This window comes from Dokdonella immobilis (assembly GCF_900115085.1).
Taxonomy (GTDB): Bacteria; Pseudomonadota; Gammaproteobacteria; order Xanthomonadales; family Rhodanobacteraceae; genus Dokdonella; species Dokdonella immobilis.
Genome location: NZ_FOVF01000026.1, coordinates 1 through 56832, shown reverse-complemented (window position 1 = coordinate 56832; position 56832 = coordinate 1). Strand labels below are relative to the sequence as shown.

Sequence of the window (56832 nt, the reverse complement as noted above, 5' to 3'; positions counted from 1 at the left end):
GCCCCTGTCCCAGAACACGGCGCTGTTCTCCCTGCTCGGCACGACCTACGGCGGCAACGGCAAGAGCAACTTCGCCCTGCCGGATCTTCAGGGCCGCGCGCCGATGCATCCGGGCCAGGGACCGGGCCTGAGCCTGCACGATCTCGGCGAGACCGGTGGCAGCGAAACCGTTTCGTTGCTCGAATCGGAAATGCCGCTGCACTCCCACCAGCTCCGCGCAGACGTGCTCGATGTCGGCGATACGAACGTGATAAGCGGCAACGCCAGCCTGGCACTGTCCGCCAGCGGCACCTTGTACCAGACCACGCCAAACGCGAGCGCCGCGCCGGAATCGCTGGCTCCGGCCGGCGGCGACCAGCCGCACAACAACATGATGCCGTACCTCACGTTCTACTTCTGCATCGCCCTGCAGGGCGTATTTCCTCCACGCACCTGATCGGCTGCCGAGTGCCGCAGGCAGGGCCGCTTCGCGCGACCTGCCTGCGGTTGCGGATCGAGCGTCCGCGGCATCATCGCCAAGGCGGATCCGACTCTCGACTTCTGCCTGGACCTCCAGCGGGTGTATTCTTCCGCTACACAGGGGGAGTCAAAATCCATGCAGCGTCGTGATTTCGCAAGAACCTTGCTTCTTGGCGCCGGTGCCGTCTGCACATTGGCGGCGCCGGTTTCCCGCACCGCACTGGCCGCCGGCACCAAAGCCCGCCTGCACGCGATGCTCGCGCGCGAGCGAGGCCAAACCGGCCGCACCCGATGGCAGCCCATCGATTCGTGCCGCTCCAGCACCTGCGCAGTTGCATCTCGGATACGCGTCGACATCGAGTCGATCGCCTTCACGCCGACCCTGCGCCCGCTTGTCGTCGACGCGATGCTCGATACGCATGCTGGTCTGCGCCCGTTCCGTATCGCGAGCTTTCAGCCCGACAGCCACTCTCCGGCAAGCAAGCCGTTCTCGTTCGAAATCGAACGCTCGGGCCTGGCCGGGTTTCGCGGCGAGCTGGGTGGCACCGAGGGTAATGCGCTGCGCATCGGCAGCGTTGCCGCACTCGGCTCTGCGCGCCCCGTGCTCGATCCCGGTCGCTACATGCTTGCGTTCGCTGAATCCGCGCGCGATATAGACCCTGGGGTCCTGTCGGCATCCGGATTCGATGTACATCAGGCCCCCTCGCCGATTGCGAGGCTGATCTTCACGGTACGCGAACCGGCGGTCTGATGGCGTCATTCAGCGTCGCTGAGCTGCTGTCCCGGGCGTTGCAGGCATTCGACGCCGCGCTCGACATCAGAGCCGAAACCGATGCGGATTTCGATTTTGTCTGCGCACTGTATGCGCAGACGCGCGAGGAGGAACTCGCCGCCGTCGAATGGCCGGCGGCGGCGAAGCGCGATTTCCTCGATTCGCAATGCCGCTTGCAGCGCGACCATTACCTCCTTCATTACCGCGGTGCCGACCGCCTCCTGATCGAACGCGGTTCGCAGCCGATCGGCCGCGTTTATGTGCATGCCAAGCCGAAGGAAATCCGCCTCATGGACATCGCGTTGTTGCGCGACCAGCGCCGCCGAGGCATCGGCACCTCGATCGTGCGTTCGCTGCAGGAGGAAGCGCGTCGACTCGGCGCTGAGCTCAGTCTGCACGTCGAACCGACGAATCCGGCGCAAAGGATCTACGCCCGACTCGGCTTCCGCCTGGTCGAGAATCGCGGCATCTACGATTTCCTGTCCTGGTCGCCTTCGACGAATCCCGCGACCTCGCAGGCTAGTTGAAGACGGCCTCGAACAGCGCTTGCCCATCAACCGGTGCGATTGGAACGAGAAACACTTCGAGCGTGCCGAGCTGCGGATGCTGCAACCGATACAGACCCTGGGTACCTCGCGTAGCGGCTGGTGCGGCCAAGGTCAGCGCGAAGGGCTCGCCTCTCGGCGAGGGCGATTTGAGCCGGGCGACCGCCTTCAGCGTGAAGGCATGGTGCGAATCGACGATCGGCAATTCGCTACCGACCAGGCTTTCGAAATGCTCGGGATTGAGTTGCGACAAATCGAACACCGCGGGCTACTCCGTTGCAGGATTCCACAGAGTAACAATCTGCCACCGATCCCGGTAGCGCGGCATGAACCTGCGACCGGGTTTCCCCGTACCGGCTGCGCTGCGGACCGGCGGGCAGCCGGCATCGCGCGCCACCCGCGCGCCCGCAACCGACTCAGCCGGAAGCAGCCTGGGGGTTCGCGCGATGCTCGACGCGGCGGGAGAAGGCCAGCATGAGCAATCCGGCGACGACACAGCCGCCGGTCACCAGCACCGACTGCAGGGTCACTTGCCAGAGCAGTGCGGCACAGACCAGCAAGGCAAGCACCATCCATACCCTGCGGCCAGCGACTTGCATGGCGCCGGCTACGGTACCGAATTGCCGATGCAGGCGCGGCATCGCGCCGACGCAGACCATATAGAGGATGATGCGCGCGAACACGCTGAGCCCGGCCAACCAGACGAAGCCGCCACTGACCGCGAATGCAAAGCAGGCCGCGCCGTAGAGGATGATCGACCTGGCCGGCGTGTGGAAGCGTGGATGCACTCGCCCGAGCGCGGCCGGCAGAAATCCGTCGAGGGCCATGCGATAGGTCAACCGCGGCGTCGAGAACATCGCACCGAGCAGGTTGCCGCCAACCGAGGCGATGATCGCGATCAGCATCATCAGCGCACCCACATCGCCCATCTGTGCGGCGGCGACGTCGACAAGGGGCCGACTGGAGGTTGCCAATGAGGGCAGGCTGACCAGGGCGACCGCCTGAATCAGGGCATACAGCAATGCGCAAACGACCAGGCCGAGCAGCAGGGCGCGTGGCAAATCACGCTGCGGATTCCGGGCTTCTCCTGCGGGTACCAGACCGCCCTCGAAGCCGACATAGGCGTAGATGACGAGGAACAATGCGCCGCCCAGGTCCTCGATGCCGACGGTGTGATCGAGCCTCGGCAGCAACGTGCCGATGTCAACCTGGATCAGGCCGATGGCGACCATTGCGATCAGCGGCAGGAACTTGAATGCGGTCAGCAGGCCCAGCGTGCCGATGGCGTTTCGTGCGCCGAGCACATTGTTCAGGATCATCAATGAGCAGATGAGGAAGGCCAGGGCGACGCGCACGCTCGGGTCCATCGCGCCGGCCCAGAAATAGCCGAGCGAAGTCAGCAACAGGTTCAGGTTGGCCGCGAACGAAAGCACGCGCGAGACGTAGTAGAGCCAGCCGACCTGGAAGCCGGCCATCGGCCCGAAGGCACTCGCGGCGTAGAGGATCGGCCCGCCGGTACCGCGGAAATAGCTCGCCATCTGCATGAAGCAGAGCATGATCGGCGCGATCATCAGCGCGCACAGCATGAAGATCCAGACGCTGCCGGGGCCTGCCAACCGGGCCAGTTCGCCGGGCAATCCGAAGATGCCCGCACCGATCATGCCGTTGATGATCAGCAGCCACAGGCCGGGCAGGGCCAGACGTCGAAGCAGTCTTTCCTCGGGCCCGGCCATTTCCGAGGTCATGTGCGCAGCGGCGCGCGCTCCGACGCCACGCTCGCGGCCGTGCCGAAGACCCGCGCGATGATCACGCCGACGGCCATGTGCACGAGGATGTCGGTGACCGTGATCCAGCCATTCAGGCGCGGAAAGATCGCCGGAAAGCGCAGCGGAAGGACGATGCCGTACATGACCGCGTAGAGACCGGCGCCGTAGAGCAGGCCACTCGACCAGGGTCGTCGGCGCAGGCGCATGATGCGCGCGGCGGCCAGGCCATAGGTGCCGGCCATGACGGCCATGATGCCGTAGTGCGTGGCCAGTCCAAGCAGGGCCGATCCGGTTCCGCCCTGATAGGCGGCAGGTCCCAGCCAGCCGCTGGCGACGCTCTGCAACACGGTCATCGGCATGCGCCCGCGAAAATAGCTGACGACACATGCATAGGTGATGTCGAGCGTGCCCGCTGCAACGGTGGCAACCAGCAGGCGGCGGAAGAATTGCGCCGGCTGCCGGAGCTCGCCCGACGTGTGCGTACTGGCATTCATGGCAATGCTGACTCCGCGACCTGCGCCACCATAGCCGATCCCTGCGGCGGGCGCCCGGGTCGCGCTATCGGCAACCCTGGATGAACGACCGCCCGAATGCCGCCGGCATCAAACTTGCAGTGGGCTATGCTGTGACGGAACCAGGCACCCAGCGAGCGCATGGCGGCACCCACTTCCGTAGATTCCCGATCCGACCCTCCCGCGACCGTGCGCACGCGCGCGCAACGTGCGCTGCCGCGTCGCGCCTACGGCTTTCGCATCCTCGGCATGGGCCTGGCCGCGCTGCCGCTGATCGCGGTCATGCACGAGTTGCAGGCGCCATGGCCGGCATGGGCCTGGATGGTGCTGACCTGCCTGCTCTGGCCGCACATCGCCTATGCGCGGGCCATGCAAAGCCGCGATCCGTTTCTTGCCGAGCTGCGCAACTTCCTCATCGACTCGGCAATCGCCGGCAGCTGGGTGCCGATCCTGCACTTCAACCTGCTGCCGTCCGCGGTGCTGCTGTCAGTGGTCACCGCCGACAAGATCAATTCGGGCGTGCGCCGACTCTGGCTGTACTCCCTGCCCGGCACGGTCCTGGCCCTGCTGGCCATGGCCTGGGTTACCGGATTCGCCTTCCAGCCAGCGACCAGCATGTTCGTGATCGTGTCGTGCCTGCCGATCATGATCATCCATACGCTCGCCGTCAGCGCGAGCAGCTACCGACTGGTGCGGCGCGTGCAGACACAGAACGCCCGGCTCGAGGAGCTGAGCCGGATCGACACCCTGAGCGGTCTATATGCCCGCGGCCACTGGGAAGGCCTGGCGAGCGACGCCCTGCGCCACCATGCACTGTCCGGGACGGGCGCCATGATGGTCATCGACGTCGATCGCTTCAAGGAGATCAATGACCGTCATGGCCATGCGATCGGCGACGACGTCCTGCGCGGCATCGCCGAAGTGATCCGCCGCAACACGCCGACCGGCAGCCACGCCGGTCGCATCGGTGGCGACGAATTCGCGGTGGTCCTGCCCGGCTCCGTCGCCGATGCCGAACAGGCGGCCGAGCGCATCCTCGAAGCCGCCCGCTCCCTCGCCTTCGCCAATGCCGGTGAGCTGTGTTGTTCGGTGAGTATCGGGATCAGCGCGATGCCGCCATCGGAAACCGATCTGCGCGGCTGGGTCGAGAGTGCCGATCGCGCCCTGTATCGGGCCAAGCAGGCGGGTCGCGATCGGGCGATGACCGCCTGACGCACATCGTTCAGTCGTCGAAGAGAATGACCTGGCGGATCGCGGTCGCGCGGTCGAGGCGATCGAAGCCTGCATTGACTTCGTCGAGCCTGAGCCGGTGGGTGAGCAGGCGATCGACCGGCAATCGGCCGGCCCGATACAGATCGATATAGCGCGGAATGTCGCGCCCGGGTACGGCCGAACCCATGTACGAGCCTTTTATGGTGCGCTCCTCGGCGACCAGGCTGACCGCCGGCACCGAGAACAGGCGTCCGGGTGCCGGCAGGCCAACGCTCAGGGTCGTTCCGCCACGCTGGGTCGCCGCGTAGGCCTCGGCCAGCACGCTCTCGTCGCCGACCGATTCGACCGCGAAGTCGACGCCGCCATGGCTGATCTCGCGGATCGCCGCGACGGCATCGCCGTGACGGGCATCGATGCAATGGCTGGCCCCGAGCTCGCGGGCCAGGGCGAGCTTCTCCTCGACCACATCGATGGCAATCAACGGAAACGCCGACACGGCGCGGGCGCCGAGCACGGCCGACAGGCCGACCCCACCGAGGCCGAAAACGGCCACGCTTTCGCCGGGCTGCACGCGTGCCGTGTTGATCACCGCGCCGACCCCGGTCAACACGGCGCAGCCGAACAGCGCGGCGATTTCGGGCGCCAGGTCGGCGTAGATGCGCACCGCGGAACGGGCCGAGACAACGCTGTATTCGGCGAAGCCCGAGACGCCGAGATGATGCTGCAAGGGCAGCCCTTCGGCATCGGCCCAGTGCTTGCCGCCGCCGAGCAGTTGGCCCGCGGCATTGGCCGCGGCGCCCGGTTCGCAGAGCACCGGTCTGCCGCTCGCGCACGGCGCGCAATGCCCGCACATCGGCACGAAAGAGAAGACGACGCGATCGCCGATCGCGAAGCCGTCGACCCCGGGCCCGAGTTCGACCACTTCGCCGGTCGCCTCGTGGCCGAGCACCATCGGCAGCGGCCGTGGGCGCGAGCCATTGATCACCGACAGGTCGGAGTGACAGAGGCCGGCGGCGAGCACGCGCACGCGCAGCTCGCCGCTGGCGGGCGGCGACAACTCGATCTGTTCGATCGAAAGCGGCCGCGAATCCGCATACGGCGCCGGACGCCCCATCTCGCGCAGCACCGCGGCACGCACCTTCATGCCGGCAACTCCACATGCAGCGACTTCAGCGCAGCACGAAGCGGTTCGGGCATCGCGGTCGGTTTGCGCTCGCGCCGATCGACGAACACATGGACGAACCAGCCGATCGCAGAAGCCGTCTCCTCGCCGCGACGGAACAGGCCGATGCCGTAGCGCACGCTCGAGTTGCCGAGATGTTCGACGCGCAGTCCGGCATCGATGGCTTCCGGGAAGGCGAATCCGCCGGCGTACTTGCAGTGCGATTCCGCACAGACGCCGATCACCTCGCCGGCATGGATATCAAGGCCGCCGGATTCGATCAGGAAGGTGTTGATGACGGTGTCGAAGTAGCTGTAGTACTCGACATTGTTGACATGCCCGTAGATGTCGTTGTCCTTCCAGCGGGTCTGCACCGAAAGAAAATGGCTGAAGTCGTTGCGGGCATTCATGGCGCGGAGCTTCCACTCGTTGCGCGCGATGCGGCAATTGCCGTCTCGACCGCCGGCGCCTGGTCGCGCTCGAAGCCGACCAGCAGCAGGCAGGCGGTCACGCCGATGGCCAGGCCGATCCACGGCTCGAACAGGGCCAGCGCGGCGCCGACCAGCAGGGCCGTACCGCGCGAGGCATTGGTCTTCGGAATGGCCATGGCCACGTAGGCGCAGGCGAAGCCGGTCAGGATCAGGGTCAGCGACAGGGCGATGCCGAGCAACGGCTTGAGCCCGGTCAGCAGCGGCAGCAGGAAGTAGATGAACGGCAAACCCATCAGGTAGTACGAAATCAATCCGCTGTTGAGATCGCGCATCGAACGCGGCCCTTCCTTCCAGCGCTGCACGATGACCACGTGCACGCCGGTCCAGAGCATGCCCTGGGTCGTGAAGAACGGCGCGACCAGGGCCGACAGCGCATTGCGGATGCCGAGGGCAAGATGCGAGCGGCGCACGTTGATGTCGACCGGGTCGTCCGGTCGCGACGATTTCGCCTCGCGCAGCACTTCGGTGCCGGTGACGATGTCGCCGAACTGGATCACGTAGGCGATCAGCACGAGCGGAATCGCTTCGAGGTAAGTCTTCGCGCTCGGCCAGCCGATCGAGAATGGCGACATCTTCGCCACGGTTTCGCCGATCGGTGGAATCAGCCAGCCCCATTGCACGTCATAGTGCACCTCGCCGACCAGTGGTCCGACCACCGCGGCGGCGATGAAGCCCGGCAGCAGGCCGAGCGAAGCGAGTAGCATCAGGCTGCGGTGGCGCTGCTTGAGGGCCTGGAACGGCACCGAGAAAACCAGTATCAGGCAGACCACGCAGGCCAGGGTGGTCGAGATTGGCTGCTGCAGCAGGAACTTCTCGGCATCGTCGATGAAGACCTTCTTGAACGCGGCGAACGCGGCGCCGAGGATGATTCCGGCACGCAGCGTCGGCGGCAGCCAGCGCATCAGCCAGCTGCCGAGGCCGGTCATGCCGAGCACGCTGACCAGGCCGGCGAACAGCAGGGACAGCGCGGTCATGGCCTGGAAGCGCTGCACCGGATCCGGATAGCCGGCGATTACGAAGGCCAGCACCAGCGGCAGGGCCGGCGTGTTCCAGCCCGGCGCATACGGCTCGCCGAAGGTATGCAGCGAGGAAACGATGAAGAAGCTGTAGAGCAGCGAGCAGGTGACCCCCTGCTCGAAGCTCATGCCGAAGTAGGCTTGAAGCACGGGCACCAGGGCCAGGCCGGTCGCGGTCGAGACGAACACGCCCTGCAGGAATTCGGGCCAGAGCAGGCGCGTGTGCAGGAACGGCAGGCGGAAGGTAAACGGACCCCACTGCCAGCCATTGGATCGGTTCGCCGTCATGCCTTTCTCCCCGTGGGCGCGGTGATGTGTTGGATGCAGCCTTGCGGGACGTCGGCGCTCGCCGGCGTCCTGCGCGTGCTGGCCTGGCCGTCAGTGACGATAGGACGGATCGGCCCGTTCGAGCTTGCGCAGCAGCGCGGGCCAGACGAACGCGCCGCCCATGCCCTCGGTCTGGGTACGCACCGAATGGGCGACGCCGTCGAGAATGCGCGGATCGACCCGGGTCAGTTCGCCGCCGGCCTGCGCCGCGAGCTGGATCTGGCAGGTCGTCTCGAACAGGTACATGGCCAGGAACGCATCGGCGATGGAAGGCCCGACCGTGAGCAGGCCGTGGTTGCGCAGCATCAGGAAATTCGCCGAGCCGAGGTCGGCCTGCAGGCGCGGTTTCTCGTCGTCGCGCAGGGCAACGCCCTCATAGTCGTGATAGCCGAGCGAGGCCAGCACGAAGGTCGATTGCTGCGAGATTGGCAGTACTCCGCCCTTCTGCGCACTGACCGCAACGCCGGCCCGCGTGTGCGTATGCAGGACGCAACCGGCATCCTCGCGCCCGGCATGGATGGCGCTGTGGATGACGAAGCCGGCCTTGTTGACCTGGTACGGCGACTCGCTGAGCTTGTTGCCTTCCTGGTCGATCGCGATCAGCGAGGACGCGGTGATCTCCTCGAACAGCAGCCCATACGGATTGATCAGGAATTGATGCTGATCACCGGGCAGGCGCGCACTGATGTGGGTGAACACGAGGTCGGTCCAGCCATACAGCGCGACGAGACGGTAGCAGGCGGCCAGGTCGCAGCGCAGCTGCCATTCCTCCTTGTCGACCTTGCCTTCCAGTGACGGTATGTTCATCGCGTGGACTCCTGCTTGGGTTCGAACCTTGGCGGATTCATGGCCTGATCGCGTAGCTCATCGACCGCGGCTTCGACGGCACGCGGATTGGGATCTGCCCGTGCATCGCCTTGGCCGGGCGCGGGGGGCGTTGGCGCTCTTCGTTTCAAGCGGTCGCCTCGCGTGCCGGAACGATCACATTGAAGACCGCGCTCGCCCTGGCGATGCGATTTTCGCCGACCTGCAGGTGGCAATTGGCGAAGGCGAGCTGGCGGCCGACTTTCTGCACATCGGTATGGATCTCGATCCAGTCGCCCTTCTCGGCCCTGCCGGCAAAATCGATGCTCAGGTTCACCGTCACCATCGGTGTCGGTGGCCGGGTCGAGAAGGCCGTGCTGTAGCCCATCGCGATGTCGGCCAGGGTGCCGAGCACGCCGCCATGGACATGGCCGCGCACGTTGCAGTGCTTTTCCTCGGCGCGGATCGCGAAGACCAGGCCGGCCGCATCCGCGCGCTGCCAGACCGGACCGATCAGATCGGCGAACGGACTGCTGCGCGAGACCGGCTCGAATCCGGGAGGTGTGGCAGTCATGCGCGCGTGCTCCCGCTCCTGGCCGAGGTAGCGAGCCGCCTCAGCATGTCGTGCCCTTCGCCATTTCGCGTTCCTGCAGCATTCGCCACTGCATCTTGCCCGCGGCGTTCTTCGGCAGGCTGTCGACGAACTCGACCGCGTGCGGCACCTTGTAGGCGGCCATCTGCTCGCGCGCCCAGGCGATCAGCGCTTCGGCATCGACAGCCTGGCCGGGTCGGCGCACGACCAGGGCCTTGACGCTCTCGCCGCGGTGCGCGTCGCGGCAGGCGATCACGCAGGCTTCGAGCACGGCCGGGTGGGCGTACAGGTAGGACTCGACCTCGGCCGGCCAGACCTTGTAGCCCGAGGCATTGATCATGCGCTTGAGGCGGTCGACCATGAAGAAATAGCCTTCGTCGTCGACATAGCCGAGGTCACCGGTGCGGAAGTAGCGACGCCCGTCGATCTCGACGAAGGCGGCGGCGGTGCGTTCGGCATCGCCGAAGTAGCCACGGAAAACCTGTGGGCCGTCGACGAGGATCTCGCCGACTTCACCGACCTCGAGCGGCTTCAGCGTTTCGATGTCGACGACGAGCGCGTGCACGTCGAAGATCGGCAGGCCGAGGCACTGCGCCTTCGGCCGGTGGGTCGGGTTCAGATGGGTCGGCGCCATCGTCTCCGAGAGCCCGTAGCCTTCGATGTAGTGGATGCCCCAGAGCGCATGGATACGTTCCGCCACCGCCTTCGGCATCGCCGCGCCGCCTCCGGTCAGGCAGTACAGCGAGGACAGGTCGCGCTGGTCGAGGTCGGGCTGGTTGAGGAAATCGAACAGCATGGTCGGGATCGCCGTCCATGTCGTCACGCCGAAGCGCTCGATCAGCATGGCCGCGCAGCGCTTGTCCCAGCGCGTCATGATGGCGATGCTGACGCCGCCATAGATCGGCGACATGACCCCGTTCTGCAGGCCGGTGACATGGAACATCGGCAGTGCGGCGAGGACCCTGCAGTCCTTCGGCACGTAACACCATTCCGGGCCACCGATGGTCGTGTGCATGACGCTGCGATGGGTATGCATGCAGCCCTTTGGCGCACCGGTCGTGCCCGAGGTGTACGGCATCACGGCCAGATCGTCGGGGCCGGCCAGTGGCGGTGCCGGTTCGCAGTTGTGCTCCAGGGCCGCGCCCCAGGCGACTGCGCCATCGACGGCAATCGCCGCGGCACAGACGATGTCGGGCAGGGGCAGATCGGTTTGCGCATCGATGTAGTCGGAATACGTCGCGACGATGCCATGGGCGAGGTCAGTGCCGAGCAGCGGCGCGATGTGTTCGGCCAGCTCCTGGCCAAAGATCGCGACCCGGCTGCCGCTGTCGCGGACGATGTGGGCGACCTCCTGCTGCCGGTTCATCGTGTTGATCGGCACGACCATGGCATCGGCGCGCAGGATCGCGTGCAGGGCAATGATGAACTGCGGACTGTTCTGCATGAACAGGGCGACGCGATCACCGCGGCGCACGTCGCAGACCTGCTGCAGGTAGCCGGCCAGCGCGTCGACCTGGCGCTTGAGTTCGGCGTAGTCAAGCACGCCGCCGTAGTAGAGCGTGGCCGCACGCTCCGGATAGCGCCGCGCCGAGACCTCGAGGTTGTAGCAGAGCGAGGTGTCGGGCAATTCGAGATGACGCGGGATGCCGGGTGGCCAGTGGGTCAGGTTCATGGTCGGTGCCGGGCCTCCAGGTTCAGGACGATGCAGGGTGTCAACGCTCACTCGACCTGTTGCGGCAGGATCACGAGCTTGCCGATGACCTTGCGCGCGAGCAGCGCATCGAGCGCCGCCGGCGCCTGCGACAGCGGATAGCGTTTCGAGATCAGCGGCCGGATCTTGCGCTCGTGCAGCCAGGTGAACAGCATCGCCAGGCTCTCGGCGCTGAGGGCCGGCTCGCGACGCACGAACTCGCCCCAGAACACGCCGACCAGCGAACTGCCCTTGAGCAGCAGCAGGTTGATCGGAATCTTCGGGATCTCACCGGCGGCGAAGCCGACCACGAGATAGCGGCCGCGCCAGCCGACGCTGCGCAAGGCCGGTTCGGCGAACTCGCCGCCGACCGGGTCGTAGACGAGGTCGACACCCTTGCCCTGGGTCAGGGTCTTGATGCGTTCGCGCAGATCCTCGCCGCTGTAATCGATGACCGCATCGGCGCCATGGGCCAGTGCCGCATCGCGCTTGTCCTCGCTCGAGGCTGCGGCAATCACGTGCAGGCCCATCAGCTTGCCGATCTCGACCGCTGCGATGCCGACCCCGCCGCCGGCGCCGAGCACGAGCATGCTCTCGCCGGGTTGGGCCTGGCCGCGATCCTTGATCGCGTGCAGCGAGGTGCCATAGGTCAGCACGAAACTGCCGGCCAGTTCGAGCTCGGCGTCGGAGATGCCTTTCGGCAACGGCACGATATGGGTCGCGTCGATCAGCGCTTCCTGTGCGTAGGCGCCATGCGAGGCCAGGCCGACCACCTTGTCGCCGACCGCAAGGCGCTTGACCTCGCTGCCGAGGGCGATGATCTCGCCGGCCAGTTCGCCGCCCGGCGAGAACGGGAACTCGGGGCGGAACTGGTACTTGCCGGCCACGATCAGGGCGTCGGGAAAATTCACTGCGGCGACCTGCACGCGCACGAGCACCTGCTTCGGGCCGGGAATCGGCGTCGGCATCTCGCGCAGTTGCAGGGTCGACGGGGCGCCCCAGTTCTCGCAGATGATGGCTTTCATGCGGCTCCTTGTCGGTGGCTCGGCCGGATCAGAAGCGGCCTTCGGTGCGTTCGAAGACCGTGTTGCGCAGGGCGACCAGACGCGGGCCGAAATCGTGGATCAGTTTTTCGCGCGTCATCACCGAGACGCGACCACTGCAGTTGAAGGCGAGCACGCGGCTGCGGTCGGCCGAGACCATCGGCACGCCGACCGCGAACACGTCCGGATTCCAGTCACCGAGCGAAAAGCAGAAGCCGTAGTTCTCGTAGTCCTGGCGCGCACGCACGATGCCGGCACGGATCTTCGGCCACAGGCCCGGCTCGCACTCCTGCTCGATCACGCGCAGATGCTGTTCGAAGACCTCCAGTGGCCGCGCGGCGAGGTCGGCGCGGCCGAGCGCGGTCGAACCGTGCGGAACGCGCGCACCGGGATCGAGCTTGAGATGGAAGGTCGCATCGCCCTGGCAGACCTCGAGCACGACCATGCGCATGCCGTCGGCGGCGCCGAGCATGACCGCGGCCTGGGTGTAGTCGGCCAGTTCGCGCATCAGCGGACGCGCGATCGTGACCACGTCGTGGCTTTTCATGAAGGCATGGCTGAGCGAAAGAATGCCTGGCCCGAGCGAGTATTTTTCCAGCTGCGGCGAGTACTCGAGATAGCCGAGCGCGGACAGCGTGAAGGTCATGCGCGAGACGGTCGGTTTCGGCAGGTCGGTGCGACGCACGATGTCCTGGTTGCCGAGGTACTGCTCGCCATGCTCGAAACAGCGCAGGATCGAGAAGGCCCGCGCCACCGACGTCACGTACTGCGGATGATCCTCGTTGACCAGATGGCCGTAGCTGCCGGCCGCGCGTCGTGGATTGCCCATGGCCGCCCTCCTGACCGTCTCTAGTGGGCCGCGTCGGCCACGCTGGCGTGGCGGGCCAGTTCGAGCCGCGCGATCGTGCTGCGATGAACCTCGTCGGGTCCGTCGGCCAGGCGCAGCGAGCGCGCGCCGGCGTAGGCGTGGGCGAGCGGGAAATCGCTGCTGACACCGGCGCCGCCGTGCGCCTGGATCGCCCAGTCAATGATCTGGCAGGCCATGTTCGGCGCGACCACCTTGATCATCGCGATCTCGGTGCGCGCGGCCTTGTTGCCGACCTTGTCCATCGCATCGGCGGCCTTCAGGGTCAGCAGGCGCGCCTGGTCGATCATGCAGCGCGCTTCGGCGATGCGTTCGTGCCAGATCGAATACTCGCTGAGGCGCCGACCGAAGGCGACGCGCGAACTGACCCGCTGGCAGAGCAGCTCGAGCGCGCGCTCGGCGAGACCGATCGTGCGCATGCAATGGTGGATGCGGCCGGGTCCGAGGCGACCCTGGGCGATCTCGAAGCCACGGCCCTCGCCAAGCAGCAGGTTGCTGGCCGGCACGCGTACGTCGGTCAGGCGGATGTCCATGTGGCCATGCGGCGCGTCGTCGTAGCCGAACACGGTGACCGGGCGCAGGACTTCGATGCCGGGCGTGTCGGCCGGCACCAGGATCATCGACTGCTGGCGGTGTTTGGCCTGCTCCGGATCGGTCTTGCCCATGACGATGTAGATCCGGCAGCGCGGATCGCCGGCGCCCGAGGAAAACCACTTGCGTCCATTGATCACATAGTCGTCGCCATCGCGGCGGATCGAACACTCGATGTTGGTTGCGTCCGACGAGGCGACCGCCGGTTCGGTCATCAGGAAGGCCGAGCGGATCGTGCCGGCCAGCAGCGGTTCGAGCCATTCGTCCTTCTGCGCTTCGCTGCCGTAGCGCTCGAGCACCTCCATGTTGCCGGTGTCGGGGGCCGAGCAGTTGAAGATCTCGGGCGCCCACTCGCAGCGCCCCATGATTTCGCAGAGCGGTGCGTATTCGAGATTCGAAAGCCCCTGCGGGGCGCGCTCGGAACGCGGCAGGAACAGGTTCCACAAATCCTGCGCGCGGGCCTCGGCCTTGAGCTCCTCGAACAGTGCGACTGGCGTCCACGGCTTGCCCAAACGACGGTTCTCCGCGATCGCCTCCTCGACGCGGGCCTCGTTGGGCGCGATATGGCGATCGAAGAAGGCCTGGGTGCGCTCGCGCAGCTGCTCGACCTTCGGCGAATAGGAAAAATCCATGGCGGTTCCTGGATGGGATAGGACGGCCTGTGTTCCACAATGCGAAACACTATTCCAGACCGCACACGATAGTAGGCGTGGAAGCGGCACAGCGCAAGCGAGCCCTGTGGTCGATTCATGCTGCCTTGCAACAATGAAACCCGAGATCGGGCGGCTTGTGCGCCCGCATCGGGCAGGCTAGAGTGTTCCACTCCGATGATTCATTGTTTCGCAATACGGAACTCATTGCCGAGGCGCCGCGCACACGACCATGCCCAAACTGCATGTGCTGCTCAAACGCGAAGAGATCGACCCGGCCCGTCTCGAGGGCAAGGTCATCATCGTCCTCGACATCCTGTTCGCGACGACCACGATCGTGCACGCATTCGCCCAGGGCGCGCGCCGTATCCATCCGGTGCGCGACCGAGACGAGGGCCTGCGCGCCGCCGCGGCGCTCGGTGCCTGCGTGCTCGCCGGCGAGCACCTGGCGCGGCCGATCCCGGGCTTCGCCCCGGCCACGCCGATGGCCCTGGCCGGCCTCGGCCTGGCCGATCGCGAAATGATCTATTGCACGACCAACGGCACCCGGGCCCTGGTCGCGGTGGCGCACGCCGCCCACGTCTACGTCGGCTCGCTGCTGAACGGGCGCGCCCTGGTCGAGCACGTCATCGCACGGCATGCACAGCAATCGGTGCTGATCGTCTGCTCGGGTTCGCTCGATCGCTTCAACCTCGAGGACTTCCATGGCGCCGGCCATTTGATCGCGCATTTCACCCGGCTCGGCGACTATGCAATGACCGACGCCGCGATCGCCGCCCTGCACGCCTACCGCGGCAGCGACTCGCGCAGCGCGCTGGGCAGTTCGCGGGTCGGCCGCATGATGATCGAACACGACCTCGGCGCCGAGGTCGACTGCGCCAGCGACCACGACTCGCTCGACGTCGTGCCGGCCTTGATCGACGGACTACTGGTCCGGGTGGCGGCATGAACCAGGCCGCCGATCGCGAAACCCTGCCGTTTGCCGCCGAGGCCCTGCAGGCCTGGCTGGGCGAGCGCGTCGAGGGCATGCAGGGGCCGCTCGAGATCACGCGCTTCAAGGGCGGCCAGTCGAATCCGACCTACCTGTTGCAGACGCCCACGCATCGTTACGTGCTGCGGGCCAAGCCTGGGCCGGTCGCCGAACTGCTGCCCTCGGCGCACGCGATCGAACGCGAGTACCACGTGCAGGCGGCGCTAGCCGGCAGCGACGTGCCGGTCGCGCGCATGCACTGCCTGTGCGAGGACGAAGCGGTGATCGGGCGCGCCTTCTACGTGATGGACCACGTCGACGGACGCATCCTCTGGGACCAGACCCTGCCGGACAGCGACCCGGCCGAACGCGCGGCGCTCTACGACGAACTGAACCGGGTCATCAGCGCCCTGCACCGCATCGATCCGTCCGCGATCGGACTCGCCGACTACGGCAAGCATGGCGACTACTTCGCCCGCCAGATCACGCGCTGGACACGCCAGTACGATGCCAGCCGGACCGTGACCATCGAAGCCATGGACCGCCTGATCGAATGGCTGCCGGCGCACAGCCCGGTCGATGACGGCGCGGTCGCCCTCGTCCATGGCGACTACCGCATCGACAACGTGATCTTCCACCCGACCGAGTCGCGCATCCTTGCCGTGATCGACTGGGAGCTGTCCACGCTCGGCCATCCGCTGGCCGACTTCGCCTATCACATGATGAGCTGGCACATTCCGTCCGGAACGCTGCGCGGGCTGGCCGATTCCGATCTCGCCGCGCTCGGCATTCCCGACGAGGCCAGCTACATCGCCCGCTACGAACAGCGCAGCGGACGCAAGGTCTCCGGCGACTGGAACTTCTACCTGGCCTACAACCTGTTCCGCCTCGCCGCGATCTGCCAGGGCATCGCCAAACGCGTCGAGGCCGGCACCGCGAGCAGTGCCCAGGCCGCGCTCTATGGTCGCCAGGCCACGCCGCTGGCCGAACTGGGCTGGGGTTTCGCGCAGAAGTCCGGGGCGGTCCGATGAGCGCCGCGATTGAAGCGGCACGGCCGGTGAACGACGAGCCTCGCTCGGGCGATTTCATCAGCGACGACGGCCTGCGCCTGCGCTGGTATCGATGGGGCGACGAGGCCGACCCGGTACCGGTGGTGCTGCATCACGGTTTCGCCGCCAGCAGTGACAGCAACTGGCTGGCGACCGGCATCGTCGATGCCCTGCGCCGCGCCGGCCGCAGCGTCGTCAGCCTCGATGCACGCGGCCACGGCCGCTCGGATGCGCCGCACGATCCTGAACGCTACGGCGAAGCGCGCATGGCGCTCGACCTGCGCGCACTGATCGACCGGCTCGGCATTCGCGCTTTCGACCTGTTCGGTTACTCGATGGGCGCCGTGGTCAGCCTGCTCGTTGCCAGCAGCGATCGCCGCGTGCGCCGCCTGATCGTCGGCGGCGTCGGCGAGGGCGTGCTGAAAAGCGGCGGCGTCGATCTGCGCGTGATGCAACGCGAGGCGATCATCGCGGCCCTGCTGACCGACGATCCGGCCTCGATCACGCACCCCGGCGTCGCCCTGTTTCGCAGCTTCGCCGAGTACACCGGTTCGGATTTGCGCGCACTCGCGGCGCAGGCCATGCGCATGCACGATGCGCCCATCGCGCTCGACGCGATCGCGTGTCCTGCGCTGGTGCTTGCCGGGCAGGACGACATCCTTGCGGCGAACATCGAAGCGCTCGCCGCGGCCCTGCCCGAGGCCAGCAGCGCCCGCATGCCGGGTGGCCATCTCGATGCGGTCCGCGATCCGCGCTTCGCCGAACTCGCGACCCGCTTTCTCGGCGAAGCCAGCCGAACCCCATCCAACCCTTGACGGAACCCGTAGCCATGCCAGTCAACCAGACCCTGCAGGACGGCATCGCCGTCATCATCTTCGATCATCCGCCGGTGAACGGATTCGGCTTCGCCGTGCGCAAGGGCCTGGTCGAGGCGCTCGAGGCGGCGAACGCCGATCCGGCGGTCAAGGCCGTGGTCGTCAGCGGCGGCGGCAAGATGTTCTCGGGTGGCGCCGACATCACCGAGTTCAACACGCCGCGCGCCGAACAGGCGCCGAACCTGCACGACGTGATCGCCGCGATCGAGGCCAGCGCCAAACCGGTGGTCATGGCGATCAACGGAACCGCACTCGGCGGCGGCCTCGAGGTGGCGCTCGCCGCGCATTACCGGGTCGCCGTGCGCGGCGCCCTGCTCGGCCTGCCGGAAGTGAAGATCGGCATCCTGCCCGGTGGCGGCGGCACCCAGCGCCTGCCGCGTGCGGTCGGCCTCGAAACCGCGGTCAACATGATCGTCTCGGGTGAACCGGTGGCGGCCGAACATCTGGCTGGCACACGCCTGCTCGATCGCGTCGTCGACAGCGACGTGGTCGGCGCGGCCGTGGCCCTGGCCGCGGAGGTCGCCGGCAAGGGCGAACTGCCGCTGGTGCGCAAGCTCAAGGTCGAACATCCGAACGCCGAGGGCTTCCTCGACGTCGCGCGCAATACCGTGGCGGCGATGGCCGGGCCGTTCCCGGCGCCAATGAAGTGCCTCGAAGCGATCGAAGCCTCGTTCAGGAAGCCGTTCGACGAGGGCCTCGCCGTCGAGCGCGCCGGCTTCATCGCCCTGGTCACCTCGACCGAATCGAAGGCGCTGCGCCATGCCTTCTTCGGCGAGCGCGCGGCGAGCAAGATCGCCGACGTCGGCAGCGACGTGAAGCCGCGCGAAATCGCCCGCGTCGGCGTCATCGGCGCCGGCACGATGGGTGGCGGCATCAGCATGAACTTCCTCAACGCCGGGATCCCGGTGACGATCGTCGAGACGAAGCAGGAAGCGCTCGATCGCGGCGTCGCGACGATCCGCACGAATTACGAAAACAGCGCGAAAAAGGGCAAGCTCAAGCCCGAACAGGTCGAACAGCGCATGGGCCTGCTGACACCGACCCTTGAATTCGATGCACTGAAGGATGCCGACCTCGTCATCGAGGCGGTGTTCGAGGAACTCGGCGTCAAGGAGAGCGTGTTCAAGCAGCTCGACGCGATCGCCAAACCCGGCGCAATCCTCGCCAGCAACACCTCGACCCTCGACGTCGACAAAATCGCTGCATTCACCCAGCGCCCGCAGGACGTCGTCGGCATGCATTTCTTCAGCCCGGCCAACGTCATGAAACTGCTCGAAGTCGTGCGCGGCAAGAAGACCGCCAAGGACGTGCTGGCCACGGTCATGGCGATCGCCAAGACGATCCGCAAGACCGCCGTGGTTTCCGGCGTCTGCGACGGCTTCATCGGCAACCGCATGATCGAACAGTACGGCCGCCAGGGCGGCTTCCTGCTCGACGAGGGCGCGAGCCCGCAGCAGGTCGACCAGGCCATGGAAAAATTCGGCTTCGCCATGGGTCCGTTCCGCATGGGCGACCTCGCCGGCAACGACATCGGCTGGGCGATCCGCAAGCGCCGCTATGTCGAGAAGCCCGACATGGTCTATTCGAAGAGCGCCGACCTGATCTGCGAAGTCGGCCGCTTCGGCCAGAAGACCGGCAAGGGCTGGTACGACTACAAGCCCGGCGATCGCACCGCCTACCCGTCCGAAGAGGTCGCCGCGATCCTCGAGAAGAACACGCGCGATCTCGGCCTCGCCAAGCGCGCGATCAGCGACGAGGAGATCGTCCAGCGCCTGGTCTTCGCCCTGGCCAACGAAGGCGCGCGCATCCTCGAGGAAGGCATCGCCGCCAAGGCCTCGGATATCGACATCGTCTACCTGACCGGCTACGGCTTCCCGGTCTGGCGCGGCGGGCCGATGTTTTACGCCGACACGGTCGGGCTCTACAACGTGCTGGCGAAAATGCGCGAGTTCGCGCGCGGCTATCAGGGCCAGAGCTGGGCACCTGCGCCGCTGCTGGTCGAGCTGGCCGAGGCCGGCCAGTCGTTCACCGGCTGATGCAATCGCCACGAGGCCAATCGGGTTTCACTGCGTCGAGAGCGAAACTTCGAAGCGCTGCTGCCGTTGGCAGGAGACACCGCCGACAGGCTCATGAAGTACGTCCATCGAAGCGAGCAAGGCGCAACACCCTAGCGAAAAGCCCACCCTCATCCCCCTTCGGGACCTTCTCCCGCCAGCGGGAGAAGGAAGTAACGAAACCGGACGCAACCGCTCAACAGAATCGAGGTTCATCGTGAAACAAGCCGTCATCGTCTCCACTGCACGCACGGGCCTGGCCAAGAGCTGGAAGGGCGCCTTCAACATGACCCACGGCACCACCCTCGGCGGCCATGCGGTCAAGCACGCGATTGAACGGGCCGGTGTGGCCGGCGACGAGATCGAGGACGTGCTGATCGGCTGTGCCTGGCCCGAGGGCGCGACCGGCAGCAACATCGCCCGCCAGATCGCGATCCGCGCCGGCCTGCCGGTCAGCGTGCCCGGTGCGACGGTCAACCGCTTCTGCTCCTCGGGACTGCAGGCGATCGCGATGGCCGCGCAGCGCGTGATCGCCGGCGAGGGCGACGTGTTCGTCGCCGGCGGCGTCGAGAGCATCTCGTGCGTGCAGAACCACGCCAACCTGCACATGATCGCCGAGGGCTGGCTCAAGCAGCACAAGCCCGAGATCTACTGGCCGATGCTGCAAACCGCCGAGACGGTGGCCAGGCGCTACCAGATCAGCCGCGAACGCCAGGACCGCTACGGCGCCGAAAGCCAGATCCGCGCCGCCGCCGCCGCGGCCGCCGGCAGGTTCAAGGACGAGATCGTGCCGATGACCGTGCTGGCCGGCTACGCCGACCCGAAGAGCAAGCGACTCGGCACCCACGAAGTCACGATCGCCGCCGACGAGGGTATCCGCCCCGACACGACCTACGAAGGCGTCGCCAAGATCCGCACCGTGTTTCCGGGCGGCGTGATCACGGCCGGCAACGCGAGCCAGTTCTCCGACGGTGCTTCGGCCGCGGTGATCATGGATGCCGATCTCGCGCACAAGCGCGGACTCAAGCCGCTCGGTCTGTTCAAGGGCTTCGCCGTGGCCGGCTGCGAGCCCGACGAGATGGGCATCGGTCCGGTCTTTGCCGTGCCGAAGCTGCTCAAGCGCGCCGGCCTCACGGTCGACGATATCGATCTCTGGGAACTCAACGAGGCCTTCGCCGTGCAGGTGCTCTACTGCATGGACACGCTCGGAATCCCGCACGAGCGCCTCAACGTCAATGGCGGTGCGATCGCGGTCGGCCATCCTTACGGCGTCAGCGGTGCGCGCCTGGTCGGGCATGCCCTGATCGAGGGCAAGCGCCGTGGCGCAAGGCATGTCGTGGTGACCATGTGCATCGGTGGCGGCCAGGGCGCGGCCGGCCTGTTCGAGGTGCTCTGAGCGCATGTCCGAACTGCTGCTCTCGCGCCGGGATCTCGAATTCCTGCTCCATGAATGGCTCGACGTGGCGTCGCTGACGACGGCCGCGCGCTTTGCCGATCACGGTCGCGAGACCTTCGACGCCGTACTCGACACGGCCGCGCGCCTGGCCGAAGAACAGTTCGCGCCGCACTACCAGAAATCCGACCGCAACGAACCGCGCTTCGACGGCGAGCGCGTGCACCTCATCGACGAGGTCGGTACCGCGCTGAGGGCGCTGGCATCGACCGGCCTGATGAGCGCCGCCCAGGACTACGCGCGTGGTGGCATGCAACTGCCCAAGGTCGTCGAGGCCGCGGCGACGACCTACCTGTACGCGGCCAATGTCGGCACCACGGCCTACGCGATGCTGACCCACGGCAATGCCGAGCTGCTGCTCGCGCATGCCGGTCCGGCCCTGATCAAGACCTTCGTCGAGCCCGAGCTGGCCGGCCGATTCTTCGGCACGATGTGCCTGTCGGAGCCGCAGGCCGGTTCCTCGCTGTCGGACATCACGACGCGTGCCGAACCGGACGGCGATTCGCCGTTCGGTCCGCGCTTTCGCGTCACCGGCAACAAGATGTGGATCTCGGGCGGCGACCACGAGCTGTCCGAAAATATCGTACATCTGGTCCTGGCCAAGGTTCCCGGCGCGGACGGCAAGCTGATCCCCGGCGTGCGCGGCATCTCGCTGCTGCTGGTACCGAAGTTCCTCGTCAACGAGGACGGCAGCCTCGGCGAACGCAACGACGTCGAACTGGCCGGGATCAACCACAAGATGGGCTATCGCGGCACGGTCAACTGCCTGCTCAACTTCGGCGAAGGCACGCGCCACCAGCCCGAGGGCCGGGCCGGCGCGATCGGCTACCTGGTCGGCGGACTACACCAGGGCCTGGCCTGCATGTTCCACATGATGAACAACGCGCGCATCGGCGTCGGCCTCGGCGCCGTCGCGCTCGGCTATACCGGCTACCTGCATGCGCTCGACTACGCGCGCAACCGCCCGCAGGGGCGACCGCTCGGCGCCAAGGGCAAGGACCCTACCAGCGCGCAGACGAAGATCATCAACCACGCCGATGTGCGCCGCATGCTGCTCGCGCAGAAGGCCTACGTCGAGGGCGGCCTCGCCTTCAACCTGTACTGCGCACGCCTGGTCGACGAGGCCGAAGTCTGCGCCGAAGAGGCCAAGCATGCCGACCTCAACCTGCTGCTCGACATCCTCACCCCGATCGCCAAGAGCTGGCCTTCGCAGTGGTGCCTGGCGGCCAACGACCTGGCCATCCAGGTCCACGGCGGCTACGGCTACACGCGCGAATACAAGGTCGAACAGTTCTACCGCGACAACCGCCTCAATCCGATCCACGAAGGCACCCACGGCATCCAGGCCCTCGACCTGCTCGGGCGCAAGGTGGTCATGCACGACGGCGCCGCATTCCGCCTCTATGCCGGGCGGGTCCGGGCCAGCATCGCGCGCGCGCGGACGACCAAGGGCCTCGACGAATACGCCGCGGCGCTCGACGCGCGCCTGGCCCGCCTTGCCGAGGTCACCGCGCAACTGTGGCGCGCCGGCGATGCACAGCTGACCCTGGCCAATGCCAGTGTCTACCTCGAGGCCTTCGGCCACATTGCGATCGCCTGGATCTGGCTCGAACAGGCGCTCGCCGCAGGCGCCAGGAATGGAGATTTCTACGACGGCAAGCGTCAGGCCGCACGCTACTTCTTCGCCTGGGAGCTGCCCAAGGTCGACAGCCAGCTCGACCTGCTGGCCAGCCTCGACCGGACCACGCTCGACATGCAGGACGCGTGGTTCTAATGGCCATGCAGGAACTACGGATACCAGCATGAGCACACCACGCAGGATCGCGAATCTCGAGGCGCTGCAGGCCCTGGTCGGCCAAGAGGTCGCCGTCAGCGACTGGCTGACCATCGACCAGGCGCGCATCCAGGCCTTCGCCGACGTCACCGAAGACCACCAGTGGATCCACCTCGATGCCGAACGCTGCCGCCGCGAGTCGCCGTACGGGGCGCCGATCGCGCATGGCTACCTGATCCTGTCGCTGCTGCCGGTTCTGTTCGAGCGCAGCCTGCAGATCGATGGCGTGGCGATGGCGGTCAACTACGGGCTCGATCGCGTGCGCCTGCCCGCGCCGGTGATCGCCGGTTCGCGTATCCGCGGCCGGCTCGCCCTCGAACGCCTCGATGCGGTCGCCGGCGGCATGCAGGCGCACTGGACGGCAACGATCGAAATCGAAAGCGGCGACAAGCCGGCCTGCGTCGCGCAGATGCTGGCCCGCTATTACCCCGCCAACCCGAATTCCTGAACCAAGAGAACGCTTATGGATCTCGCTTTCAACCAGGCCGAGCTGGACTTCCGCGACGAGGTTCGCGCGTTCTTGCGCGACAAGCTGCCCGCGGACATGCGCCGGCGCGTGCACCTCGGCGACCACAGCCATTTTCGCGAGGACATCCCGCGCTGGCAGAAAATCCTCAACGAGCGTGGCTGGGGCGCACCGGCCTGGCCGGTCGAGTTCGGCGGCCCCGACTGGAGCAAGACCCAGCAGTTCATCTTCGAGATCGAATGCGCGCTGGCCGATGCGCCGGCCCAGCTCGCCTTCGGCGTGAAAATGGTGGCGCCGGTACTGATGCGCTTCGGCAGCCCCGAGCAGCAGCAATACTTCCTGCCGCGCATCCTCGCTGCCGAGGACTGGTGGTGCCAGGGCTATTCCGAACCGGGCTCGGGCTCCGACCTGGCCTCGCTGAAGACCAAGGCCGAACTCGACGGCGACCACTACGTGGTCAATGGCCAGAAGGTCTGGAACACGCTCGGCCAGTTCGCCGACTGGATCTTCTGCCTCGTGCGCACCGATTCGAGCGGCAAGCCGCAGCGCGGCATCTCGTTCCTGCTCATCGACATGAAGACGCCCGGCATCAGCGTGCGCCCGACCCGCCTGCTCGACGGCAGCTACGAGGTCAACGAGATCTGGTTCGACAACGTGCGCGTGCCGGTGGCCAACCGGGTCGGCGACGAAAACGCCGGCTGGACCTATGCCAAGTACCTGCTCGGCCACGAGCGCACCAACATCGCCGGCATCGGCGCCTGCCAGCGCGAGCTGCGCCGACTCAAGCAGATGGCGGCCGGTATCGAACGCGACGGCCGTCCGCTGCTCGAGGAGGCCGTGTTCGCGACCCGTATCGTCGAGGTCGAGCTCGAATTGAAGGCGCTCGAGATCACCAACCTGCGCGTGATCTTCGCCGAGGCGCAAAACCACGCGCCGGGACCGGAGGCCTCGATCCTGAAGATCCGCGGCACCGAGATCATGCAGCGCATCACCGAACTGCAGGTCGAGGCGCTCGGTGCGCGCGCCCTGATCGCCGAATCGCCGGGCCGGGATCTCGGTGAAGACCTGCCGCGCGCCGTCGAGGCCTATCTCAACCAGCGCAAGCTGACGATCTTCGGCGGTTCCAACGAGATCCAGCGCAACATCATCGCGCAGATGATCCTCCAGCTCTGACAGGCAGCCTCCATGGACTTCTCATTCAACGACGAACAACAGATGCTGCTCGACACGACGCAGCGCTTCCTGGCCAGCGCCTACGGCTTCGAGCAGCGCCACAAGCTGCTCGAATCGGAGGCCGGATGGTCGCGCGAGATCTGGTCGCAGCTGGCCGAACTGGGCCTGCTCGCGGTCGACATTCCGGAAGTCGACGGCGGCATCGGCGCCGGCCCGGTCGGGGTCATGCTGGTTGCCCAGGCGACCGGCCACGGCCTGCTGCTTGAACCGTTCCTGTCGAGCGCGATCATCGCCACCGATGCGATCGTGCGCTGCGGCTCCGACGCGCAACGTGCGCGCTGGCTGCCGGCGCTGGCCAGCGGCGAACGCATCGCCGTGCTCGCCCACGAAGAAGCGCAATCGGGCATCGCCATCGACACGATCACCACGCGCGCAACACGCAGCGGAGAAGGCTGGATCCTGAGCGGGGCGAAAAGCGTGGTCTATCACGCGCCGATGGCCGATATGCTGCTGGTCACGGCGCGCGACGATCAGGGCATCGGCCTGTTCGCCGTGCCTGGCGATACCCAGGGCCTCACCCGCCACCCGCTGCGCACGGTCGACGGCCAGCGCGCCGCTGACATCGAACTCGAGAACGTCGAGGTTGGCGCCGATGCGCGCCTCGGCGCCGACGTCACCGCGGCCCTCGCCGAAGTCATCGACAACGGCATCGCCGCGCTCTGCGCCGACGCCTTCGGTGCGCTCGAGCGCATCCTCAAGGCGACCATCGAATACAGCCGCTCGCGCAAGCAGTTCGGCGTGCCGATCGGCAGCTTCCAGGCCCTGCAGCACCGCATGGCCGACATGCTGATCCAGCTCGAACAGGCGCGCTCGATGGTCTACCTGGCCACCTCGCACTGTCGCGATGCCGACCCGGTCGCGCGGCGCGCCGCGGTCTCCGGGGCCAAGGTGCTGATCGGCAAGGCGGCACGCTTCATCGGCCAGCAGGCCGTGCAGTTGCACGGCGGCATGGGCATGACCGACGAACTCGACGTCAGCCACTGCTTCAAGCGCCTGCTTGCTTTCGAGCTGCGCTTCGGCAGCACCGACGCGCATCTCGCCGACTGCCGGCAGCGCCTGCGCGCGGCCTGAACGCACGCGCACACCACCGAACCCGAACGAGGAACAACCGCCATGAGCGCAACACGCAATCTCTTCGACCTCGATGGACGCACGGCCCTGATCACCGGCGGCTCGCGCGGACTCGGCCTGCAGATGGCCGAGGCGCTCGGCGACTATGGCGCGCGCCTGGTCATTTCTGCACGCAAGTCCGAGGAACTTGAAAAGGCCCAGGCCCATCTGCAGGCGCGCGGCATTGCCGTCGACTGGGTCGCGGCCGATGGCGGCAGGGACGAGTCGATCGCTGCGCTGGCCGATGCCGCCATGGACAAGCTCGGCCACGTCGACATCCTCGTCAACAATGCCGGGGCGAGCTGGGGCGCGCCGGCCGAGGACTACCCGACCGAAGCCTGGGACAAGGTCTTCAACCTCAATATGCGCGGCCTGTTCCTGCTGACCCAGCAGATCGCCAAGCGTTCGATGATTCCGCGCCAACGCGGGCGCATCATCAACATCGCCTCGATAGCGGGCCTGCGCGGCAATCCGCCCGGCGCGATGAAGACGATCGCCTACAACACGAGCAAGGGCGCCGTGGTCAATTTCACCCGCACCCTGGCCGGCGAATGGGGGCCTTACGGGATCACCGTCAATGCGCTCGCGCCCGGTTTCTTCCCGACCAAAATGTCGCAGGGACTGATTGCGAGCGTCGGCGAGGACACCCTCAAGGCCTTCGCGCCCCTGCAGCGCTTTGGCGACGAAGAAGACCTGAAGGGCGCGACCCTGCTGTTCGCCTCGGAGGCCGGCAAGCACATCACCGGCCAGATCCTCGCCGTCGACGGCGGGGTGTCGGCGGTATGAGCATCGAGGATTTCAAGGGCAAGGTCGCTGTCATCACCGGCGCCGGCTCGGGCTTCGGCCGCGAGTTCGCTCGTCTTGGCTCCGAACTCGGCATGGCCCTGGTCCTGGCCGACGTGCAGACCGATGCCCTGCAGGCGATCCGCAGCGAACTCGAAGCGAAGGGGACACCCGTGCTGGCCCGCGTGCTCGACGTTGCCGATGGCAGCCAGGTCGATGCGCTGGCCGAGGCAGCCGCGGCCGAATTCGGCGACATACATCTGCTCTTCAACAATGCCGGGGTCGGTACTGCAGGATTGATCTGGGAAAACAGCGTCGCCGACTGGCAGTGGACGCTCGGGGTCAACCTCTGGGGCGTGATCCACGGCCTGCGCGCCTTCGTGCCGGGCATGCTCGCGGCGGCCGCGCGTGACCCCTCCTATCGGGCCCACGTCGTCAATACAGCGTCGATGGCCGGCCTCGTCAATCCGCCGGCGAGCGGCGTCTACAACGTCTCGAAACACGCCGTCGTGTCACTGTCGGAGACCCTGTACCACGATCTCGACCTGGTCACCGGGCAGGTCCAGTGTTCGGTGCTGTGTCCGTTCTACGTACCGACCGGGATCAGTGCCTCGCAGCGCAACCGGCCGCTCGAACTCGACAATGCCGCGCCACTGACGCGCTCGCAGCGCGTCGCCCAGGCGATGATCGACAAGGCAGTCCACTCGGGAAAAATCGCCGCCGTGGACGTCGCGCGCATGACCTTCGAAGCGGTGCGCAAGGGACGTTTCTACATCGCCTCGCATCCGCAGGCCCTGGAGGGTGTGCGCCAGCGCGCCGACGACATCGTCGCATTGCGCAATCCGACCGACCCGTTGGCCGCGCGGCCGGGCCTGCGCGAGTCGATGATCGAGGCCTTGCGTGGATGAGGACAAGGCCACGATTCGCAATGCGCAGACGCCTCGCCAGTCACGGCTTCCAAGGCGGCGAATGCCTGCACGAATCGCAGCAACGCCGACGACAGGAGCGGGTGCTTTCGGCGCTATCGACGGCGCGCATGGACGCGCATTCGGAGTTTCGTTTTCGTTAAAAGGTCTGTGGTAGCTTCGGCTGCGAGCGCGAGTTTCCACGGCATCGGGCAAATCGGGGTCCGGAACAGTGTTCCGGCTGGAGAAATCAGAGGGCAATCGTTTCAAGACAGCCAAGATCCGGGTCGCGGGGACCCGGGTGGCGGCGTACATCAACACTCCGGGAGGGTGACATCGTGAGCAGAATCAAGGCAGGGCGCCATGCACTGGCGTGGTCGATCTGTGTGGCATTGGCCGGCATGTCGGCGACGGCGCTGGCGCAGGACGAAGCGGCGGGGCCGCAGACACCGGACGGCGGTGAGTCGATCGCCACGCTCGGCGCAACCGTGGTCACCGCGCAGAAGCGCGAGGAAGCGCTGCAGGACGTTCCGATCACCATGGAGGTCGTGCCCAAGCAACTGCTCAAGGATGCCGGCATCCATGACATCAAGGATCTGCAGATCCTCGTACCGGGACTCAATGTCACCAGCACCGGCAACGAGGCGCAGACCACGGCCCGCATCCGTGGCGTCGGCACGGTCGGCGACAATCCGGGCCTCGAATCCTCGGTCGGCGTGGTCATCGACGGCGTCTATCGCCCGCGTACCGGCGTCGGCTTCAGCGATCTCGGCCAGCTCGAACGCATCGAGGTCCTCAAGGGTCCGCAAGGCACCGTGTTCGGCAAGAACACATCGGCCGGCCTGATCAACATCGTCACCCAGGCGCCGACCAACGAACGCAGCACCGAAGCCGAGGTGACCGTCGGCAACTACGGCGCCGTTGGCCTCTCGGCCAGCTACAACGATCGCATCGGCGAGAACTCGGCGTTCCGCATCTACGCGGCGACCCGTGAGCGTGATGGCTTCACCGACGTCGAGACCGGTGTCGGTCCGCGCACGCGCAACGATGATTCCGACCAGAATTTCGACTCGGTCCGCGGCCAGCTCATGTTGCGTCCGACTGACAGGGTCGATGTCCGCATCATCGCCGACTACACCCATCGCGACGAGAACTGTTGCGTCGGCGTGACCACGTTCCGCGGACCGAGCGCTGCCATCGTCAACGCCCTGAGCGGTGGCAACGGCGTCATCGACGTGGCCGATCCCGAGCGGCGCCTGGCCTTTGCCAACCGCGACACCAACCAGGACATCAAGGACAAGGGTGTCTCGGCCGAGGTCAACTGGCTGACCTCCTGGCTCGGCGATGCGACCCTGACCTCGATCACCTCGTTGCGCGGCTGGGATGCCCTCAGCGGCACCGATATCGACTACAGCGGCGCGGACATCCTCTATCGGGTCGGTTCCGACGACGCCGGCTCGGTCAAGTTCGACACCTTCAGCCAGGAATTGCGCCTGACCGGCGCGACCCAGCGCATGGACTGGATGTTCGGCCTGTACTACGGCGACGAGGATCTCGACCGCAACGAATCGGTGACGATGGGCTCCGCCTACGAACCCTACCTCTCGATCGCGTTGATCAACAACGTCGCCAGCCTGTTCCCGGCCGGCCTGGTCGACCTTTCCAATCCGGCCGCGTTCCTGTCCGAGGCGGCTGGCCAGCCATTCGGCACGATCTTCAATGGCCAGGGTTCGCTGGACCGCTACAAGCAGAACGCGAAGAGCCTCGCCCTGTTCACCAACGAGACCTTCCATGCCACCGACGCGCTCGACCTGACCGTGGGCCTGCGCTACACCAACGAAGACAAGTCGCTCGACTCGATCTACAGCAATCCGAACGGCTCCACGGCCTGCGGCGCGGCCTTGAGCAATCCGACCCAGGTCGGCGCCGCGCTGGCGGCACGCGGTGTTCCGGCGGCCTATATCGCCAGCGTCGTGCCGACCCTGATCGGCTACATGTGCCTGCCCTGGTCGAACGTGCTGCACGATGGACGCATCACTTCGCAGGACCGCAGCGAGTCGGAATGGTCCGGTACGTTCAAGGCCTCCTACCGCTGGAACGAGTCTTTCATGACGTTCTTCTCGGCGGCGCGGGGTTACAAGGCCGGCGGCTTCAATCTCGACCGCGTGCAATCGGCGACCGGGTTCAGCGAGGACGGCGCCGGCATCACGCCAGTCGACGACACCTCGTTCCCGGGTGAATTCGTCAACAGCTACGAGCTCGGCATGAAGTCGACACTGATGGACGGCAACCTGCTGTTCAACGCCTCGCTGTTCCATTCGAAGTTCACCGACTTCCAGCTCAACAGCTTCCTCGGCACCAGCTACGTGGTCCGCTCGATTCCAAGCCTGACCAACAAGGGCGTCGACATGGACCTGATCTGGCAGACCGGAGTCGAGGGCCTGCAGGTGCAGGCCGGCCTGACCTACCTCGATTCGCGCTACGGCAGCGATCCGCTGCCCGACGCCGGGCTCGTCCTGGTGCCCGGCAATCGCGGTGGCTTCGCGCCAAAGTGGCAGACCTCGGCCGCCGTGACCTACGAATGGGGTTTCAGCGATTCGCTGATCGGTCGCTTCAACCTCTCGGCCAAGCACACGACCGAGTACAACACCGGTTCCGATCTCGATCCCGAGAAGCTGCAGGACCCCTACACCCTGGTCAATGCACGGGTCGGCATCGGCAGCCGCAACGGCCGCTGGATGTTCGAATTGTGGGCGCAGAACCTGACCGACGAGACCTACCAGCAGGTCGGCTTCGATGCGCCATTGCAGACCGGTTCGTGGAACGCCTTCATCGGCGCGCCGCGAACCTATGGCGCGACCCTGCGCATGAAGTTCTGATCCAACCGGCAACGACCCGACCCGGCGCATCGCGCCGGGTCGGGCCGCTCGAGGAATCCGCGATCGGCGCCCAGACCGGCGATGCTACATTGGTCGCCACGCCAACCCGGAAATCCCAGTGGACGGTAATCGCCACCCACGCATCCGCTCCTTCGTGCAGGACAGCGCACTCGGCCGCTGGCACATGGACCTGTGCCGGCCGTGCGCGCGACTGGCTCCCTTCGTCAGCCAGCTCTGGTATGGCCAGGGCCAGGTCAACTACACACGCGATCGCATCCTGCCCGGCGGCGGCAGCTTCCTGCTGATCAATCTCGGCCCGACCCAATACCGCATCGTGGCCGGTCCGCCTGAACGCCGCGTCGGCTTCGACGGCATCTGGCTTTCCGGCCCGCATCAGACGCCGATCGACACCGAGGCGCCGGGTGGCTCGGCCTTGCTTGGGGTCGCCTTTCGTGGCCACGGTTTGCGTCCCTGGCTGCATGCGGATGCGGAGCACAGCGCCGAACAAACACTGCCGCTGGCCGACCTGCTCGGCGATGGCGTGCTGAGGCTGCGCGAGCGCCTGCTCGAGACACCGGAGCCGGCGGCGCGATTTTCGATGGTCGAGGACTGGCTGGTTTCGCGCCTGCTGCCGCGTTATGCGCCGAGCGCCTTGATCGAGTGGACGTTGGCCGCGATCGAATCCTCAGGCGGGTCCGTCGGCATTGAAGACCTGGCCCGGCAAGCCGGCGTCAGCCGGGCCCATTTGAGCCGGCGCTTTCGGCTCGAAGTCGGACTCACCCCGAAGGCGCTGGCCCGCGTGCACCGGTTCCGCGCCGCGATCGACTGGCTCTCGCGTCGGGACCGGATCCCCTGGGGCGAGCTGGCCGGCCGCTGCGGCTACTACGACCAGTCGCATCTGATCCGCGACTTCCAGGATTTCAGCGGCATGGCCCCGGGCGATTTCGTCCGCTGTGGCAAGCCCGATGCGGGCAGCGTGGTAGTGAGGTGAGGGGTATCGGTGTATCGCAATCGCTGCGCCTGTCTTCTGCTGCCGGAAGGGCCGTACAGGGGCACGGCGGCCCCGGATCCGGCACGTGTTGCCGTGATCCGAAGCAGGGCTGCGCACCGGCGCGAAGCGAGCCCCGGGCCGTTTGACTTCGATGACGGCCGGGGCGCCCGACGGCTGAGGCACTTGTTGATCACATTTTTCCTATACATGAGGCCGCGGGCTGCGGCAGGATCATTGCGGTCCACTACTCCAGGGGGAAACGATCGATGCCCGAATTCAATATCTGGGCGGTACTCGTCGCTGCGGTTTCGGCCTTCGTGCTCGGCGGCCTGTGGTACTCGCCCGTGCTGTTCGGCAAGCCTTGGCAGCGTGAGGCCGGCGTCAGCGAAGAGCAGATCAAGAACGCGAACATGGGCCTGATCTTCGGCCTGGCCTTCGTGCTGAGCCTGATCGCCTCGCTCGTCTTCGCACTCTTCCTCGGTCCGCGTCCACCCGTTTCGCTCGGCCTCGGCGCCGGCTTCGCGGCCGGCCTGTGCTGGGTCGGCGCGAGCTTCGGCATCAACTACCTGTTCGAACGCAGGAGCCTGAAGCTGTTCCTGATCAACGCCGGTTACCACACCGTGCAGTTCACGATCATCGGACTCGTGCTCGCGCTCTGGCCCTGAGCAAGCGGCGTATCGAGGGCGCCACGACCTGCCTCAACGCAAGGGGGCGCCCTCGAAACCGTCGCTGAAGACGATGTCGCTCCATATGTCGGTAACCGGTGCGAGCCCGACCGTCGCGCCGATCGCGGGCAGGCCATGCATGGCCTGCAGGGTGGCCAGGGTCCGGTAGTGCCCGGTCGGCTCGGCATATTCGCCCGCCAGCACATGCGCGCCGACGAACAGCGTGACGATACGGTTGGCGTCCTCGCCCGCGTCCTCGTCCCAGGTCAGGATCAAAAGGCTCTCGTGGGTCTTCGCCCATTGCGCGTAGGCATCGACATGCGCCTGCAGCCAGGCGTCGCCGACAGCGATCGCGCAGTCATGGGTGTTGTTGCACTGGTTGGGGATCAAGAAGGCGACGTCAGGCAGCAGGCTGAAATCGGTCGGGAATGCACTGAAGGGCTGATTGCTGCCGGGCGGGACATCGTCGAAATCGACCCAGGGATTGTGCTTGCGCACGTACAGGCCAGCGCTGCAGCCGGTATAGCCCGCCGCCGGCAGATCCTCGGCATAGCCGACGAAGCTCCTGCCTGCGGCGATCAGCTGGCCACCGAGATTGGCAACGCCGGCGAAGTCCTGGGGACAGCTGTCGGTCGTGACGCCCTGCGTCGATCCCGAGTACATGGCCAGGTAGTTCGGCTGGCTCGGATGGGTGACGGCGTAGGACGCGGTGAAACTCGCGCCCTGCGCGGCCAGCGCGTTGACATAGGGTGCATCGGCATTGCCAATGATCGATGAGTAGCCATGGTTTTCCATGACGACCACGACGACATGATCGAACGAGGGGATGGCGGCGGCTCTGGCGCTGCCCGCGCATGGCGCTGCAACGATCGAGGCCAGTGCAAGCACCCACGCTGCGATGCCCTTGCAGGAAGCCGAGCCGCCGGCAGCGGCGGGATTCCGCATGCAAGAGCGCCTGAAGCCGGAACCGGAATGGCTTGCACGGAGTCGCTGTATCGCAACGAGTTGAGCTTCGGATCCGATTCGCGCGCCGCTGTTCATGGCCGCCTATTTTCGCCGCTGGCTCCGGGGCTTTTCGCGAACCGCGGCCCGCTTCGTCTGATCGCCATCATCCGGCCCCGCCGGGTTCAGTTCAGCGGCATCGCGCTGGGCTTCGCCTTTCAGCCATTCGACGAAGGCATCGGCCGCGGGGCTGAGCGCTCGATGGGCCGGATGCACGGCATAGTAGGCAAACCGGGTCTTCAGCGCAGGGCCCGGCAGGCGCACCAGTTCGCCGCGTTCGAAGAACGGCTCGGCGATATGGCGGCGGGCCAGTGCGGCACCGATGCCGAGGGCCGCTGCGCGCATGACGCCGCTGCTGTCGCTGAGCAGGTGCATCGGCGGCAGCCGGAAGCCACGCAAGCCGGCCGCGCGGAACCAGTCGCGCCATCCCTGCAGGGCGTTGTCCGAAATCAGGGGCAGTTGCGCGATCTGCCGCGGCTCGACGATCGAGTCGAGGCCGGCCAACGAAGGCGAAGCGACCGGGAACAGTTCGTCATCCATCAGGTGCTGCGCCTTCAATCCGGTCCAGTGGCCGGGGCCGTGACGGATCGCCAGGTCCGGCCCGCCATCCTCGAAACGGGTCAGTGCCGTGTCCGTCTCGATGCTGACACGCAAGTCCGGATGCTGCTGCAGGAAGCGCGGCAGGCGCGGCAATAGCCAGCTGAAGGTCAGCGAGTGCAGCGTGTTGATGCGCAGGCGCTGGCCATCGCGCTTGCGGCCGAGTGACTCGGCTACACCCTGCAGTTCCGAGACCGCGAGCGTGGCCGCATCGGCCAGTTCGCGCCCCTCACCGGTCAGGCTGACGCCACGCGCATGGCGATGGAACAGGACGATGTCGAGGGCGGCTTCGAGTCGCCGCACATGGTGGCTGACGGCGCTCGCGGTCAGGTGCAGTTCCTCGGCCGCGTGGGCGAAGTTCTGATAGCGCGCGGCGGCGGCGAAAACGCCAAGGGCCGGAAGCAGGTTGGGGCGAAGGTTCATCGGCTAGACACAAATCTGGCTTGTGGCCTGGATGCAAACTACGCGCTTGTGGAGCGCCTGCGCAAGCGGAAAATGGATGCCAGTCCAACCCGGGATTTCCGCCATGTCAGCCAATCATTGCTCAGCCCTGCCCGCGCTACCGCTCGCGCGACCCATAAATCGCGATTGGCTGACGCCGGTCGAATTGGGCCTGCTCGGCGCGATCTGGGGCGCCTCGTTCCTGTTCATGCGCGTGGCCGCTCCGGAGTTCGGATCGGTCGCCCTGGTCGAGGTCCGTCTGGCCCTCGGCGCACTCGCCCTGATTCCTTTCGCCTGGCGCGTACGTCGGCAGATTCCGAGCGCGATCTGGCCGCGCCTGGCCGCCATCGGCGCGATCAATTCGGCTGTTCCTTTCGTCCTGTTTGCATGGGCCGCGCAGCGCGCGCCAGCCGCGATCGGCGCGATCTGCAATGCGACGACCGTGCTCTTCGCCGCGCTTGTGGCCTTTGCCGTATACGGCGAGAAGATGGGCGCGCGGCGGGCCCTGGCCCTGCTCGTCGGCTTCGCCGGCGTCGTCGTCCTGGCCACGAGCCGAAGCGCGGGTGCCGGCAACCTGCTCGCCGTGGTCGCCGCGACTTCGGCCGCCTTGCTCTACGGCATCGGCGCGAACATGGTCCGTCGGTACCTGACCGATCTGCCGCCAGTCGCCGTCGCCGCCGGCACGCTGTCGATGTCGGCCTTGCTGCTGCTGCCGCTTGCGTTCGCCGCCTGGCCCGCGCATGCCATCCCGCTCGCGGCGTGGTTGAGCGCCGGCACACTCGGCATGCTCTGCACGGGCTTCGCGTTCCTGCTCTATTACCGCCTCATCCAGCGCAACGGCGCTTCGCGCGCGGCCACCGCAACCTACCTCGTGCCGCTGTTCGCCGCCGCCTGGGCCTGGCTGCTGCTCGGTGAAGCGATCACGGTCCCAATGCTGATCGCCGGCGCCCTGATCCTCGGCAGCGTCGCGATCAGCCTGCGCTCGAAGCACTGACCACGCGAAGCCCAGGGCGAATCGCCGGGCAGGCGACCCACGCCGGGAGCAGGTTCGGGAACGCTCGCCATCGCGCAGGGATGGCTCACGCGTGGTGGAACGGGCGCGGGCTGGCCGGGTTCATGTCGAGGCACGGCCGCTCGGATGATGCGCGCCGGCGCGGAAGCCGTACGGCTGCGGCCGGGGCTACGGATCTCAATAAAGGAACTCGCGAAACACCGGATCGACGCTGTGGTTCCAGCGGCCGTTGTACAAGGCGAGCTTGCGCTCGGCGGGGGTCTCATTGGCCTCGACGATCTCGATCAGCGGAGTCAGGAAGATGCTCTCATCGACCCCTTCCCAGTTCTTGCGCGCCCGCGCACGCAATCCATTCGCCGAGATCTTCAATGCCTCGGTCGCGATATCACGCAGGGTACCCTTGCGGAACGGCAGCTTGAGGCCGTGCTTCGGCACGCCGTCCCGCAGGGCGTTGCGTTCCTCGCGGGTGAAATCCTTGACCAGATCCCAGGCCGCATCGAGCGCAGCCGTGTCGTAGAGCAGGCCGACCCAGAATGCCGGCAGCGCGCACAGGCGATTCCACGGACCCCCGTCGGCGCCGCGCATCTCGAGGTACTTCTTCAGGCGCACCTCGGGAAAGGCCGTGGTCATGTGGTCGGCCCAGTCGGTCATCGTCGGCGTCGCCCCGGGCAGTGCCGCGAGCTCGCCACGCATGAACTTGCGGAACGACTGTCCGGCGAGGTCGTGGTAGACGCCGTCTCGATAGCTGAAGTACATCGGCACGTCGAGCAGATAATCGACGTAGCGCTCGTAGCCGAAGCCGTCCTCGAAGACGAAATCGAGCATGCCGGTGCGATCGGGGTCCGTATCCGTCCAGATGTGCGAGCGGTAGCTGAGGTAGCCGTTCGGCTTGCCGTCGGTGAATGGCGAATCGGCGAACAGGGCCGTGGCGATCGGCTGCAGGGCCAGCGAGGTGCGGAACTTGCGCACCATGTCGGCCTCGTCGGAGAAATCGAGGTTGACCTGGACCGTGCAGGTGCGCGTCATCATATCGAGGCCGAGCGAGCCAACCGTCGGCATGTAGCGGCGCATGATCGCGTAGCGGCCTTTCGGCATCCACGGCATGTCCTCGCGTCGCCATTTCGGCTGGAAGCCCATGCCGAGGAAACCGACGCCGAGTTCGTCGGCAACGGCCTTCACTTCCTTCAGGTGGGTGTGCACCTCGGCGCAGGTCTGGTGGATGTTTTCCAGCGGCGCGCCCGAGAGTTCGAACTGGCCGGCCGGCTCCAGGGTGACCGAGGCGCCCTCGCGCAACAGGGCAATCAGCTTGTCTTTCTCGATTACGCGCTGCCAGCCGAAGCGGGTCAGGCCTTCAAGCAGGGCGCCGATGCCCTGCTCTCCCTCCCAGGTCAGCGGCCGCAGGTCGTCGAGACGGAAGCCGAACTTCTCGTGTTCGGTGCCGATGCGCCAGTCGGACTCGGGTTTGCCGCCCTGCTCGATATAGTTAACCAGCTGGCGCTTGTCGGTGATCGGCTCGTCCTTGACGGAGCTGGGTCCGGACATGGGAATTTCCTCGGGCTTGACCCGGCGATATGGGGCCGCCGGGGCACCGCGCAAGGGACTTCAGCGCGGCTTGCCACCCGCTGCCGGCGTCGTGGCCGGCAAGTCGAGCCAGCCGGCAATGACATTGCGCGCCTCCTCGAGGCCGGTCTTCGCGGTCGCCGAAAAAAGTTGCACGCTGACCGCCGCTGGGGCGGCTGCATCTTCGGCAAGCGCCTTGCGCACCTCGGCCAGCGTGCGCGCCGCTTCGCCGCGCGACATTTTGTCCGCCTTGGTCAGCAGCACATGGCAGGGCTTGGCGATGGCCGCCGCGTAGTCGAGCATCTGGCGATCGAAATCCTTCAGCGGATGGCGGCTGTCCATGATCAGGACCAGGCCCTTCAGGGCCTCGCGATGGCGCAGGTAACCGTCGACCATGCCGCGCCACTGGTCGCGCACACCAACCGGCACCTTGGCGTAGCCATAGCCCGGCAGATCGACCAGGCGTCGCTCGTCATCGATCGAAAACACGTTCAGCAGCTGCGTTCGACCCGGCGTCTTGCTGACCCGGGCCAGCCCCTTGTGCGAGGCCAAGGCGTTCAATGCGCTGGATTTTCCGGCATTCGAACGGCCGGCGAACGCGACCTCGCGGCCACTGTCGGCAGGCATGTCGCGCAGGCTGCCTGCGCTCTTGAGGAATTTCGCCGTGTGCAGGATATGCATGGTGGTCCGTTGGTTGGGCTTTCGGGGCCGGGCGGCGTTTGACCGGCCTTCGGCTGGCACGGATAATTCGGAGGTTATCGCCTCCGCCCTGTCTGCATTTTCCCCGACAGCGCGTGGATTCCCCGTCTTTCCGGAGTCAGTGTATGAGTTTTCCGCGAGTTTTTGCCTTCGCCCTGCTGTTCGGCGCCGGTCTGGCCTGTGCCGAGACCCCGGATTCCAATGTCCTCGGTGATGCCACGGCCGGCCAGGGCAAGGCCGCGGTCTGCGGCGCCTGCCACGGCGTCGACGGCAATTCGGCGAACGCAACCTATCCGAAGCTGGCTGGCCAGAACGAATCCTACATCGCCCGCCAGCTTGGCAACTTCAAGGCCGGCAAGCGCGTCAACCCGATCATGGCACCGTTCGCGGCGGCCCTGAGCGAACAGGACATGCACGATCTCGGCGCCTACTTCGCGTCGCAGCAGGTAACGCCGGGACAGACCGACGAGGCCTATGTCGAGCGCGCGCAGAAGCTCTATCGGGCCGGCGACAGCGATCTCGGCATTCCCGCCTGCATGGCCTGCCATGGCCCGTCTGGCCGCGGCATGGCCGGCGTGGCCTATCCGCAATTGGCCGGCCAGTGGGCCGACTATGTCAGCGCAAAGCTCGGTGAATGGCGCAGCGGCACGAGCTGGGGCGACGACGACCACGCCAAGATCATGCCCGACATCGCCAAGCGCCTGAGCGAGGCCGATATCGCCGCCCTCGCTTCCTACGCCCAGGGCCTGCACACGGCCAAGAGCGTGGCGGCGGATTGATTTCCGCCATCGTTCAGCCAGCGCTGACGACAATGTCCGGGCGCGCACGCCGCGCGCCCACCCGCCGCGGAGCACCGAACCATGCTTAGAACTGTTTTCGCCCTGGCCCTCGGCCTCGGATTCGCCGCCACCGCATCGGCCCAGGCACTCGCGCCGGCCCCATGGCAGGAAGGCAAGAACTACTTCCGCATCGAACCGGCCCAGGCGACCACCACTGGCGACAAGATCGAGGTCGTCGAAGCGTTCTCCTACGCCTGCCCGCACTGCAATGAAGTCTCGCCGATGGTGGCCGAGATGAAGAAGAACCTGCCGCCCAATGCCGAGTTCGTCTACCTGCCGGTGCAATTCGGCTTCGACGCCTGGAAGACCTATGCGCGCGCGTTCTATACGGCACAGGCGCTCGGCATCCAGGAAAAGTCCCACGCTGACGTTTTTCGCGCGATCTATGTCGACCGCAAGCTCGACGGCCGCTCGCCGACGTTTGCCTCGATCGCCGACTTCTATTCGAAGTACGGGGTCAGCGCCGAGGACTTCACCGCCACCTCGCGTTCGTTCGCCATCGAAGCCAAGCTCAAGCGCAACGACGCCCTGGTCAAGGCCTATGGCGTCGACGGCACGCCCGAGTTCATCGTCAACGGCAAGTACCGCATCACCGGCGCTTCGGCCGGCGGCTACGACCGCATCGAACCGCTGATCCGTTACCTGATCGACAAGGAAGCCAGCGGCGGCTGAGCGAGCGCCCCGGGCAACTCATGCCACGATTTGCTGTCTGAACGACGAACCCGACCCCGGAGAGAGTCCCGATGCTGAATCATTTGTCCAAGCTGCTCATGGGCGCCCTGCTCGCCTTCACCTTCAGCGCCTGCGCCCAGGACCACAAGGATGCCGCCGGCGCTGCCGATGCGGCCGCACCGGTCGCCGCCGAGGTGGGCAAGAACTATTTCCTGATCGAGCCACCGCAGCCGACCGCCAGCGGCGACAAGGTCGAGGTACTCGAAGTGTTCAGCTATGCCTGCATCCACTGCGCGCATTTCCAGCCCTATGCCGACGAGATCAAGGCCAAGCTGCCGGCGTTCGCCGAATTCAGCTACATGCCGGCGATCTTCAACGACCAGTGGGAAGCCTTCGCCCGCGCCTTCTACACGGCGCAGTCGCTCGGCCTGCTCGACAAGACCCATCAGGCCATGTTCGACGCCGTGCACCGTGACCACCGCGCGTTCCGCTCCTTCGACGACATCGCTGCGTTCTACGGTGAACACGGCGCCGATGTCGAGAAGTTCAAGCAGATTGCGACCTCGTTCGAAGTCGAGAGCAAACTGGCGCGCTCGCGCAGCATGGTGCCCAAGTACGGTGTCGACGGCACGCCGACCATCATCGTCGACGGCAAGTACCGGGTGACCGGCGCCTCGGCTGGCGGCTATCCGCAGATGGTCGCATTGATCGAACTGCTGGCCCGCAAGGCCCACGACGAGAAGGGCAAGTAGCCTGGCCGACATCCGAAACGGCCCGCTTGCCCGAACCGAAGGCCGCCTTTTGGGCGGCCTTCGCGTTCCAGACTGCCGTATGCCATTCTCGATGCCCGTACCCGGCGTGACTCCGGGACCCTTTTTCCAGCAATGACCCAGAACTCCGCCCCCAGCGCCAACCCCGCCACCACGCACCTTCGCGTGCTGAGCTGCAACATCCTCGCCGGCGGCAGCGTCAAGCGCTATCGCGAATACGTGACGCACAGCTGGAAGCATGTACTGCCGACCGGCAAGCGCGCCAACCTGGACGGTCTCGCCGAAATCCTTCCCGAGTTCGACCTGGTTGCGCTGCAGGAAGCCGATTTCGGCAGCCTGCGCTCGGGCTTCCTCAACCAGACCCAATACCTGGCCGAGAACGCCGGCTTTCCGTACTGGAGCCATCAGCCCAACCGCAAGGTGGCCAAGGTCGCCGCGTCGAGCAATGGGCTGCTCTCGAAACTCAAGCCGAGCGAGATTCTCGACTACCCGCTACCGGGTCGCATTCGCGGGCGCGGCGTGCTCTGGGTCCGCTACGGCAGCGGCGAACAATCCCTGGTCGTCCTGATTGCCCACCTTTCGCTCGGGCCGCAGGCGCGTGCGCACCAGCTCGGCTACATCACCGAGTTGCTCGAAGGCCATGCGAACGCGCTGCTGATCGGCGATCTCAACACGCCGATCGAGAGTCCCGAACTGCGCACCCTGTTCAAGCGCACCTCGCTGGTGCCGCCGTCGCGGCCACCGGCCACGTTCCCGAGCTGGGCGCCGAACCGGGCCATCGACCATATCCTCGGCTCTTCGACGATCGAGGTCGACGAACTGCGCACCCTGCCCCACCTCGTCTCCGATCACCTGCCGATCGCGGCAACGGTCAGGTTGCCCGAACGCTTGCAGCTCGTCGGACCGGCCCAGGCCAGCTGAGATTCCACGACGTCGCCGCTCAGGCGATGGCGATCCGGTTGCGGCCATCATGCTTGGCCGAGTACATCGCGGCATCCGCCCTCTGCAGCAGCGACATCGCCGAGCCATCCTGATCGGCGCGCGAGGTCGCGCCTCCGATGCTGATCGTCATCGACAGCGACTCACCATTGATGGTCAACGGCGAATCGGCGATGCGGAAACGGATGGCCTCCGCGCAGTCGCGCATCGCGGGCTCGTCGACGCCCGGAAGGAGCACGACGAATTCCTCGCCACCGTACCGGACCACGCTGCCGCCCTGCCCGACGATCTGCCCGACCACGCTGGCTGCCAGGCGCAGGCAATCGTCGCCGACCAGGTGCCCGGCCTCGTCATTGATGTGCTTGAAATGGTCGATATCGGCGACCAGCACGCTGAATGGCTTTCCGGCGGCACGACATTCCTCGAGCAGGGGCTCGAATGCGGCGTCGAAATAGCGCCGGTTGTAGGCGCCGGTCAAACCGTCGCGAAGACTCGATTCGCGCAGGCGATCGTTGGCATGCGCCAGTTCGGTCAGGGTGGTCGACAACTCGAGCGTGCGTTCGTCGACACGTCGTTCGAGTTCGTTCCTGGCCGACTCCACGATGCGCACGTTTTCATCACGCAGGACGGCAAAGCGATAGGCCAGGGCGAAGGACAGGAGAATCATTTCGAGCGCTGAACCGACCTGCATGCCGTACTCGGTCAGGAAGACCTTCGGCAAAAAGCCAAAGGAGACCATGGCATAGGCGGCGGTACCGATCAGCAGCATGGTCCAGGCAACCATCAGGATGCGCGCGGCCGGGTCACCGCGGCGGACCAGGATCAGCGAGACCAGTAGGATCGCGGTCGCTCCGGGGAATACGGCCGCCGTGCCGAGCAGCACGGCGATTCGATAATCGATCATGAACGAGAGGACAAACATGATCGTGTGGAAGGCGATGAACCCCAGAATGATCTTGTTGCCGAGCGGCATGCACCGCTTCAAATCGAGGAATACGCGCACGAACTGATGCATGAAGAGCATGCCGAGCGACATCGAAACCGGCACGGCGACATTGGCCAGCCACGGCGAGTTCGGCCACAGATATTCGAACGCCAATCCGTTCAGGCATAACTGGACGAATCCGAAGCCAGCCACGTAGAGCGTGTAGTAGAGGTAGTTTTGATCACGCAATGAGACGAACAGGACGAGGTTGTACAGCAGCAATGCCAGCAGCATCCCGTAATAGATGCCGACGCCGAGCTGGGCATCGCGCGCCAATTCGAAGAACGCCTTCTGTGAGTAGAGCGTGAGCGGTACCTGCATCGAACTCTTGCTGCGTGCGCGGACGAGCAGGTCGCCCTGCTCGCCGGTTCCGAGGTCGATGACGAAATTGGGTGCCCTGTAGCGAAGTGCGCGCGCACTGAACGGCCGGCTGTCGCCTGAGGCCGCGTGCGTGATGGAGCCATCGGCACGACGCAGGTAGACGTCGATCTCATCGAGCAGAACGTAGCTCAGGACCAGGATACGGCGGTGCGTATCCGGATCGCGATTGCTCAGACGCGTATGGAACCAGTACGCCCCTTCGACGAAACCGAACGTGGCATTGCTGTGCGGAAGCGGTTGAAAGTCATCGCTGTCGATCCGCGCGAACTGTTCCTGCGCGGTTGCCTTCGCGCTCGGATCGACGGCATAGCGCGTTGCCGATGCCAGGGCGACGATCTCGGAACTCGGGGTGAGCTCGACCGCTTCAACCGTCGCGTCGGCGAAGCCGGCCAGCAGCAAGCCAAACAGCCCGACCGCCATGCACAGGGTCGACTGTACGCTCATTCTCCTTTTTCCCCCTGCTGCGGGATGGCGTCCCGCATCTCCTTCCATTCCGCGATCGCCTGCCGGCGTCCATCGCGGCGGCCGACAGCGGCTACTCTGACGGCATGTTACGCGCCATCGGGGCGCGGGCGCCAGAGCGATTTCCAGCCCTCCCAGCCGAGTCGGCGCAGGGTTTCGATGTTGCGCTCGAAGATCGCGTCGGTATCGGCGATTGACTCGACCGCCCTTTCGATGCTGCTCTCGCGCAGCAGATGCAGGGTCGGAAACGGCGACCGGTTGCTGCAGTTCTCGACGTCGTCGGGGCCGCTGTCGGCAAACCGGTAGTCCGGATGGAAGCTGGCGATCTGGATTTCGCCATCGAGACCGAGCACTTCGAGCGCGGCATCGGCCTCGTCGAGGAAATCGTTGAAGTCGAGAAAGTCGACAAATGCGTGCGGAACGATCAGCAGGGTCGTTTCGCAATCGGCCGCAGCGGCGGCAGCAAGGCTCTGCAGTTCGCCACACAGATCATCGAGCACGCCTTCGCCTCCGGTCGCCCGACTGACCCGGAAGCAGACACGCCCGTCGAGATAGGGCAGGCGTGCGAACGGACACAGGTTGAGTCCGATCACGGCGCGTTCGATCCAGGTGCGGGTGGCGGCAATCACGCTCGCCTCGTCCGCTGCCGATGAAGCCACGGAAGATTCCTCGTTCATGCGCCTCTCCTCGCGGTGAAGACGCGTCCGATGTCGTGCTCGTCCAGCACGCACCATTCGCCTTCGGCCAGATCGCCCAGGGTCAGCGCGCCGACCGAACGGCGATGCAGTGCGGTCACGTGATTGCCGACCGCCGCGAACATGCGCCGGACCTGGTGGTAGCGCCCTTCATGCAGGGTCAGGCGTGCCCGTCGCGGTTCGAGGATCTCGAGTTCGGCCGGCAGCAACGGCGTCTTCTCGGACTCGAGCATCAGCATGCCGCTGGCGAAAAGCGCGACTGCATCGCCGCGCAGGTCCTCGGCCAGAGTCGCTTCATAGATCTTGGCCACGGCCGACTTCGGCGAGATGATCCGGTGCAGCAGGGCACCGTCGTCGGTCAGCAGGAGCAGGCCCGAGGTATCGCGATCGAGGCGGCCGACCGTCGACAGGGCCGGATTGCGCAGCCGAAAACGCTCGGGCAGCAGGTCATGGACCAGGCGTCCGACATCCTTGGTCGAACAGGTCACCCCGACCGGTTTGTGCAGCATCAGGCTCAGTCCGATCGGCGGATCGAGCGCTTCGCCATCGACGCGGATGTCGGCATGTTCGCGCTGGTCATCGGCGTAGAGCACGTCGCCCGCGGGGTCGGTGATGCGGCCTTCGCGAAACATCATCGCCACTTCGCGGCGACTGCCGTAACCGAGATTGGCGATCAGCCGGACCAACCTCATGCCTGCGTTCCAGAGGCTTCGAAGACCTTGAAGCCGTCCTGGATGGTCAGTGTCTGCACGCGCGAGAAACGCGCGGCCAGGGTCGCCTCGTAGGGCAGGTGCCGGTTGGCGACCATGAAGAATCGTCCGTGCGGTTCGAGTGCCCGCGCCGCCGCCTCGATGAAGGCGAGGCCGAGCTCGGGCTGGTCGGCGCGACCCTGGTGGAACGGCGGATTGCTAACGATGGCGTCATAGCGTTCGGGAAGGCCGCGTGAGACATCGTGCCAGTGCAGGGCGAACGGGACCTCTCGCCCAAGCTCGGCGAGGGCACTCTCGAGATTGATGCGGGCCGGTTCGAGCGCGCGCGCCTCGGCTTCATAGAGATCGATGGCCGTGATCTCGGCGCAGCGTTGCAGCAGCTCGACGGCCAGATATCCGTAGCCGGCGCCGAGGTCGGCGACGCGGCCACGGATCGTCCCGGGCAAATGCGCGGCCAGCAGTGCCGAAGCGGCATCGATGCGGTTCCAGGCGAACAGGCCGGGGCGGCTGACAAAGCGGCCGTCGCCGACCGGCCGCGGCCGGTCCAGAGCCTGCCACTGGGCGAGCAGGCCGGCATCGATGGCGTCGGCATCCGGCGTGCTCCAGAACACCCGGCAATGGTGTTTCGACAGCACCTGCGCACTCCCGAACAGCTGGCGGAAATCGCCCTCGCCGGTACGCGCACCTTCGTTGTTGGCAACGGCCGCGGCGACCGTCCCGCCGACGGCAAGATGCCGAGCGGCGCGTGCATACAGCGCGCGCGCCTCGTCGCGCTGGCGCGGCGGCAGGATCAGGACCAGCGGGAATCGCGCGTCTTGCTCGGGCTCGGCCACATTCAGCCCGGAACGCTCGAGCGCATCGGCAAACGGCTTGAAGCTCTGCTGGCAGACCCAACGGGCCCGCGAATGCCCGCCCCACCAATGGCCGTCCCGGGCGCGCAGGAACAACACGCGGCCATCGTCCGGCAGCGCAAACTGGTTCGTGGTCACGGCATGCACGAGCGCATCCAGCGCAGCTTCCGAGGTACCGGCGGACAGGGCGATCGAAGTCAAGGCGGGTTTCTGGAGATTCCGGGTTGCCCATTCTAGCCGGCTGGCCCGCGCATCGACGCCCTGCGCCGTTGCCTCGCCTGGCTGCCTGTCGCCGCCGTTGCAGCCGCCTCATGCATCCAGATAACGATGCTGGAACAACGAAAGGACGTGCCGCGGGGCGGACGCCGCCGCATCCCGGGTTTCAATCCCGAGTGTCCGCCACCGGCGAAAAAAAACGGTATTATATACGTGGCAAACCCAAGGCTCTGGGCGTATTCTTGAAGTCGCGCCAGCCGGGCGCGGACAAAGGAACTGTTATGGCCAATTTCTCAGGCGCAGATGAGGCAGAGCTGCACGCAAATACCCACGCGATCAAGTCGATTCGGAGCGATCTTGCGGTAGTAGCAGCGGCGGTACTGGCACTTCTTCAACAGACCCCGGACCCAGATCCCAAACTGATAGCGAGCCTGAAGAAAATCGCTCAGCCATAGCGCGGTGATAGTCGCTTGCCGCCTGTAGGCGGTCTAGGTGCTTGTGCTGCTCGTCAGTCAGTCTCATTGCGTTCCCTAAAAGGAGAAAGCCCGCTTTAGGCGGGCTTCTTCTTAGTTGCCTTTGGCTTCTTCTTAGCCTTGGGCGGTTTGTGAGGAGTCGGCGGCGTAGATAGCATCCGCCTGAGGACTTCGTCCTCTCTCTGACGCGAGGATTCGCGTTCGTCGTCTATCGAAAGCATGTCACCATGTCCCTTGATCTGGTGGGTTATCTGGCCCGACTATCAAATTCAACGTGCGTTGCGGCGGCTCGGGAGGCAAAGGTAATTCGTGAGTCGAAACACAGACTATCCCGTTTTTCTCCGCGGTATTTCTCAGGCCGCCGTCGTCTGTGTAGATCGTCTTGACCTGCGCTACTTTTGCGATCGCGATAATCTGCCGATCGAACTTGACCTTGGCCTTAGTCTCGGTAGGCGTGAGTGGCTTAACTGATCCGGAGTTGCCATCCAGAATTTCCGCAAGTTCGATTGCTGCGAGCTGGTCGAATGGCTGCACCTGAAAAGCCGATGAGCTACTAATGTCCGAAATTATCTTCGCCTTCTGTGGGCCGGCCTTAACCAGAAGCTCGCCAAGGACGGGGGTCGGTATCATGACCTTAATGTGGCCCTTGCTGAGATTCTGAAGAAGAAGGTCAATTCGTTCCGGGCATCGTGTTACCGCCGCACCTGTATTCGGATCAATAGGAGGCGAAGCTGTTGGGAACAACAGCAAAAGAAGAACGGTCGCGTCCATGACGACCATCAGTGAATGTTGCCCTCATCGCTACGCAGCGAGCGCAAATCTGCGATTGGATCGTCTCCAATGTTCCAAGCTCCTGGCACAACTCGGATTCTTCCAACAACCTCCGCAAGCGATTCATCGTTGAGAACCACGAAATCATGGGCCTTCAAGGCCGAGTGCGTCCAAACTCCGTCTTCGTTTCGGACAAACCTACCGCTACCAATGAGGCGAATCGGCTTTCCGTAGAGAAATGGAGCCAGCCTCACAGCCAGCTCTCTCGTCACTTCGAAGCTCAACGATTCCTTGTCGCTGCTCTCGATACTTACGTGAGCGCTTTTGTCGCGCCCACCAACACGGACGATGACCCCATCTCTCTCGATACCCTGATTGAATGGGCCTAGCTTCGGCGGTCTAACTTCTTTCCGCCCCGGAAATTCCAATATATTGTCGTCACGTAGACTCAAGTCGCCCACTGCGTTGTCGGTGCGCAACATTTCATTGGTTTTCTTGAAAGCCGAAGCGCCTTCAGGGCGTCCATCACCCGATCGCGCGCTTACGATGTTTTGGCGAACCCGCACGACGGCTTCCCGCTCAACGCGACTTAGAATCTTGACACTTCCGGGAACGATTTTTTGAAAGTGCACACTACCCTGCTCGCCGAAAATTTCAGCGAGGACTGCCATGTATTCTGCAAGCCGAGCCATCGGGATGGTCTCAGGCGTGTAGGCGTCAATCTTGAATGTGTAGATGTCGTCTTCGATCATCTTCGCACCCTCGGGAGCATCAACTTTCGGGGCCCCCATCGAAGCCTGGGCTTTCAGGAGTCCCGGTACATCAACCTTCTGCCGCCAATCTGACCAAGCAAGGTTTTGTAACGTTCAACGTCTGTGAATCCCATGCTAGTCCGAGTATTCCAGCGAAAATCGAACTCGGTCACGTAACGCTGCAAATGCTGCTCGCCTACGTGGTGGAACGTACCGATCAGGCCGCGCTTTAGCAAGCTGAAGCTGGCTTCGACCGTGTTGGTCGTGACCGGACCCCGCGCGTATTCCTTCACCTTGTGGCGGACGACGCCATGCGAGGCGAACTCACGGCCGACCTTGGTGTAAACGCTGGCCTCGTCCGTCATCAGGTTCGCGGTCGGGCAAACATGCTTCTTCAGAATCTCACGGACTGAGGCCGCATTGACCGATCCAACATGAACGGTGCGCTTCTCACCGCCACGCTCGACCAGCGAAACGATCTTCATCTGGTGGTCATAGCCACGTGCGCCTTTCGGCTTCGGCTTCGACGTACCCCAGTACGTTTCGTCCGCCTCGACCGTGCCGCCGCCCGACCCAAGCAAGCCGCCGCCGTTCGGCTTCATGGCCTCGCGGATGCGGTGGGTCATGAACCACGCCGACTTGTACGTGATGCCCAGCATGCGGTGAATCTGGTGCGAACTGATGGCCTTCTTGCTGGCGCACATCAGGTGCACGGCAAGGAGCCACTTGTTCAGCGGAATCTTGCTGCCAGCAAACACGGTGTTCACAGTGACCGTGAACTGCTTGCGGCAGTCTTTGCACTTCAGCAAGCCCGGGCGGTGTGCCTTCCCGTTCAGGAGATAGTGAGCGTCCAGCGAGCCGCAATGCGGGCAGACTGGGCCATTCGGCCAGCGCAACGCTTCCAGATATTCGCGGGCCTTGTCCGCGTCCTGAAAGTGAGGGGCTAAAATGTCTGCCTTTGCCATGACGAAACTCCCGAGAATCGCTCTATTATGCCGATTCTCGTGGGTTTGTCAAGTATATAATTCGGAAAAAAAAGGGGCCGCGCAAGGCGGCCCCGGAGATCGTGCAATGACGCCAAACAGTCAGAACTTGATGCTGGCTTCCACATAGCTGAAGCGACCTGGCAGGTCATAGGTCGAGGCATCGTAGCCGTTCAGCGAGCAGCTACCGCAGATTGGCGGTTCCTTGTCGGTGATGTTGTTGATGCCGCCGGCGATGGTCAGGTCGAGCTCGGTCGGCAACTTCCAGCTCGCGCGCAGGTCATGGAAGGTGGTCGAGCCGAGATGGTTGAGACCGGACGGACCAGTACTGCTGACGGCGCCGGCATTCGGGTCGCTGCAAAGGGCAAGATCACGGAAGCCGTCTTCGCCACCGCACGACTCGTTGAGATCCGAGGTGTAGCGCGCCGTCCAGCTCACATTGACGTCGCCGATCGACCAGTTCAGGCGGGCCGTGGCGCGCCAGTCCGGGATTGCACTGTCATTGACCTCGACACCGACCACACGCGGTTCGGTCAGGCCCGAGTCGGTCGCGATGGCTTCATAGCTCGAGACGCGCGTCGCCGAGAAACTGGCTCCGAACGTGCCGATTCCGGTCTCGTTGCCGAGCCAGCTGATGCCGAGATCGACTCCCTTGGTATTGATCTTGCCGAGGTTGAACAGGGTGTTGTCGAAGCCATTGATGTTTCCGCCAGAGGAACGGCTGATGCCGTCGCAGAAGATCGGGTCCAGGGTGTCGACACAGCGCCTGAGCTGGGTCTGTGCATCGGAAGCCTGGATCGCGTCCTTGATCTTGATGTTGTAGTAGGTCACCTCGAAATCGAGCTTCTGCGACCAGCTCGTGTTTTCGCCCCAGCTTGGGCTGTACACCGCACCGAGGGTGAGGCTCTTGGACGTTTCGGGTTTCAGGTTCGAGTTGCCGCCTGTCACCACCGAAATCTGCGCGTTGGCCTGCTCGAAAGTGGCCGGATTCGGGACACCAAGCGCCTCACAGTTGGCACCCTGCTGGCCGGTCGCGCCGTTGCATGGATCCTGGATCTGCGCATCGAAGCGCGCGAAGGTGCCATACAGCTCGCCGATCGACGGCGCGCGGAATCCTTCGGCCCAGGTGCCGCGCAGGGTCAGGTCGTCGTTGAGCTGCCAGCGCAGGCCGATCTTGCTGTTGGTCGTGCTGCCGAAGTTCGAGTAGTCGGAATAGCGCGAGGCGACACTCAGATCGAGGTGCTTGGCGAAGGATGCGTCGGCCACCAGTGGCGCGTTGAGCTCGACATAGAACTCGTTGACCGAGTAGTCACCGCTGGTCGGGCCCGAAGGCACGCCATTGGATTCACCGGCAGTGACGACCGAATCGGGCGTGTACGAACCGCTCTGCTTGCGGTGCTCGTAGCCACTGGCAAAGGCCAGCGCACCGGCCGGCATCTCGATCAGGTCGCCCGAGATATTGGCCGTCCAGGTGGTCACCTTCTGCTTGCTGCGGTCGACTTCGTTGAACAGGATGTAGTCGAGCATGTCCTGGGTGATGGAACCCGGGCCGCCGAAGATGTTGAGCGGCACGCACGGTGCCGTGCAGTCGGCGACCGGGCCGAGCGCACGCTGGATATGGGCGATGTTGTAGGTGCCGCGGACGTTCTGGGTCGCCCTGTTCTCGCCGGTGACGTAGTTGACGTCCCAGAAGAACTGGCGATCGCCCGCGGAGAAATCGCCGTTCAGGCCGGTCGTGAAATAGCTCGTGTCGACATCCTGGGTGAAGATGCGTGGACCGCCCTCGACGGGACGGCGCGTGATGAACGAACCTTCCGGGCTGATCGTGCCGAACGGGTTGTAGGGGTTGCTCGCATCGATGCCGACGAAGTCGGCGAGGCCGCCACTGCCTGCTTCGGAGCCGAGGAAGATCGGCTCGGGCGCGGCCTGGTTGACCGACTCACGCTTGGTATAGGTGCCCTTGATGTTCCAGTTCACGTGGTCGGTGATGCGATAGGTGCCCTGACCGAAGAACGAGGTGCGCTTGGACGGCGTCAGCAGCAGGTTGTACGGTGAGAAATTGAAGCGCTCGGCATTGGTCCATGGACGAAAACCGCCGGCCCCATCACCCGACAGATTGCAGAACGATGCGCCACCGTCGACCGGGCAAAGGCCACCGAAAGTCTCGGTCGGATCGGCCGGGGCGAAGACCTGGCGTCCATTCGGCGTCGCCGAACTCCAGGTGGCCGGATTCACCGCACCGCCGATGCCCGGCGTCGGATAGCGCGACTGCTCCCAGTCGTTCGAGCTGATGCGGTGCTGGTCGTAGTGGCTGACATCGAGGAAGAAATCATGACGCTCGCCGCTGCCGCCGAGCGAGACGTTGGCCTGCTGGGTCTGGCCGTCGCCGGTCGAGTAGTCGCCGTAGTAGAGGCGCGCGCTGCCGCCGTCCTGCTTCTTCTTGGTGATGATGTTGACGACGCCGGCGATCGCGTCGGAGCCGTACAGCGACGAGGCGCCATCGGTCAGGATTTCGATGCGATCGACCGCGCTGGCCGGAATCGTGTTGAGATCGACCGCGGCAGACACGCCCGAGGCCGAGGACTCACCAACCCAGCGCAGGCCGTCGACGAGGATCAGGGTGCGCTTGGCGCCGAGGTTGCGCAGCGACACCGTGGTCGAGCCCGAGCCGACGCCCGACCCGTCCGGACTGAAGCCGAAGTTGCCGGCCGAGTTGAACTTGGTGTTGAGCGAGGAGCCGCTGACCGAAAGACGCTGGATGACATCGCCGATCGAGCCGAGGCCGGTCGCCGCGATATCGGCTGCGCTGATCACCTGGACCGGAGTCTGGCCTTCGATTTCGGCCTTCTTGATGCGCGAGCCAGTAACCTGGATCGCCTCGAGGCGTTGTGCGTCATCGCCGCGCTCGGGCTGCGCAAAGACGGCGGTAGCGGGAACGCCGACCAATCCCGCAGCGAGTGCCGTTTGCACGGCCCAGCTGATAGTGCGAATGCGAAGCTTCATTGACGTCTCTCCGTGGTAGTGGGCAAGCAGACAGCGAAAGTAGGCGTCGGTCGGGGGCTCGACGCCCGAAAATAAAAAAAATGTAAATCAAACGTTCAGAAAGTGCCATAGCCGTTGGTCACATTTCCGAAAGATTCGACCTATTTACCGGAGATATCCTTATATTTCATGCGCTTGCACGAAAGCTGGCCGGTCGTCAGTTGCGGTTGGTGGGTGGCGGCGTCCGGCGCTTCCGTTGCAGCGCAGCATGCGGAGTCGATTCATCGGGGGAGCCGGGCCGCGCGTTACACTGAGGGCATGCCAAAAACGAAGTTTTTCTCCGCAATCGCCTGCGCGTTCACGTGCTGCTTCTTCCCTCTTCCCGCCCCCGACGCCCGCGCCGCTGCACCCAAACTCAGCGAGCAGCGCCAGCATTTCCGCAATGCCATCAACGAGATAGAACACGGTGCTGCGGATGCCTGGAAGCCCTACATTGTCGACCTCGGCGACTATCCGCTGCTGCCCTACATCGACCTCGCCCTGCTCGAACGCAATCGCGGCCAACCAACCCTGGCCCAGGTCCAGACCTTCATCAAACGCTGGCCGGAGACCCTGGCCGCCCGGGATCTTCGTGAGTCGGCCCTGCGCCGCTACGCAACCGCCAGCGACTGGCCATCGTTTCGCGCGCTCTGGAACGACAGTAGCTCGGCCGACCTGCGCTGCGCGTGGCAGCGCGCGCGCATTGCGGCTGGCGAGAAACCCGACTATGCCGGCGACATCGCCGCGCTGTGGCTGCAACCGCGACCGACGCCGGACAGCTGTGATCCGCTGTTCGCCTGGGCACGCCAGAACGGTGTTTTGACCGACGTAGAGATCTGGAAGCGCATCGAGGCTGCCGCCGAAGCGGCCAATCCTGGCACCGTAGCCGCCATCGCCAGGCTGCTTGACGGGGAAGACAAGGCGTCGGCGCAACGCATTGCCGACGCGGTGCGCGATCCGGGCAACGTGCTGGCCAAGGCCACGGGCTGGTCCGATACACCGCGCAATCGCGATGCGATTTCCTATGGCCTGTTGCGTTATGCGCGCCGCGACAGCAGCGCCGCGGAAACGCTCTGGACCAGCCTCGAAGGCCGGTTCGCCTGGGACCCGCCACAGAAGAACCGCATTCTCAACGCGATCGCCGTCTATCGTTCGACCAGCTTCGAAGATGACGCACTGGCGCGCTTGAAGGCGTTGCCGGCCGAGGCCGAAGACGATTCCTCACGCGAATGGCGCGTGCGCGTCGCCCTGGCCGCGCAGGACTGGAATGAAACACTGGCCGCGCTCGATGCGATGAGCGACGAACAGAAGGCCGATGCCCGCTGGCGTTATCTGCGTGCGCGGATCTTGAGCAAGCTCGGCCGCGACGCCGAAGCGGCACCGTTGTTCGCCGCCGTCGCCACCGAGGCCAACTTCCATGGATTCCTCGCTGCCGACTGGATTGGCGCACCGTATGCGATCTGCCCGACTGCTGTCGTAGCGAGCAAGCCCGACGAGGCCGCCGTGGCCGCGCAACCGGACCTGGCCCGGGCCTTCGAATTCCACGCCCTCGGCGACCTGACCCGGGCGCGTCGCGAATGGAATTTCGCCCTGCCGAAGCTGACGCCTGAACAACGCCGCCTCGCTGCCGACGCCGCCTACCGGAATGACTGGTTCGATCGCGCGATCTTCCTGCTCTCGTCGTCCGACGATACCCTGACCTACTATGAGCAGCGTTTTCCACTTGCACAGAAATCGCGGGTGACCCGCGTGGCCCGCGACGTCGGCATCGATCCGGCCTGGTCCTATGGCATCATCCGCGCTGAAAGCGCCTGGATGAGCGATGCGCGCTCGCACGCCGATGCCTACGGCCTCATGCAGCTGCTGCCCTCGGTAGCACAGAAGGTCGCGCGCGCGACCAAGCTGTCCTATTCGCGACCGAGCGACCTGTTCGACCCGGCCCTCAATATCCAGCTCGGCACCATCTTCCTCGGCCAGATGGCCGACCAGTACCAGGGCAGCCCATGGCTGGCCAGCGCGGCCTACAACGCCGGTGGCGCGCCGGTCGGCCGCTGGCTCGCAGCGCGCGGCAACCTCGAACCGGACTTCTTCATCGAAACGATCCCGTACAAGGAAACCCGCGAATACGTCGCCCGCGTGCTCGCCTTCAGCGTCATCTACGATTGGCGCCTGAACACGACCGTGGTGCCGCTGGTCGCCCGCCTGCCGAAGATCGGCCAGCCCTACCAGGCGCCGAAGGACTCGACCCAGCGCAAGGCGGTGGTGTGTCCGGCGCCCGCGGCGGATTCGACGAATTCATCCGCAGCTTCGCCGCCAAACGGGTGAAACCACCTTGCGGTTGTACCGTCTTGCGTCCGCACGTCACTCCATCCTCAAAGTCAGACGCTTTGCCGAACCGCCGGCCTTGTGAAACTCGTTGAGCGCGGTTTCGATGACGGTGAATCCGGCATCGTCGAGCTGGCGCTTGAGCCTGCCACTGGCCCGGTGCAGCACGACCGCGCTGCCGAGGCTGATCGCGTTGCAGGCGAAGGCCAGCGCGTCGGCTTCATCGACGGCGATTCGCTGCGAGGAGTGGATGCGCGATTCGACCAGGGCGCGTGAGTCCTCGTCGAAGGCGGCCGGATACCAGAGCAGCACGCCGCGCGGCAAGGGACAGAAGCACGTATCGAGGTGGTAGAAGCGCGGATCGACCAGGCGCAGCGGAACCGTGTCGACATCGAGCAGGCGGGCCAGGCCGGCCGCCGCTGCGAATTCGCTGCGCTGCCCATGGCCCATCCAGAGCAGGGCGATCGCTTCGTCGAACAGGGCGTCGCCGGCACCTTCAAAGAGGATGCGTCCGGGCAGGCGACCGATCTCGACGCCGTGCCGACGGAACCATTCGATGAAATGGGCTTCCTCGCCGCGGCGCTCGGCGTGGCGGAAGCGGCTCGGTACGAATCGCCCATCGTGCAACAACCCGGCATTGGCGGTGAACGGCATGTCCGGCAGGCCCTCCACCGCGTCGATCGTCTCGATCGTGGCGTGCCGGCCGAGAATCTCGCGCAGGGCGGTCCACTGCGCTTTTGCGCGTGAGCCGCTGGCACGACCGAGCTGGCCGTCCATCCAGGGGTTGATGCTGTAGCTCACCGCAAAGTGATCCGGTGCACACATGAACAGGCGCTTGCGCTGGGCGCGGGCTGGCGCAAGCGCGGATTGCTGACTGCGGTGCATGCGATCGACGATAGCCGGCACGGGCAGCGTATAGTCACGCAGGCGGGTGCCCGCGGGTATGTGAACGTCGGCGAGACTGTTCATCGGCTCATCCTTCCGAGGCAGAGTGTCTGGAGTGGATTAAATGTCAGGAATGTGTCGGGAGAATTGCAGATGAAGCCGCTCAACATCGTCGTCCTCGGAGGTACCGGCTTCGTCGGCAGTCACTTGGTACCGCGCCTGCACGCGGCGGGGCATCGCATCACGGTGTTTTCGCGCAATCGGGAGCAGCACCGCGAGCTCGGTGTGCTGCCGCGCGTGCGCGTCGAGAACGCGGATGTCCACGATGCGGCATCGCTGACGCGCCAGCTCGAAGGCGCCGACGCCGCGATCAACCTGGTCGGTATCCTCAACGAACGCGGTTCGGACGGACGCGGCTTCGAAAAAGCCCATGTCGCCCTGACCGAGACCCTGATCGCGGCCTGCAGAAAGACTGGTGTCCGCCGCCTGCTGCAGATGAGCGCCTTGCGCGCCGGCGATGGCGCCAGCCACTACCTGCGCACCCGCTTCGATGCGGAAACGCGGGTGCGCAATTCGGGCCTGGCTTGGACGATCTTCCGGCCCTCGGTGATCTTCGGCCCGGGCGATGGCCTGTTCTTCCGTTTCGCCTCACTGTTGCGCCTGGCCCCGGTGTTGCCGCTGGCGCGCGCCGAGGCGCGCTTTGCGCCGGTGTACGTGGGCGACGTGGCCGAAGCCTTCACGCGCGCCCTGGCCCATCCCTATTCGATCGGCCGCAGCTACGAACTGTTCGGCCCCCGCGTGGTCAGCTTGCGTGAGATCGTGCGCTGGACCGCCGAACTGAGCGCACGGCGCTGCTGGATCATCGGCCTGCCCGATGCATTCGGCTATCTGCAGGCGCGGATCGGCGAGTGGCTGCCCGGCAAGCCGATATCGCGCGACAACTTCCGCTCGCTGCTGGTCGATTCGGTCGGCGAGAAGGACGGCCTCGGCGAACTCGGCATCGTCTCGACGCCGATGGAGCTGATCGTGCCCGAGATGCTCGGCGCCGATCGGCGCCAGGCCAAGCTCGACGCGTTCCGCGAGGAGCATCGCGGGGCCTGAACCCGGTCGTCGCCTGCGCGGCTCTGGCACAATCGTGCGATGAAGATCTATCGGGTCGGCGGCGCGGTCCGCGACAAGCTGCTCGGCAAGCCATCGATCGATGTCGATTACGTGGTCGTCGGTTCGACGCCAGAGGCGATGCTGGCCGAAGGCTATCGCCCGGTCGGCAAGGATTTCCCGGTGTTCCTGCATCCGCAGAACAACGAGGAATACGCGCTGGCCCGGACCGAGCGCAAGACCGCACCGGGCTACCACGGCTTTGCCTTCAATGCCGATCCCTCGGTCACCCTCGAGCAGGATCTCGAACGTCGCGACCTGACCATCAACGCGATGGCGGAGAACACCGACGGTAGCCTGGTCGATCCATTCGATGGCAAGCGCGATCTCGATGAACGCGTGCTTCGCCACGTCTCGCCGGCGTTCGCCGAGGATCCGGTGCGGATCCTGCGCGTAGCCCGCTTCCACGCCCGCTACGCAGCGCTCGGCTTTCGCGTTGCCGACGAGACGATGCAGCTGATGCGCGACATGGTCGCTGCCGGCGAGGTCGACCATCTCGTTGCCGAGCGGGTCTGGGCCGAGACGCGCAAGGCCCTGAACGAACCGACGCCGTCGGCATTCCTGCGCTGCCTGCGCGCGTGCGGCGCGCTGCGCATCCTGTTTCCCGAGATCGACGCGCTGTACGGGGTGCCGCAGCGCGCCGAATACCATCCCGAGATCGACACCGGCGTGCACAACGAGATGGTCGTCGACATGGCGGCGCGTCTTGCCCCGGGCGACGACCTGATCGGCTTCTGCGCGATGACCCACGATCTCGGCAAGGCGCTGACCCCTGCCCACGAACTGCCGAAGCACATCATGCATGAGGAACGCGGCGTCGCACCGCTGCGCAACCTCGCCGAACGCCTGCGCGTGCCGAACGAGCATGCCGAACTCGGCGTGCTCTGCTGCCGCCTGCACCTGCTCGCCCACCGCGCCTTCGAGTTGCGTCCCGAGACCCTGCTCGGTTTGATTGAAAAGCTCGATGCGTTTCGCAAGCCGCAGCGGATCGACCAGTTCGCCACTGTCTGCGAAGCGGACAAGCGTGGCCGCCTCGGGCTCACGGAAACGGACTATCCGCAGGGTGTCTATCTGCGCCGCGCCTTCGAAATCGCCTGCGAGGTCAAGGCAGCCCCGTTCGTCGAAGCCGGCCTGCACGGGCCGGCGATTGCCGACGCGATGCGCAAGGAGCGAATTCGGGTGCTTGGGGCGTTGAAGGAGGAGTGGGCTCGATCGGGGGGATTGGCTGACTGACCCAGCGTGGCTGCAGCTCCATCACGTGTTGCTGACCTCGCCATGATGCGATCCGGTCAGATCGGTCGCGTATTCATTGAGCACGTGCCGCGCTCTCGCTCGCCTGCGGCGAACGACTCACCCCGATTCCCGGCGCTCCGATTCCCCCGTAGGAGCGCCTTCAGGCGCAATGCTCTTCTGCGCGGCTTGAACTCCCACATCATCGTCCCGTCGTAGGCCGGGACCCAGTGACTGTGCTTTTCGCTCTGTTCGGCATCGCTTCGCGGTGCATTCGTGGATTTAGAAGCAAAGCTTTCACTCGCCTTCGGCGAGCGAGTTACTTCTCTTTGCTTGGTCAAAGAGAAGTAACCAAGAGAAAGACCACCCCAAAGCGGTGGTCTCCGGGCATCCTGCCCTGCGACTGCGCGGACGGGCTGCGGGGGTTCGCTGACAGCACCTCCGTGTGCTGGCAGCGAACTGGGCGCAATCCATTGCGCCCACCCTGCGGGCCTTTCCTTCGCCCAGCCGCCACCGCTTACGGGGCCCGGTTAGCGCGCATCCTGCGCGCCAGAGCGAAGAGCAATGGCAACAGCCAAAGCCAGAGCCAGAGCCAGAGCCAATGCCCCTCATCCGCCTTCGGCACCTGAACTCGCACCA

Annotated in this window: 52 protein-coding genes (1 of these 52 only partly in view); 27 read left to right on the top strand and 25 right to left on the bottom strand. The window is 65.6% G+C overall.

Features of this window, described 5'->3' with window-relative positions; genetic code table 11:
• The 3 genes from BM125_RS15250 to BM125_RS15240 form a co-directional block, all read left to right on the top strand.
• A protein-coding gene (locus BM125_RS15250; RefSeq protein ID WP_092409519.1) for a phage tail protein crosses the window boundary here: on the top strand, window positions 1-436 show its 3' portion. 86 nt of this gene lie to the left of the window's left edge; only the last 436 of its 522 coding nucleotides appear in the window; its start codon lies beyond the left edge, outside the window; it ends in the stop codon at window positions 434-436.
• A gap of 159 nt (window positions 437-595) precedes the next feature.
• Window positions 596-1210, top strand: a complete 615-nt coding sequence (locus BM125_RS15245) for a hypothetical protein (RefSeq protein WP_092409517.1) — start codon at window positions 596-598, stop codon at window positions 1208-1210.
• Complete coding sequence (locus BM125_RS15240) at window positions 1210-1758, top strand: GNAT family N-acetyltransferase (RefSeq protein ID WP_092409515.1); 549 nt, start codon at window positions 1210-1212, stop codon at window positions 1756-1758. The genes BM125_RS15245 and BM125_RS15240 overlap by 1 nt, the downstream gene beginning before the upstream one ends.
• Here BM125_RS15240 and BM125_RS15235 read toward each other — a convergent pair.
• From BM125_RS15235 to BM125_RS15225, 3 genes are all read right to left on the bottom strand, one after another.
• Entirely contained in the window at window positions 1751-2038 is a 288-nt protein-coding gene (locus tag BM125_RS15235) for a DUF6916 family protein (RefSeq protein WP_092409513.1), read from the bottom strand. The genes BM125_RS15240 and BM125_RS15235 overlap by 8 nt on opposite strands.
• A gap of 154 nt (window positions 2039-2192) precedes the next feature.
• Window positions 2193-3521 (bottom strand): APC family permease, encoded by a 1329-nt coding sequence (locus BM125_RS15230; RefSeq protein WP_092409511.1) that lies wholly within the window; start codon window positions 3519-3521, stop codon window positions 2193-2195.
• On the bottom strand, window positions 3518-4036 hold the full coding sequence (locus BM125_RS15225; RefSeq protein ID WP_092409509.1) for a hypothetical protein: 519 nt from the start codon (window positions 4034-4036) through the stop codon (window positions 3518-3520). Before BM125_RS15225 ends, BM125_RS15230 begins: the two co-directional genes overlap by 4 nt.
• 159 nt (window positions 4037-4195) lie before the next feature.
• Here BM125_RS15225 and BM125_RS15220 point away from each other — a divergent pair, with 159 nt between their 5' ends.
• Complete coding sequence (locus tag BM125_RS15220; protein ID WP_092409507.1) at window positions 4196-5266, top strand: diguanylate cyclase; 1071 nt, start codon at window positions 4196-4198, stop codon at window positions 5264-5266.
• Window positions 5267-5276: 10 nt separating this feature from the next.
• Here the strand turns inward: BM125_RS15220 and BM125_RS15215 are convergent, their stop codons facing one another.
• The 9 genes from BM125_RS15215 to BM125_RS15175 form a co-directional block, all read right to left on the bottom strand.
• The gene (locus BM125_RS15215; protein WP_092409505.1) at window positions 5277-6410 is read right to left on the bottom strand and encodes a zinc-dependent alcohol dehydrogenase family protein; all 1134 of its coding nucleotides are present in this window, start codon (window positions 6408-6410) and stop codon (window positions 5277-5279) included.
• Complete coding sequence (locus BM125_RS15210; protein ID WP_092409503.1) at window positions 6407-6838, bottom strand: acyl-CoA thioesterase; 432 nt, start codon at window positions 6836-6838, stop codon at window positions 6407-6409. Before BM125_RS15210 ends, BM125_RS15215 begins: the two co-directional genes overlap by 4 nt.
• Window positions 6835-8223 (bottom strand): hypothetical protein, encoded by a 1389-nt coding sequence (locus tag BM125_RS15205; protein ID WP_092409501.1) that lies wholly within the window; start codon window positions 8221-8223, stop codon window positions 6835-6837. Before BM125_RS15205 ends, BM125_RS15210 begins: the two co-directional genes overlap by 4 nt.
• A gap of 90 nt (window positions 8224-8313) precedes the next feature.
• A complete protein-coding gene (locus BM125_RS15200) occupies window positions 8314-9069 on the bottom strand; it encodes a class II aldolase/adducin family protein (protein WP_092409499.1) in 756 nt (251 codons plus the stop codon).
• A gap of 145 nt (window positions 9070-9214) precedes the next feature.
• Complete coding sequence (locus BM125_RS15195; RefSeq protein WP_092409497.1) at window positions 9215-9640, bottom strand: PaaI family thioesterase; 426 nt, start codon at window positions 9638-9640, stop codon at window positions 9215-9217.
• 40 nt (window positions 9641-9680) lie between these two features.
• Entirely contained in the window at window positions 9681-11330 is a 1650-nt protein-coding gene (locus BM125_RS15190) for a long-chain-fatty-acid--CoA ligase (RefSeq protein ID WP_092409495.1), read from the bottom strand.
• A 47-nt stretch (window positions 11331-11377) separates the two neighbouring features.
• A complete protein-coding gene (locus BM125_RS15185) occupies window positions 11378-12373 on the bottom strand; it encodes an NADPH:quinone oxidoreductase family protein (RefSeq protein WP_092409493.1) in 996 nt (331 codons plus the stop codon).
• A 28-nt stretch (window positions 12374-12401) separates the two neighbouring features.
• Window positions 12402-13220, bottom strand: a complete 819-nt coding sequence (locus tag BM125_RS15180; protein WP_092409491.1) for an IclR family transcriptional regulator — start codon at window positions 13218-13220, stop codon at window positions 12402-12404.
• 20 nt (window positions 13221-13240) lie between these two features.
• Window positions 13241-14479, bottom strand: a complete 1239-nt coding sequence (locus BM125_RS15175) for an acyl-CoA dehydrogenase family protein (protein WP_092409489.1) — start codon at window positions 14477-14479, stop codon at window positions 13241-13243.
• 250 nt (window positions 14480-14729) lie between these two features.
• Between BM125_RS15175 and BM125_RS15170 the strand changes: the two genes are divergently transcribed.
• From BM125_RS15170 to BM125_RS15105, 14 genes are all read left to right on the top strand, one after another.
• Window positions 14730-15446, top strand: a complete 717-nt coding sequence (locus BM125_RS15170; protein WP_092409487.1) for a 2-phosphosulfolactate phosphatase — start codon at window positions 14730-14732, stop codon at window positions 15444-15446.
• Window positions 15443-16498 (top strand): phosphotransferase family protein, encoded by a 1056-nt coding sequence (locus BM125_RS15165; protein ID WP_092409485.1) that lies wholly within the window; start codon window positions 15443-15445, stop codon window positions 16496-16498. The genes BM125_RS15170 and BM125_RS15165 overlap by 4 nt, the downstream gene beginning before the upstream one ends.
• Window positions 16495-17331, top strand: coding sequence for an alpha/beta fold hydrolase (locus BM125_RS15160; RefSeq protein ID WP_092409483.1), 837 nt, complete (start codon window positions 16495-16497; stop codon window positions 17329-17331). Before BM125_RS15165 ends, BM125_RS15160 begins: the two co-directional genes overlap by 4 nt.
• A 14-nt stretch (window positions 17332-17345) precedes the next feature.
• Window positions 17346-19427: a 3-hydroxyacyl-CoA dehydrogenase NAD-binding domain-containing protein gene (locus tag BM125_RS15155; protein WP_092409481.1), complete on the top strand. Its 2082-nt coding sequence runs from the start codon at window positions 17346-17348 to the stop codon at window positions 19425-19427.
• A gap of 235 nt (window positions 19428-19662) precedes the next feature.
• Window positions 19663-20841, top strand: a complete 1179-nt coding sequence (locus BM125_RS15150) for an acetyl-CoA C-acyltransferase (protein ID WP_092409479.1) — start codon at window positions 19663-19665, stop codon at window positions 20839-20841.
• 4 nt (window positions 20842-20845) lie between these two features.
• Window positions 20846-22672, top strand: coding sequence for an acyl-CoA dehydrogenase (locus BM125_RS15145; protein WP_092409477.1), 1827 nt, complete (start codon window positions 20846-20848; stop codon window positions 22670-22672).
• Between the two features lie 28 nt (window positions 22673-22700).
• The gene (locus tag BM125_RS15140) at window positions 22701-23180 is read left to right on the top strand and encodes a MaoC family dehydratase (protein WP_092409475.1); all 480 of its coding nucleotides are present in this window, start codon (window positions 22701-22703) and stop codon (window positions 23178-23180) included.
• A gap of 15 nt (window positions 23181-23195) precedes the next feature.
• On the top strand, window positions 23196-24371 hold the full coding sequence (locus BM125_RS15135) for an acyl-CoA dehydrogenase family protein (RefSeq protein ID WP_092409473.1): 1176 nt from the start codon (window positions 23196-23198) through the stop codon (window positions 24369-24371).
• A 12-nt stretch (window positions 24372-24383) separates the two neighbouring features.
• The gene (locus tag BM125_RS15130; RefSeq protein ID WP_092409471.1) at window positions 24384-25502 is read left to right on the top strand and encodes an acyl-CoA dehydrogenase family protein; all 1119 of its coding nucleotides are present in this window, start codon (window positions 24384-24386) and stop codon (window positions 25500-25502) included.
• A 42-nt stretch (window positions 25503-25544) separates the two neighbouring features.
• Window positions 25545-26327: an SDR family oxidoreductase gene (locus BM125_RS15125; RefSeq protein WP_092409469.1), complete on the top strand. Its 783-nt coding sequence runs from the start codon at window positions 25545-25547 to the stop codon at window positions 26325-26327.
• Entirely contained in the window at window positions 26324-27232 is a 909-nt protein-coding gene (locus BM125_RS15120; protein ID WP_217647889.1) for an SDR family oxidoreductase, read from the top strand. Before BM125_RS15125 ends, BM125_RS15120 begins: the two co-directional genes overlap by 4 nt.
• Window positions 27233-27567: 335 nt before the next feature.
• A complete protein-coding gene (locus BM125_RS15115; protein ID WP_245778944.1) occupies window positions 27568-30108 on the top strand; it encodes a TonB-dependent receptor in 2541 nt (846 codons plus the stop codon).
• 118 nt (window positions 30109-30226) lie between these two features.
• Window positions 30227-31099, top strand: coding sequence for a helix-turn-helix domain-containing protein (locus tag BM125_RS15110; RefSeq protein WP_092409465.1), 873 nt, complete (start codon window positions 30227-30229; stop codon window positions 31097-31099).
• Window positions 31100-31365: 266 nt separating this feature from the next.
• Window positions 31366-31764: a DUF1761 domain-containing protein gene (locus BM125_RS15105; protein WP_092409463.1), complete on the top strand. Its 399-nt coding sequence runs from the start codon at window positions 31366-31368 to the stop codon at window positions 31762-31764.
• Window positions 31765-31797: 33 nt separating this feature from the next.
• Here the strand turns inward: BM125_RS15105 and BM125_RS15100 are convergent, their stop codons facing one another.
• Window positions 31798-32709: an alkaline phosphatase family protein gene (locus tag BM125_RS15100; RefSeq protein ID WP_092409461.1), complete on the bottom strand. Its 912-nt coding sequence runs from the start codon at window positions 32707-32709 to the stop codon at window positions 31798-31800.
• A 102-nt stretch (window positions 32710-32811) separates the two neighbouring features.
• A complete protein-coding gene (locus BM125_RS15095) occupies window positions 32812-33786 on the bottom strand; it encodes a LysR substrate-binding domain-containing protein (RefSeq protein WP_092409459.1) in 975 nt (324 codons plus the stop codon).
• A 103-nt stretch (window positions 33787-33889) separates the two neighbouring features.
• Between BM125_RS15095 and BM125_RS15090 the strand changes: the two genes are divergently transcribed.
• Complete coding sequence (locus BM125_RS15090; protein WP_092409457.1) at window positions 33890-34798, top strand: DMT family transporter; 909 nt, start codon at window positions 33890-33892, stop codon at window positions 34796-34798.
• A gap of 195 nt (window positions 34799-34993) precedes the next feature.
• Here BM125_RS15090 and BM125_RS15085 read toward each other — a convergent pair whose 3' ends face one another.
• Together BM125_RS15085 and yihA are read right to left on the bottom strand one after the other, a co-directional pair.
• Entirely contained in the window at window positions 34994-36358 is a 1365-nt protein-coding gene (locus tag BM125_RS15085; protein ID WP_092409456.1) for a glutamate--cysteine ligase, read from the bottom strand.
• 60 nt (window positions 36359-36418) lie between these two features.
• Entirely contained in the window at window positions 36419-37057 is a 639-nt protein-coding gene (yihA, locus tag BM125_RS15080; protein WP_092409455.1) for a ribosome biogenesis GTP-binding protein YihA/YsxC, read from the bottom strand.
• A gap of 143 nt (window positions 37058-37200) precedes the next feature.
• On the opposite strand from yihA, the gene BM125_RS15075 reads away from it, so the two are divergent.
• From BM125_RS15075 to BM125_RS15060, 4 genes are all read left to right on the top strand, one after another.
• Window positions 37201-37854, top strand: coding sequence for a c-type cytochrome (locus BM125_RS15075; protein WP_092409454.1), 654 nt, complete (start codon window positions 37201-37203; stop codon window positions 37852-37854).
• 81 nt (window positions 37855-37935) lie between these two features.
• Window positions 37936-38586: a thiol:disulfide interchange protein DsbA/DsbL gene (locus tag BM125_RS15070; protein ID WP_092409453.1), complete on the top strand. Its 651-nt coding sequence runs from the start codon at window positions 37936-37938 to the stop codon at window positions 38584-38586.
• 71 nt (window positions 38587-38657) lie between these two features.
• A complete protein-coding gene (locus BM125_RS15065; protein ID WP_092409452.1) occupies window positions 38658-39338 on the top strand; it encodes a thiol:disulfide interchange protein DsbA/DsbL in 681 nt (226 codons plus the stop codon).
• A gap of 132 nt (window positions 39339-39470) precedes the next feature.
• Complete coding sequence (locus BM125_RS15060; protein ID WP_092409451.1) at window positions 39471-40277, top strand: endonuclease/exonuclease/phosphatase family protein; 807 nt, start codon at window positions 39471-39473, stop codon at window positions 40275-40277.
• Between the two features lie 19 nt (window positions 40278-40296).
• On the opposite strand, the gene BM125_RS15055 is transcribed toward BM125_RS15060, so the two are convergent.
• The 4 genes from BM125_RS15055 to BM125_RS15040 all read right to left on the bottom strand — a co-directional run bounded on the left by BM125_RS15055 (window position 40297) and on the right by BM125_RS15040 (window position 44580).
• Window positions 40297-42105 carry a sensor domain-containing diguanylate cyclase gene (locus tag BM125_RS15055; protein ID WP_175498115.1) on the bottom strand — a complete coding sequence of 603 codons (1809 nt, stop codon included), beginning with the start codon at window positions 42103-42105 and terminating at the stop codon, window positions 40297-40299.
• 107 nt (window positions 42106-42212) lie between these two features.
• The gene (locus BM125_RS15050; RefSeq protein WP_092409449.1) at window positions 42213-42800 is read right to left on the bottom strand and encodes a DUF1415 domain-containing protein; all 588 of its coding nucleotides are present in this window, start codon (window positions 42798-42800) and stop codon (window positions 42213-42215) included.
• Window positions 42797-43510, bottom strand: a complete 714-nt coding sequence (locus tag BM125_RS15045; protein ID WP_092409448.1) for a pseudouridine synthase — start codon at window positions 43508-43510, stop codon at window positions 42797-42799. The genes BM125_RS15050 and BM125_RS15045 overlap by 4 nt, the downstream gene beginning before the upstream one ends.
• The gene (locus tag BM125_RS15040; RefSeq protein WP_092409447.1) at window positions 43507-44580 is read right to left on the bottom strand and encodes a class I SAM-dependent methyltransferase; all 1074 of its coding nucleotides are present in this window, start codon (window positions 44578-44580) and stop codon (window positions 43507-43509) included. The genes BM125_RS15045 and BM125_RS15040 overlap by 4 nt, the downstream gene beginning before the upstream one ends.
• A gap of 110 nt (window positions 44581-44690) precedes the next feature.
• On the opposite strand from BM125_RS15040, the gene BM125_RS19920 reads away from it, so the two are divergent.
• The gene (locus BM125_RS19920) at window positions 44691-45050 is read left to right on the top strand and encodes a hypothetical protein (protein WP_139225042.1); all 360 of its coding nucleotides are present in this window, start codon (window positions 44691-44693) and stop codon (window positions 45048-45050) included.
• Between the two features lie 240 nt (window positions 45051-45290).
• Here the strand turns inward: BM125_RS19920 and BM125_RS15035 are convergent, their stop codons facing one another.
• The 4 genes from BM125_RS15035 to BM125_RS15020 all read right to left on the bottom strand — a co-directional run bounded on the left by BM125_RS15035 (window position 45291) and on the right by BM125_RS15020 (window position 50577).
• The gene (locus BM125_RS15035; RefSeq protein WP_139225041.1) at window positions 45291-45839 is read right to left on the bottom strand and encodes a hypothetical protein; all 549 of its coding nucleotides are present in this window, start codon (window positions 45837-45839) and stop codon (window positions 45291-45293) included.
• A gap of 8 nt (window positions 45840-45847) precedes the next feature.
• Window positions 45848-46591 (bottom strand): hypothetical protein, encoded by a 744-nt coding sequence (locus BM125_RS15030; protein ID WP_139225040.1) that lies wholly within the window; start codon window positions 46589-46591, stop codon window positions 45848-45850.
• 53 nt (window positions 46592-46644) lie between these two features.
• Window positions 46645-47556, bottom strand: a complete 912-nt coding sequence (locus BM125_RS15025; protein WP_092409442.1) for an IS1595 family transposase — start codon at window positions 47554-47556, stop codon at window positions 46645-46647.
• Window positions 47557-47676: 120 nt separating this feature from the next.
• A complete protein-coding gene (locus BM125_RS15020) occupies window positions 47677-50577 on the bottom strand; it encodes a TonB-dependent receptor plug domain-containing protein (protein ID WP_092409440.1) in 2901 nt (966 codons plus the stop codon).
• Between the two features lie 297 nt (window positions 50578-50874).
• Between BM125_RS15020 and BM125_RS15015 the strand changes: the two genes are divergently transcribed.
• Complete coding sequence (locus tag BM125_RS15015) at window positions 50875-52920, top strand: transglycosylase SLT domain-containing protein (protein ID WP_175498114.1); 2046 nt, start codon at window positions 50875-50877, stop codon at window positions 52918-52920.
• Window positions 52921-52956: 36 nt separating this feature from the next.
• On the opposite strand, the gene BM125_RS15010 is transcribed toward BM125_RS15015, so the two are convergent.
• A complete protein-coding gene (locus tag BM125_RS15010; RefSeq protein ID WP_245778943.1) occupies window positions 52957-53889 on the bottom strand; it encodes a dimethylarginine dimethylaminohydrolase family protein in 933 nt (310 codons plus the stop codon).
• Between the two features lie 69 nt (window positions 53890-53958).
• On the opposite strand from BM125_RS15010, the gene BM125_RS15005 reads away from it, so the two are divergent.
• Both BM125_RS15005 and BM125_RS15000 read left to right on the top strand, forming a co-directional pair.
• Window positions 53959-54906: a complex I NDUFA9 subunit family protein gene (locus BM125_RS15005; protein WP_092409436.1), complete on the top strand. Its 948-nt coding sequence runs from the start codon at window positions 53959-53961 to the stop codon at window positions 54904-54906.
• A gap of 39 nt (window positions 54907-54945) precedes the next feature.
• Window positions 54946-56196 carry a multifunctional CCA addition/repair protein gene (locus BM125_RS15000; RefSeq protein ID WP_092409434.1) on the top strand — a complete coding sequence of 417 codons (1251 nt, stop codon included), beginning with the start codon at window positions 54946-54948 and terminating at the stop codon, window positions 56194-56196.
• Window positions 56197-56832 lie beyond the last annotated feature (636 nt).

Excerpts from the sequence above, each read along its gene's own strand:
- BM125_RS15245 (WP_092409517.1), top strand. The coding sequence starts at position 596 with ATGCAGCGTCGTGATTTCGCAAGAACCTTGCTTCTTGGCGCCGGTGCC.
- BM125_RS15240 (WP_092409515.1), top strand. The coding sequence starts at position 1,210 with ATGGCGTCATTCAGCGTCGCTGAGCTGCTGTCCCGGGCGTTGCAGGCA.
- BM125_RS15230 (WP_092409511.1), bottom strand. The coding sequence starts at position 3,521 with ATGACCTCGGAAATGGCCGGGCCCGAGGAAAGACTGCTTCGACGTCTG.
- BM125_RS15225 (WP_092409509.1), bottom strand. The coding sequence starts at position 4,036 with ATGAATGCCAGTACGCACACGTCGGGCGAGCTCCGGCAGCCGGCGCAA.
- BM125_RS15220 (WP_092409507.1), top strand. The coding sequence starts at position 4,196 with ATGGCGGCACCCACTTCCGTAGATTCCCGATCCGACCCTCCCGCGACC.
- BM125_RS15215 (WP_092409505.1), bottom strand. The coding sequence starts at position 6,410 with ATGAAGGTGCGTGCCGCGGTGCTGCGCGAGATGGGGCGTCCGGCGCCG.
- BM125_RS15210 (WP_092409503.1), bottom strand. The coding sequence starts at position 6,838 with ATGAATGCCCGCAACGACTTCAGCCATTTTCTTTCGGTGCAGACCCGC.
- BM125_RS15205 (WP_092409501.1), bottom strand. The coding sequence starts at position 8,223 with ATGACGGCGAACCGATCCAATGGCTGGCAGTGGGGTCCGTTTACCTTC.
- BM125_RS15200 (WP_092409499.1), bottom strand. The coding sequence starts at position 9,069 with ATGAACATACCGTCACTGGAAGGCAAGGTCGACAAGGAGGAATGGCAG.
- BM125_RS15195 (WP_092409497.1), bottom strand. The coding sequence starts at position 9,640 with ATGACTGCCACACCTCCCGGATTCGAGCCGGTCTCGCGCAGCAGTCCG.
- BM125_RS15190 (WP_092409495.1), bottom strand. The coding sequence starts at position 11,330 with ATGAACCTGACCCACTGGCCACCCGGCATCCCGCGTCATCTCGAATTG.
- BM125_RS15185 (WP_092409493.1), bottom strand. The coding sequence starts at position 12,373 with ATGAAAGCCATCATCTGCGAGAACTGGGGCGCCCCGTCGACCCTGCAA.
- BM125_RS15180 (WP_092409491.1), bottom strand. The coding sequence starts at position 13,220 with ATGGGCAATCCACGACGCGCGGCCGGCAGCTACGGCCATCTGGTCAAC.
- BM125_RS15175 (WP_092409489.1), bottom strand. The coding sequence starts at position 14,479 with ATGGATTTTTCCTATTCGCCGAAGGTCGAGCAGCTGCGCGAGCGCACC.
- BM125_RS15170 (WP_092409487.1), top strand. The coding sequence starts at position 14,730 with ATGCCCAAACTGCATGTGCTGCTCAAACGCGAAGAGATCGACCCGGCC.
- BM125_RS15165 (WP_092409485.1), top strand. The coding sequence starts at position 15,443 with ATGAACCAGGCCGCCGATCGCGAAACCCTGCCGTTTGCCGCCGAGGCC.
- BM125_RS15160 (WP_092409483.1), top strand. The coding sequence starts at position 16,495 with ATGAGCGCCGCGATTGAAGCGGCACGGCCGGTGAACGACGAGCCTCGC.
- BM125_RS15155 (WP_092409481.1), top strand. The coding sequence starts at position 17,346 with ATGCCAGTCAACCAGACCCTGCAGGACGGCATCGCCGTCATCATCTTC.
- BM125_RS15145 (WP_092409477.1), top strand. The coding sequence starts at position 20,846 with ATGTCCGAACTGCTGCTCTCGCGCCGGGATCTCGAATTCCTGCTCCAT.
- BM125_RS15140 (WP_092409475.1), top strand. The coding sequence starts at position 22,701 with ATGAGCACACCACGCAGGATCGCGAATCTCGAGGCGCTGCAGGCCCTG.
- BM125_RS15135 (WP_092409473.1), top strand. The coding sequence starts at position 23,196 with ATGGATCTCGCTTTCAACCAGGCCGAGCTGGACTTCCGCGACGAGGTT.
- BM125_RS15130 (WP_092409471.1), top strand. The coding sequence starts at position 24,384 with ATGGACTTCTCATTCAACGACGAACAACAGATGCTGCTCGACACGACG.
- BM125_RS15125 (WP_092409469.1), top strand. The coding sequence starts at position 25,545 with ATGAGCGCAACACGCAATCTCTTCGACCTCGATGGACGCACGGCCCTG.
- BM125_RS15120 (WP_217647889.1), top strand. The coding sequence starts at position 26,324 with ATGAGCATCGAGGATTTCAAGGGCAAGGTCGCTGTCATCACCGGCGCC.
- BM125_RS15105 (WP_092409463.1), top strand. The coding sequence starts at position 31,366 with ATGCCCGAATTCAATATCTGGGCGGTACTCGTCGCTGCGGTTTCGGCC.
- BM125_RS15100 (WP_092409461.1), bottom strand. The coding sequence starts at position 32,709 with ATGCGGAATCCCGCCGCTGCCGGCGGCTCGGCTTCCTGCAAGGGCATC.
- BM125_RS15095 (WP_092409459.1), bottom strand. The coding sequence starts at position 33,786 with ATGAACCTTCGCCCCAACCTGCTTCCGGCCCTTGGCGTTTTCGCCGCC.
- BM125_RS15090 (WP_092409457.1), top strand. The coding sequence starts at position 33,890 with ATGTCAGCCAATCATTGCTCAGCCCTGCCCGCGCTACCGCTCGCGCGA.
- BM125_RS15085 (WP_092409456.1), bottom strand. The coding sequence starts at position 36,358 with ATGTCCGGACCCAGCTCCGTCAAGGACGAGCCGATCACCGACAAGCGC.
- yihA (WP_092409455.1), bottom strand. The coding sequence starts at position 37,057 with ATGCATATCCTGCACACGGCGAAATTCCTCAAGAGCGCAGGCAGCCTG.
- BM125_RS15075 (WP_092409454.1), top strand. The coding sequence starts at position 37,201 with ATGAGTTTTCCGCGAGTTTTTGCCTTCGCCCTGCTGTTCGGCGCCGGT.
- BM125_RS15070 (WP_092409453.1), top strand. The coding sequence starts at position 37,936 with ATGCTTAGAACTGTTTTCGCCCTGGCCCTCGGCCTCGGATTCGCCGCC.
- BM125_RS15065 (WP_092409452.1), top strand. The coding sequence starts at position 38,658 with ATGCTGAATCATTTGTCCAAGCTGCTCATGGGCGCCCTGCTCGCCTTC.
- BM125_RS15060 (WP_092409451.1), top strand. The coding sequence starts at position 39,471 with ATGACCCAGAACTCCGCCCCCAGCGCCAACCCCGCCACCACGCACCTT.
- BM125_RS15055 (WP_175498115.1), bottom strand. The coding sequence starts at position 42,105 with ATGAGCGTACAGTCGACCCTGTGCATGGCGGTCGGGCTGTTTGGCTTG.
- BM125_RS15050 (WP_092409449.1), bottom strand. The coding sequence starts at position 42,800 with ATGAACGAGGAATCTTCCGTGGCTTCATCGGCAGCGGACGAGGCGAGC.
- BM125_RS15045 (WP_092409448.1), bottom strand. The coding sequence starts at position 43,510 with ATGAGGTTGGTCCGGCTGATCGCCAATCTCGGTTACGGCAGTCGCCGC.
- BM125_RS19920 (WP_139225042.1), top strand. The coding sequence starts at position 44,691 with ATGCATCCAGATAACGATGCTGGAACAACGAAAGGACGTGCCGCGGGG.
- BM125_RS15035 (WP_139225041.1), bottom strand. The coding sequence starts at position 45,839 with ATGGACGCGACCGTTCTTCTTTTGCTGTTGTTCCCAACAGCTTCGCCT.
- BM125_RS15030 (WP_139225040.1), bottom strand. The coding sequence starts at position 46,591 with ATGATCGAAGACGACATCTACACATTCAAGATTGACGCCTACACGCCT.
- BM125_RS15025 (WP_092409442.1), bottom strand. The coding sequence starts at position 47,556 with ATGGCAAAGGCAGACATTTTAGCCCCTCACTTTCAGGACGCGGACAAG.
- BM125_RS15020 (WP_092409440.1), bottom strand. The coding sequence starts at position 50,577 with ATGAAGCTTCGCATTCGCACTATCAGCTGGGCCGTGCAAACGGCACTC.
- BM125_RS15015 (WP_175498114.1), top strand. The coding sequence starts at position 50,875 with ATGCCAAAAACGAAGTTTTTCTCCGCAATCGCCTGCGCGTTCACGTGC.
- BM125_RS15010 (WP_245778943.1), bottom strand. The coding sequence starts at position 53,889 with ATGAACAGTCTCGCCGACGTTCACATACCCGCGGGCACCCGCCTGCGT.
- BM125_RS15005 (WP_092409436.1), top strand. The coding sequence starts at position 53,959 with ATGAAGCCGCTCAACATCGTCGTCCTCGGAGGTACCGGCTTCGTCGGC.
- BM125_RS15000 (WP_092409434.1), top strand. The coding sequence starts at position 54,946 with ATGAAGATCTATCGGGTCGGCGGCGCGGTCCGCGACAAGCTGCTCGGC.